Here is a 56439-nt window from a genome sequence, read left to right as displayed (position 1 = left end):
TCGCCAATCTCTACACGTCGGATGACGGCAATACGTCGAGCGTCATCGAATATGCGCTGCACGCGCTGCACGTCGAGCACATCGTGATCTGCGGGCACCACCATTGCGGCGGGGTGCGCGCCGCGCTCTGCGAGCCTTCCGATGCGCTGCCCGCGGTCAATCGGCGGATCGCCGGCCTGCGCGATCTCGCGTATCGGCACCGCCCAGCGTTGGACGCCATCGAGGATCTCGACGCACGTGTCGATCGATTAGTTGAACTAAATGTCATCGAGCAGGTACGGCTGCTGCGGGAATCGCCGATCGTGCGTGCGGCGCGGCATCGCCCTACCGTGCATGGCTGGGTATTCGGCCTTCGCGAAGGGCTGCTCACCTCGCTGACCGATTTCGGGGAAAGCGGCGCGCGTGCCCGCTCGCCTACGCCCTTGCGCAACGCGGCTTAGCCCGCTTCGTCGTCATCCCCATCGATTCTTCGCCGTCCACGCGTGGCGCGTTCGGCGCCTCGTTTTTCATCGTTCGTCTCCCCAAGACCATGGATATCCCTTCGGATTCACGTTTTTCGACGTTGCGCAGCGACGTGCTCGCCGGCATCGTCGTGTTCTTGGTTGCATTGCCGTTGTGCCTCGGAATCGCCACCGCGTCGGGCGTCGATCCGTTCGCGGGCCTCGTGTCGGGCATCGTCGGCGGGCTCGTCGTCGCGCTGCTGAGCGGATCGCACCTGAGCGTGAGCGGCCCGGCGGCCGGGCTTGTCGTCATCGTCGTATCGGCCATCGCCTCGCTCGGCAGCTTCTCCGCCTTTCTCGCGGCTGTGCTGATCGCCGGTGTGCTGCAAGTCGGCTTCGGGCTGTTGCGCGCGGGACGCGTGGCGAGCTTCGTGCCGGCTGCCGTCATCAAAGGCATGCTGGCCTCGATCGGGTTGATCCTGATCTTCAAGCAGATCCCGCTGGGAGCAGGGCTGATCGCCGGGGGCGACGCCAAGGTCGCCCATGCCGCCGCGATCTCGACGCCCTTCGGCGATCTTTTGCCGACCTCGCTCGTCTTGTGCGCGGTATCGGTGGCCATGTTGTTCGCGTGGGAAACGCCGCAAGCCAAGCGTTTTGCCTTCGTGCGCGCGGTGCCGGGGCCGCTGGCCGCCGTGGCGCTCGGTATCGGGGCGACCTTGCTGCTCGATTGGCTCGCGCCGTCGCTCGTGACGCCGGCCGAGCATCGGGTATCGCTCGTCTCGCTCGATTCGTTCGGCGCGCTCGTCGGCGCTATCTCGATGCCCGACTTCACGCAGCTGGTCGATCCGGACGTCTGGCGCGTGGGGATGACGCTGGCGATCGTGGCCAGTTTGGAGACGCTGTTGAGCCTCGAAGCGCTCGAACAAATCGATCCGAAGCGGCGACGCGTGTCGCCCGATCGCGAGCTGAAGGCGCAAGGCGCGGGCAACGTGGTTGCGGCGCTGCTCGGCGGGCTGCCGCTGACGGCCGTCATCGTGCGTAGCTCGGCGAACGTGCATGCGGGCGCGCAGACGCGCATGTCGGCCGTGATTCACGGCATGTTGCTGCTCGCGAGCATTTTCGTGCTGACGGCAGTGCTGAATCTGATCCCGCTCGCCAGCCTGGCGGCCATTCTGATCCAGACCGGCTACAAGCTGGCCAAGCCTAAGTTGTTCATAGAACTGGCGCGTGAAGGCGCGGATCGGTTCGTGCCGTTCGTGGCGACGATCGCCGGCGTGCTGGCTACCGATCTGCTGATCGGCATCGGCATCGGGATCGTGACGAGCGCGCTTTTCGCCATGCGGGGAAGCTTGTCGCGCACGTTCACGCTGACGCGCCACGACGACTACTTCCTGCTGGCGCTGCGCAAAGACGCGACGTTTTTCTCGAAGCCGTCGCTCGTGCACTGCCTGGCGCAAATTCCCGAGCGATCGACGGTGCTGATCGACGCCGAGCGCGCCGATTTCATCGACGGCGACGTGCGCGAGGCGATCGATGCCTTCGTACGCGAAGCGCCGCGCAGGCATATTACGGTGGAGCGGCTGCGCTGGCCCGAACCTTCGACGGCCTTGCTGCCCATGACATCGCTCGCGAAGTAAAAGTTTGGCAAATTTTCGCCGCGGCCGGTCGGTTGATACGCGCATTCCCGCGTTTCGCCGCCGGCTTGTCCGCTCGACCGGCTATCATGTGCGCAATTCCAATATCAACGAACCCTTGCGCCCGATCGGCTGGAGAGATTTATGGCTTCCCCTCAAGATAGCGTCAGCATGGCGCTGTTCTGCGACTTCGAGAACGTCGCGCTAGGCGTGCGCGATGCGAAGTTCGAGAAGTTCGATATCAAGCCCGTGCTCGAGCGGCTCTTGCTCAAAGGCAGCATCGTCGTCAAGAAGGCCTATTGCGACTGGGATCGCTACAAGGGATTCAAGGCGTCGATGCACGAGGCGAGCTTCGAACTCATCGAAATCCCGCACGTGCGGCAATCGGGCAAGAATTCGGCGGACATTCGGCTCGTCGTCGATGCGCTCGATCTTTGCTACACCAAGTCGCACGTCGATACGTTCGTCATCATCAGCGGCGATTCCGATTTTTCCCCGCTCGTCTCGAAGCTGCGCGAGAACGCGAAGAAGGTGATCGGCGTCGGTGTGAAGAACTCGACGTCCGACCTGCTCGTCGCCAATTGCGACGAATTCATTTTCTACGACGACCTCGTGCGCGAGCAGCAGCGTGCGGCCGCCAAGCGCGAAACGCGCGAAGCGAGCGCGGCGGCGAAACGCGCGTCCGACGAAGATAAGCAGCCGAAGGCGGAGATGGAATCGCGCAAGGCGAAGGCCATCGCCATTGCCGTCGAAACGTTCGACGCGCTCGCCTCGGAACGCGGCGAAAGCGGCAAGATCTGGGCCTCGGTGCTCAAGAGCGCCATCAAGCGGCGCAAACCCGATTTCAGCGAGTCGTACTACGGCTTCCGCGCGTTCGGCAATTTGCTCGACGAAGCGCAAGCGCGGGGCCTCTTGGAGGTGGGGCGCGACGACAAGTCGGGTGCGTTCGTTTATCGGCCCAGCTCCACCGCGGCGTCGGACTTGCCGAAGCACGCCGGGCCAACCCCGGCGGCCCACGTGCCGGCCGCCGAGAATGGCGGATCGGCAGAAACGGCCGCCGGCAAAGGCCGCAAGAAGAGCAAGGGGCCCCGCAAGCAAGGGCGCGAACAGGCGCCGGGCGTGGCGATCGATGCTCCGATGGAGGCGGCCCCGGTTGTCGAAATGCCTGCCGGAGAGCCCGCAGTGTCGACCGAGGTAGAGGACGCAGGCGTAGGCGGGGAACCGGTGGTCGAGGCGCACGAGCAAGCCGCCGAGTCGGCGCCCGTCAAGACGTCCAAGCCGCGCCGCGCACGCAAAACCGCCGCGAAGAAGCCCGAATCGGCGCGCGGTCACGCCACCGAAGCGGTCGTGGAAGCGTCGGCGCCGGCTCAGCCGCCGGCAGAGCCGGCAGCCGCGCCGACAACGGCCTCGAAGCGCGCCAAAACGCCGCGCAAGTCGCCTGCACGCGCGGGCCGTACACGCAAGGCCGCACCGCAAGATACCGGCGGACGATAATCGATTGAACGAGCAGTAGGAGAATGACCGTGTTTACCTGTAGAAATCAAAGCTGCCAAGCGCAGTGGCAGCCGTCCGACGTCGTCATCAAGAATGAAGGCCAGGGCCTGCTGTTCCGTTGTCCGATGTGCGGCGCGCGCAATTACGTCGAAAAGTTCGAAACCGAAGACGGCACGGTCGTTTACGAACAAGTAGAAGGCAGGCCGTTCCTTTAGTCCCCTTTTAATTCCCCGGCCGACCCCGGGTTTGTCCCGGTCAACCGAATCGCCTTTCGCCCGTTGTAATCAATCACAAGTTGCTATATCGCTCGACGAGCCGCCCGCGTGGCGCTCGTCGCTATTGCCCGCGACGTCGGCAGTTGGCAAGACCGGCGACGGGAAAAGGGTTGGACGTAATGGGGACCGCAGTGTGAAGGCTTTGGCCGCGTTGTTCGCGAAGTTGCGGCGTATCGATTTCAAGCGTTTGGTGCCGCCCGCCCTCGCGCTCGTCATCAGCGTTTTGCTGCTGCTGGCGCTGCAAAGAATCTCGCAGGGCGTCAATTACCATTCGGTCTGCCGGCGTCTGTTCGATATCGCGCCGGGCCGATGGGTAGCCGCGCTCGCCGCCACGGCGGCGAGCTTCGTCGCGCTCGTCGCGCGCGACGAGATCGGCTTGCGCCACGTTCAAGCCAAGGTGTCGCGCCCGTTGCTGTGGATCGGCGCGACGGCCGCCTCGGCGCTCGGCAACATCGCCGGCTTCGGCGCGTTGACGGGCGGCGCGGTGCGCTGTCGCGTCTATGGCGCGGCCGGGGTCACGCCATCTCAAGTCGGCCGTCTCACGGTGTTCACGAGCGTTTCGCTCGTGTTGGCGCTGGTGCTCGTCAGTGCGTTGGGCGCGCTCTGGGATACCGCTTTACTGGCGACCATGCTGCATGTGTCGCCGGGCGGGCTGCGCGTCGGCAGTTTGCTCGTCCTTGCCTCGTTGGCGGCGGCCGTTGCCTGCTGCGGCCCGAGCACGAAGCGGATCGAAACGCGTTGGCGCAGGATCGCGATCGACATTCCGGGCAGGGCGGACCTGGTGGCGCAAATCATCTTCGGCGTGGTCGACGTCGTTGGTGCGGGGGCCGCCCTGTGGGCGTTCCTGCCGGGCGCGCATGCCGGCTTCGTCAGTTTCCTGGCGGTGTACAGCGCTTCGTTGCTGCTCGGCATTTTGGGCCATACCCCGGGCGGTGTCGGCGTATTCGAATCGGTCATGGTGTTCGCGTTGCGCGGCGATGTCACGGCGCCTGCGCTCGTCGCCGGTTTGCTCGCCTATCGCGCCGTGTATTTCGGCATTCCGCTCGTACTGTCTGCAGCCGTCCTAGCCGGTTACGAAGGCAGGGCGCTGCGCGCTCGCTTGCCGCTCGGCCGTGTGGCCCGCATCGGCCGCATCGCGCCGCTGTTTCTCTGCCTCATCACATTCGTCACGGGTTCGATGCTGATCGTATCGAGCGCGACGCCGGCGTTGGCGCACCGGCTGGCCGTGTTGCGTCAGCTCGTGCCGCTGTGGGCGCTCGAAGGCTCGCAGCTTGTGAGCGGCGTCGTGGGCGTGTGCCTGCTGTTCGTTGCGCGCGGCCTGCTGCGCAGGCTCGATGCCGCCTGGTGGCTCACCGTCGCGCTGACGGCCGTGAGCCTCTTGCTGTCGGTCCTCAAGGGGCTGGCGTTCGTCGAAGCGGGCATCCTCGCCACGCTGCTCGTGCTGTTGATCGTCACGCGCCGCCATTTCAGCCGGCGCGCCGCGTTGTTCGCCGAGCCCTTCACGGGCGGCTGGCTGATTTCGGTCGCCATCGTGCTGATGTGCGCAATGTGGGTGATGTTCTTCGCCTATCGCAACGTCCCGTATCAGAACGATCTCTGGTGGCAGTTCGCATTCGATGAGCGCGCGTCGCGTTCGCTGCGCGCGATGCTCGCGTCCGGCCTCTTCGCGACGGTGTTCGCGCTGTGGCAATTGCTGCGTCCGGCGGCCGGCCGTTTCGTGCACCCCAGTTCGGAGGATCTGACCGATGCGGTGCAGATCATTCGCGCGCAAGAGCGCAGCGACGCCGGGCTTGCGATGATGGGCGACAAGAGCTTTTTGTTTTCCGATTCTCGGCATGCCTTCTTGATGTACGCGAAGCATGGGCGCACCTGGGCTGCGCTGCACGATCCGGTGGGGCCGCGCGAAGAATGGGATCAACTGATCCGCAAATTCGTGATGCTCGCGCACGCGCATGGCGGGCGTGCCGCGTTCTATCAAGTGCGCGCCGATTCGCTGCCGCTTTATCTGGATTCGGGTTTGACGCTCATGAAGCTGGGCGAAGAGGCGCGCCTCGCGCTCGACGGCTTCGACATGAGCGGGCCGAAGCGCGCCGCATTGCGCTACTCGCTGCGTCGCGCCGAGCGCGACGGCTGCACGACCGAAGTGATCGACGCAGCCTCGATATCGGCCTATATCGACGTGTTGCGCGGCATTTCCGACAGTTGGCTCGAGAGCCGGGCCGCACGAGAAAAGAGTTTCTCGGTGGCCGCGTTCAGCGAGGCGTATCTGGCCGCGCAGTCGGTCATGCTAGTGCGGCAAAACGGCGTGCCGGTGGCGTTCACGACGTTCATGACGACGGACCTGAACGTCGAGGCGACGGTCGGCGTCATGCGCCACGTGGCGGATGCGTCGCCGTATGTCATGGACTATCTCTTCGTGCAGCTCGCGCTGCATCTGAAGAGCGCGGGCTATCGCTCTCTGAGTCTCGGCGTGGCGCCGTTCTCGGGTGTGCAATCGACGCCGCTCGGCTCGCCGCTTCATCAATTGGGATCGATGGTGTGGCGATTCGGCGGACGCTTCTACAACTTCCAAGGCCTTCGTGCATTCAAGGGCAAGTTTCAGCCCGGCTGGGAGCCCCGCTATCTCGCGGTATCCGGCTGGGCCAGTGCGCTCCTGACGTTGGTGGATCTTTCAATTCTGGCGGGCGGGCGCCGTTCATGAAATTTCGTGTGGCATTAAGCAAAGCCAAATGGGTTGCGGTTTTGGCCGGGGCGTCGTTGTGCATGGCCGCGCACGCAGCCGAATCGCGCGTATCGGGCGGACGTTATGGCGACGTGACGGTTCAATGGCCGCAAGGCGAGATGCGGGCCTTCGTCGTGCTGTTTTCCGCGGGCAAGGGATGGACCGATGCCGATGAGCAAGCCGCGCGGGCGTTGGCCAAGGAAGGCGCGCTGACCGTCGGCGTCGACACGGGACGCTATGCGGCGAATCTCGCGGCGACGGGGCAAGCCTGCCGACACCTTGACGGCGACGCCGAAGCGGTCAGCCATCAACTCGAGCGTCAACTGAAATCGGACCGGTATTTCGCGCCGATCATGGCGGGCTCGGGGCAAGGGGGCACGCTCGCGCTGCATGTGCTGGCGCAAGCGCCGGCCAATACGATCGCGGGCGCCGTGGCCATCGATGCGCAAGCGAAGCTGAGCGGCGATTTTCGGCAGTGTCCGCCGGACCCGACCGTCAGCCGAGGCAGCGTGCTGCCCGGGTTCGTGGAGACCGGCGTGACGCAGCATAGCGCCGTCGCCGCCCTGCAGCAGGCCGAGCGTTCAGCAGTGAAAGAAGGCGCCGACGCACCGGGCTTTCACTTCGACAAGGACGCGAACCGCTTGATGGCGCCGCTGCTGGCGAAGCCGCCCCGCCTGTTCGCCGCGACGACGACTCGGGCCGACCAACTGACGGCGCTGATTCGGCCGCATCTGCAGGCCGATACGGGCAGCGAGCAGGATGTTTCCGATCTGCCGCTCATCGAATTGCCGGCAGCCCATTCGAAGGGGATGCTCGCCATCGTCATGTCGGGCGACGGCGGCTGGCGCGACCTCGATAAAACGATCGGCGAGCAGTTGCAGAAGGACGGCGTATCGGTGGTGGGCTGGGACAGCTTGCGCTACTTCTGGAGCGAGAAGACGCCGGAGCAAGTCAGCCGCGATCTGGCGCGCGTGCTGCGCGTGTACGGCGCGCGATGGCACGCCGATTCGTTCGCGTTGATCGGCTACTCGTTCGGCGCGGACGTCATGCCGTTCGCGTACAACCGCTTGCCCGCGGCCGTGCGCGAGAAGGTTTCGATCGTCTCGCTGCTCGGCTTTGCGAAGGCCGCCGATTTTCAGGTGCGTGTGACCGGCTGGCTCGGCATGCCGCCGAGCGAGAATGCGTTGCAGGCGAAGCCTGAAGTCGATCGACTGCCGGCGGGACTCGTCCAATGTTTCTACGGCGAGGACGAAGAAGACACGCTGTGTCCCGCGCTGGCCGCCACGCGCGAAGTCATCCGCACGCCGGGCGGGCATCACTTCGGCGGTGGATATGACGCACTCGAAAAGCAAATCCTGACCGGCTGGGAGAAGCGCGCCGCGCGCCGTTGATGGCGCCGCACATGTATCGCGTTTCGCATACGCGATGCAGAGTTCCATCAAAAGTAGAAGGCAAACCTTAGCGCCGAATTTTGACGATCGCGTGCGTTCGTCCTAGAACGTAGTCCTACCTGGGCATCGACAATCGATGACGATCTACAGGGAGGAGACGTGAATCGAGCCAAAATGCGTTGGCTACGCGCGGCGATCATCGCGGGTGCGGTCGTCGCGGTGGCTGCGTGGCGCTATGAAACCGAGTCGCGCGCGCGGACGGTGGAGGCTGTCAAATCGGCGGGCGCTTCCATCGCGCAGGGCGCAACATCTGCGCGGACATCGACGCAGTCCCCTTCGACATCGCCTGGGCCCGCAGAGCGCGCGCTCGATCTGGCCGCGTTGCAGCGGAGCTTGGCCAGCCGCTCCGACGGCCAAGCGGAAACACAGCGTATCGTCGACTTCGCTCGCTTTCGAGACCGCGTGGCCGCGTACGCGCAAGACAAAGACCGCATGCCGGCCGCCGAGCGATCGCAAACGGCGCGCGAGATTCTTGCGGCGTTGCCCGAGCATGTTGCCCGCAACGAGATCTTGCCCGTGCAGGCGCAAGCGATGACGGCGCAATTGCTGACCGACGCGGAACCCGATCCCGTCGCACGCGACGCTCAACTCGAAGCTGCTCAGCGGCAGTGGGACGCCTATTCGCGTCGCACCGTGGGGCCCTCGCCCGAAAAAGATCCGCGTTTTCAGACCTACGCTTTGCAAAGCCGCGACATCGTCCAGCAAGTGCAATCGAGCGTACCCGATCCTCGACAGCAGCAAATCGAAATCGCGCAGCGACTGCAAGCGCTGCGCGTGAGGTTGTTCGACCACGCTTTCACGCCCGACGCGCATTGAATGTGCGGGGCGCGTGGGAAGCGCGAGCGCACTGCCTCGAACCATTGCCGTTGCCTTTGCCATTGCCATTGCCATTGCCATTGCCTCGAACGATAGCCAAGGGAGGGAAGATGCATTCATCGAAATGGTTGAAACGCGTATGCATTGGCGGTTTGTTAGGTTGCGCGGCGTTGAATGCGCGCGCGACGGATACCACGCAGCCCGATTCGTCGATCCCGTATTACTCGTGGTACGAAGTCGTGCTGCCGGAAAGCAGCGGCGCATCGTGCGGAAACGGTACGCCCATGCGCTTCTACATCAATCGAGCGCAATCGAGCAACATGCTCTACATGATGCAGCCGGGCGGCGCATGCTGGAATTACGCCACGTGTTCGGAGACTGCGACGTCGGGTCCGGAGGCGGGCCTCGGCGCATTCAATCACGACGGTATTCCGCACAACTACATGAACGGCACGGCGAGCCAGACGTTGATGTCGTCGTTTCTCTCGCCGTTGATGATCCGGATGGACCTCGCGCATCGCCTCGTCGGCGAACCGAAAGTCGAAACGCAGGATTGGACGCAAGTGTTCGTGCCGTACTGCACGGGCGACATTCATATGGGCAGCGCCGTGCGCACTTACACGGCGCCTACCGGGGAATGGCGTGTTCAACACTACAACGGCTTGAAGAATGCACGAGCGGTGGCCCAATGGCTCGTCGGTCACGGCTTCGGGCAACCGAATCGGTTGTTGGTCTATGGGACGAGCGCGGGCGGCTACGGCGCACTGGCCAACTATGCGACGTTGCGCAACACATTACAGCCGCAAGCGCATAGCTCGTTGCTCGATGACGCCGGTACGGTATTCAATACACCGTTCGATGCCGATCCATCGGTGCATCCTTCGGTCGGGCTTTACGACAAGGTGCGGGCAGAATGGGGAATGGACGCGCCCGACGGGATGATCGCGATCAACAGGAGGCTATCGCCGTACTTCGATCCAAATAATATGGGTAGCGCTTATGCCGCGCTGTCGAGAACCTTCCCGCACGATCGGTTCGGCTATACGACGTATCAGCGCGACGCAGTCATGGCCGCTTATCACTACCGACCTTTCGTGCCCTCCGTCATCGCCGCGCCGGACGATGCGAGCAAGGATGCGTTGTCGCTCGCCATGTTCGCGCAAGAACTCGAACTGCTCAAGAAGACGCTCAACCCCCTGCCGAATTTCGGCTACTTCATGCCTTGGGCGCGCGGCGACTTCATGCACAACCATCAGGTCACCGCGGTGAGTTTCACGGGGTCGCGAATTCGCGAAAACGGCATCGATGCCGATGTCGGGGCGTTCGTGGCCGATTTGCTCAATCAGCGGGATCCCGCCGATACGCCCGTGATGAAGGCGTTCCGCACCGACCGGTCGTCGGAGTTCACGTTCTCGTCATTCTTGGCGTGGATCGATCGTGTGCTGAACCTAACGGGCGAAGCGGGGCCGATATCGGGGCATCGGGTATAGCTGCCTGCGGATTCAATGTCCGCTCAACCATCCACCGGCTGTGCCGGCGTATCGAGCAGCAACTGATAAAACGCCAAATCGAGCCACCGGCCGAACTTGAACCCTACCTGCGGCAACGTGCCGACATGCTTGAACCCCAGCCGCTCGTGCAGCGCGATGCTTCCGCTGTTCGTTGCGTCGATGCCGCCGATCATCGCGTGCAGATCGTTCTGCCGAGCCGCTTCGATGAGCGCTTGCATCAGCACGCGACCGAGTCCTTTTCCTCGATGGTCCCGATGCACGTACACGGAATGTTCCACCGTGTACTTGTAGGCCGGCCACGCGCGAAAGGTGCCATAGCTGCCGAAGCCCAGCAGCGTTCCTGCCTCGCCCTCGATGCCGATCACGGGGAAGCCGCCGGCCTGTTTCGCCTCGAACCACTTCACCATGTTCTGCGAGGTTCGAGGCGCGTAGTCGTAAAGCGCGGTCGAATTCAGAATGGCATCGTTGAAGATGTCGAGGATGGCGTCGGCGTGACGCTCGAAGGTGCAGGGCACGAGGGTCTGTTCGCTCATTGAGCTCTCCATAAAACGAATGGCGTTTCGCCGAGGGGCGGTTGTCGCGGCGCTTTATACCGTATCCGCCTACTCGTCCGGCAGCGCGCGCTTGCGGCTCCGATTTTTTGGCTTCGGCTCCACGCCAATGCGGGGATCGCGTGCGAGCACCAAGGCTGTTACGCGTTGCACGATCGATTCGAAAGCCGGGTCGGCCTGGGATACATACAGCCATTTGCCCAGCACGGGGTGGGGCCGCAGGCCCGGCATGTCGTCGATGAGCGACGCATGATGTTCTTGCGACGTGCAGACGAGCAAGCCGTTCCACGGCTCGTCCCGATCGCCGACGGTCAAGCACAAGCGGCCGTCGATATAGGCTGCGTCGGCAGTGAACATGCGCTTGTGCACGAACGTCGGATCGCGCTCGAATGCGTCGAGGACCCAGACCAGCGAGTTGCGGACGGTGGACGGCATGGGATCGGGTGAGGGCGGCCCATATGTGGGGGCCGCAGGTTTCGGTCGATAGGGTGTGATCGTACTATATGCGACGCTTGGCCTGCCGCGCCTCCCATGCTGCGAGCGCGGCTTCGTACCGGTCTAGCGCTTCTTCGTAGAGTTCGAAGATGCAGGGCGAACAGCCGCTGTGGCAGCAGTCGTCCTGCGAGGGGCGCTCCGGCGGCGTGGGGCGCGGATCGTCGGAAGGCGGGGGCGGATGGGCATCCCGCTTCGATACGCCAAGTCGAAGCGGGTTGCCTCGGTTCATCGCCGGCTCACGACAGCAAGTCCGCCGCGTTCACATACGATTGCCCGAGCGCCTTCGCCACGGCTTCGTGCGTGACTTTGCCCTCGCACACGTTGAGTCCCGCGCGCAGGTGCGCATCCTCGGCCATCGCGCGCTTCCATCCTTTCGTCGCCAGCGCAATCGCGTGCCCAAGCGTGGCGTTGGTCAACGCGAACGTCGACGTCCGCGCCACGGCGCCCGGCATGTTCGCCACGCAGTAATGAATGACGCCGTCGACGAGATACGTCGGCTCGGCATGCGTCGTTGCGTGCGACGTCTCGAAGCATCCGCCTTGATCGATCGCCACGTCGACGACGACTGCGCCCTTCTTCATGGTCGAGATCATGTCGCGCGTGACGAGCTTGGGTGCGGTGGCCCCCGGGATCAACACGGCGCCGATCACGGCATCGGCGCTCGCCACGCACCGTTCGAGCGCGTGTGCGCTCGAGAACTGCGTCATGATGCGATTGCCGAAAATCAGATCGAGCTGACGTAGACGGTCGACGTTCGTATCGAGAATCGTGACGCGCGCGCCCATGCCGACGGCCATTTGCAGCGCATTCGTGCCGACGGTGCCGCCGCCGATGATGACGACGTGCCCCGGCGCGACGCCAGGCACGCCGGCGAGCAGCAATCCCATGCCCCCGCGCGGTTTCTCGAGCTGCGCGGCAGCGACTTGTATGGACATGCGGCCCGCCACTTCGCTCATCGGCGCGAGTAAGGGCAGTCCGCCGCCGGGGCCGGTGATCGTTTCATACGCGACGCACACGGCGCCCGACTCGATCAAATCAGTGGCTTGCTCGCGGTCGGGGGCGAGATGGAGATAGGCGTAGAGGATCTGGCCTTTGCGCAGCATCGCGCGCTCGACGGCTTGCGGTTCTTTGACCTTGATGATCATGTCCGCGCGTCCATACGCTTCTTGTGCGCTGCCGCATATCGTTGCGCCCGCGGCGGCGTAGGCGTCGTCAGGCAGACCGACTGCCGCGCCGGCATCGGTTTGAACGATGACTTGATGCCCGCGGCTTACCAATTCGCGTGTACCGGCTGGGGTCAGCCCCACGCGGTATTCCTGGTTCTTGATCTCTTTGGGTACGCCGATCAGCATGATGCACCTCCTCCTTGTACGGAATCGATCGAATCGTCTGCTCGCGCTTATGGCGCGAGCAGACGTCGGTCAAACTAGCTTTGGTATGACCGTATAGGCGCAGGAGGTTGCGCACGGGCGACTGGGTAGGCTCGTAGTGCGTAGTGCTATCCGTGCGCGGCGCAAGCAGCTCCTACTGGACGAGATACTACGCCGTTGTTCGTACCGTATGTGTGCAGCCGCGCATGCCGGCGAGGGTGCGATCCATCACATCCTTTGCGTTGCAACGGGGCCGCGGTTTGTTCGACGTTCGCATTTCGATCGTTCCATTCGCCGGCATAGGCGGCATCCGGTCCTTGCTCGCTTACGGTGGCGCGACCACCCCTCACTTCTCACTTCGACATGTCATAGCCATGGCCATCGACTGCTCTCGATCGGACGCGGAGGCGCCCGACGCCACGCCGGTGGCTTCCTCCACGGTGGCCATGCTATCGGCAACCGCGCAGCCCACCACCGCCACATCGTCCAACCTGGCTTACGGCGTTTTCGGCCGATTGAGCGGCATACACCGAGCGACGACCGCGGCGCCTCCCGTATCCGCGATACCAAGACTGCTGGCCGGTACTCGAATCGCTTCAGCGATCGCGCGCAAGCAGCTGCGCGGCGCCGTCATTCGCATGCTCTGCGACTTGGATGGCGCCGAGACGGTGTACTTCGGAAAGACGACGCGTCGACACGCCGAGGATTTATTCGCTTTCGCCGAGCGAACCGCTAGACAGGCCGAGGCGGTCGATCCTTCGCTCGCGAACGTCCCGCTTGAAGAGCGCATGGCGATCGTGCTTTTCACTCGGCGCATTCATATCGCCGCGAACCGGGCGCTGGCGAGCGACCGGCCGCTCAACGAGCACGAAGCGTTGTACGTACGGTTGCTCGAATCGGGCTTGAACAAGCTGCCGAGCGCGCTCGACACGCCAGTGTTTCGAGGAATGAATGTGCCGGACCCCTCCGCCATGTTCGAAGTTGGCGCGATGGTGACCGAGCCGCGCTTTTGGTGCGTCAGCGCCGATCGCCGGGTGGCCTTCGAGCCCGAGGGTTTCGGTGGGAACGTGCTGATCACGTTCGTCGGTCCCGTTTCGGCGAAGGTTTTGGGGCCGCTGGCGCCGGGGCAATGGCACCGCGAAGCGATGTTTTCGCGCAATAACCGCTTTCAAGTGCTGATGCACGAGGTGCAACGCGATGAAGATGGCCGGCTGCGACATCACGTTAAGTTGAAGGACGTTGGGCCGTCCTAGCCGCGTTGCCCTGGCCGAACCGCTCCCGATCAGTGAACATGGGGCCCCCAGCCGGCTCGACCGTACCGTCGCCGCTTCTTGCTAGACTTACGGCTCCAGGAAGATAACGGGGAGTGTGCGTGAGCCTCGATGAATATTACAGGCGGCTCGAGCTGCCGGGCACTGCGTCGCCGGCTGAGGTGAAACGCGCATATCGGCGGCTCAGGGCCAAGTATCACCCCGACCGGAACAAAGGCCGCGAAGCGACCGTCGAGCCCGCATTCAAGCGCGTCCAAGAGGCGTTCGAAATCCTGATCGGCGAGCGTAAGGCGCCCGTCGCGCCTTCGCATTCGGCGCCCGCACCCGCGCAGGCCCGTGAAAAGGAAAGGGCAAGAGAGAGGGAGAAGGAGCCGGAGACGGAAGCGCCGCCGCGCGAGCCCCGCAGCCGCCCGCCGATGCGCGGCGCAAATTGCATGACGGAGCTGTTCGTGCCGCTCGAAACGGCGATCCATGGCGGCGAGGTCGAAGCGAACTACACGGTGAAGGGCCCCTGCGATCGTTGCCAAGGTCACGCGAGCAACCGGTGTCCGGCCTGCCACGGCACGCGCATCGCGATTCACCGGAAAAGCGCAACCGTCGCCATTGCCGCGGGCGCATGGGACGGTCAACGAATAGTCGTCGAAGGCGCGGGGCACCCGGGCAGCAACGGCGGTGCGGCGGGCGACGCCATTCTTTCCATTGCGATCGTCTGCAGTTCGGCGTTTCGTCGAGACGGCCTGAATCTTGCCTGCGAGATCCAAGTCGATTTCGTGACGGCGATGCTCGGCGGAAAGTTAGACGTGCCTGTGCTCGGTCAGCCAAGGCAGGTGACGATTCCGCCGAATTCGCAGTCCGGCGACACCCTCCGCTTGCGCGGGCAGGGCCTCGCCGATCGGAACGGATTGCGCGGCGATTTGATGCTGCAGTTGGTGCTCACCATGCCGCGCGAGGCGGCTCACCTCACAGAGGAGGACAGACTGAGCTTGCGCGACATGTTCGCTCGAGCGCAGCGTCGATCATCATGACGACCCTTCCCCGCGCGACCGGCGAGCGCATTCACGTATTCGTCAACGGCCCTTCGGATGTCGATTGGGCGCGGCAGACCGCACGCGAAATGGGGGCGCGGGAGGGGATGAACGAAATCAGGGCCGTCGCGCTCGCCACGGCCGTTTCCGAAATCGCCCGCAATATCCTCGTGCACGCGGGAAAGGGGCAGATCTCGTTTTGTCCCGTCACCGATGGCCAACGTCACGGCATCGTTGTAGTCGCGCGCGATGAAGGGCCGGGCATCTCGGATATCGAGCAAGCGATGCAGGACGGCTATTCGACCAAAGGGAGCCTCGGCATGGGGTTGTCGGGGGCCCGGCGCATGGTCGACGCCTTCGAGATCGAATCGGTCGCGGGCGCCGGTGTCACGATCACGCTGACGAAGTGGCGCGAGGACGATCGGCTCGACGATTGAACCGGCGGCCGCGGCGAATGCGATGCGCACGCTGAATGCGATGCCGCTTCGTTTCCCCGTCAGTCGGCGTCCTTCGCTTCGAGCGACGCCAGCGGCAGAATCGCGGTCAGCGCGAAGCCTGCACCGGGCGCGGTTCGGATGCGAATCTCTCCACCGAGCAGTGCTGCTCGCTCGCGCATACCGAGCAGCCCGAACGAATGCCGCTTGCGCGCGCCGTCGGTCACGGCGCCGTGGCCGTTGTCCACGATGCGCACGATGCAATGCGGGTCGGCGCGCTTGATGTCCACTACGACTTCGGTCGCGCCCGAGTGCCGTGCGACATTGGTCAGCGCTTCCTGCACCATGCGGAACATGTCGATTCTGCATTTGCGATTGAACTCGATCGAATCGGGATCGAGGTGGCGAATGACGCGGATTCGGTAGCGGGCCGAGAATTCGTCGACCAGGCCGTCGATCGCGGGAATCAGCCCCAAGTCGTCGAGCACGACCGGATGCAAGTCCGCGGCGATATGACGGACCGATTGCACCAGGTCGTCGATCATCGTGTAGATGCCCTTCAACGCCTCATGCGTCACCGTTACGGGCTTGCCGCCGCTGGGCTCCAACAGCGAGGTCGCCATCTTCAGGGCGGTCAACTGCTGACCGAGATCGTCGTGCAATTCTCGAGCGATGCGGGCCTTTTCCTCTTCCCTGACTTGCTGGATGTGCGCAGACAAGCGCCGCATTTCCTCCCGCGACGTGCGCAGCGCCTCTTCATCGCGCTTGCGATCGGTGATGTCCAAGATCCAGCCGACCATCCGATAGGCCAGGCCTGCCTCGTTCCAGAGGGCTTGGCCGCGCGAATGCACCCAGCAGAATTCTCCGGACTTCATCCGCACGCGATATTCGACGTCGTAAGGCGCGCGCGTCTCCAAGTGCGACTTGAGCGATTGCGCGACGCGCTCGGCGTCGTCGGCATGAATGGCGCCGAAGTGCGCTTGGCGGACGTTGGGCAACTCGCTGTTCTCATAGCCCATGATCCGCTTGAAGTGCGGCGAGAAATAGATTTCGTCGGTTTGGGGGTTCCAGTCCCACAGTCCGGCCGTTGCACCGCTGACGGCGAGCTGGAAGCGCTCTTCGCTGGCGGCGAGCGCGGCACGATAGCCTTCGATCGACAACTCGAACGGTGCGAGCAGTTCGTTGAAGAATGCGCTCGCCCCGTCCATGTACCTCGCCCGATGCGCGGGGTTGGCCGGCAGCACGACCGTATCGAGCGCGGCGCGATGCATGGCGGCCATGTCGAGCAATCCGAGCCGGTCCATCATGGCGCGCCGGCCGAGTTCATAGGCGAGCGCGAGTCCCGCCTCGCCTTCTTCCTCGAGATACGCGCGGAGTCCCGACAGATATTCGGCGCAGAGCGCGTCGACCCGCGTCGTCATGGGCGTGCCCCCACAAAGCGGGCCACGAGAACGTGGGCGTCGTCGGTCCCTTTCGCATACCTGACTAAAATCGACTCCGCGATCTCTTGTGCGCTGAATTGCGTGACGATGCCCGAGCTGAAGGTGCTGCGAATGCCGTCGGTCGCCATGACGAGCACATCTCCCGGGGACACCGCATAACGCGTCGCGCGCAACGTTGGGAGCCGGTAGCCGACCACCCCGCCGGGCGTCGCGATGGCCTCGTTGCGCGTTTGCGTCGAAGCCGAGGCACGGATCAGCACGCTGTCGACGTTGCCCACGCCCGTCCAAGTCATCGACGCGTCATCGGCGTCGAACCAGGCGACGCTCATCACGGCGCCGCGCGTCTTGTGCAAGGCGTCATGGCATTGGCGCACGAGATCGACCACCGATGCGCTGGCCTGCTCTTCGATCACGGCAACGGCTTCTCTCACCGCTACGGCCGCTTCGAATCCATGTCCGAGCCCGTCGAGCAGCGCGACGAGCGCGCCGTCGCTGCGCTCGACCACGGCATGCGCATCGCCCGACGGGTCTTCCAGCGCGCGGCCGGCCCAGCCCCATTCGATGACGGATGGACGCGGTAGGGCGGTAGCCGTCATCGCAACCACCTCGTCATTTTGACGGTCGTGCCCTTGCCGACCGCGGACGTGAGTTCGAACTCGTCCATGATCCGCTTCGTGCCCGGCAGCCCGACGCCGAGACTCTTGGCTGTCGAATAACCGTCGCGCATCGCAAGGTCGATGTCGGCGATGCCGGGCCCTTCGTCCTGCGCGACAATTAGGATTCCTACGCGAATGCCGTCGTCCACGCGGCGCATCGTGACTTCCCCGCGGTGCGCATAGCTGATGATATTGCGGGCGATCTCGGAGATCGCAAGCGCGATGATCGTGCGGTCGGTGTTCGAGAACCCCGTCTCTGCCGCGAGTTCTCGCCCTTTCTGGCGGGCGAGAACGACATCCTCCTCCCGCTCGATCGGCACGCGAATTTCAGCCTCCATCGCCGTCGCTCCGTTTGACGGTCGCGCGCAGATAGTCGAGGCCTTCCTCGAGGTCGAGCGCGGTCGCCACGCCGTCGAGCGCCAGCCCGAGCTGCACCATCGCGAAGGCGACCTCCGGCTGAATGCCCACGACCACCGTGGTCGCGCCGCGCAGCTTCGCGACATAGGCGATCCCGCGCAGCGTGCGCGTGGCGAACGAATCGAGGACGTCGAGCGCCGTCACGTCGATGACGACCCCTCGCGTGCGAAACTTGCCGATCTTGTCGGCGAAGTCCTCGCGCAGTTGTACGAGGTCTTGGTCGGACAGCGCCGATTGGATCGAAGCGATCAGCACGTCGCTTTGTTTGAGGATAGGAACGGACACGGTGTCAGTTCCCTCCATTGAGGCCAGTGTCGATCGGTTCGCCCTGCGAGAGACGATAGCCGAGATTGCGTTCGGCGAATTCGATGCCTCCCTGAAGATCGCTGACGGTGTCGAGCCCGTTCAGCTCGATGCCGAGCGATACGAGGGACTGCGCCACGGGCGCCGAGATGCCGGTGACGATCACCTTCGCGCCCATGAGGCGCGCGGCTGTCACCGTCTGCAAGATATGATTCGCGACGCGGGAATCGATCGTCGCGACGCCCGTGATGTCCATGACGACCATCCTTGCACGATTCGCTCGTATGGCTTCCAGCAAGCTTTCGGTGATGAGGCGCGCGCGGTGCGTATCGATGACGCCGATGATCGGCAGCAGCAGCAAGCGGTCGCGCAACTGAAGCACAGGAGTGGAAAGCTCGCGGATCGCCTCCTGTTGCTGGCGAATGACGCGCTCGCGCTGCCAAACGAGGACGTCGCTGATCAGTCCGATGTCGAAGGAAGCGAGCTTCTGCAAGGACATGAAGGCGTCGAACGCTGCGGCCGGCGAGGGTTCGGCATGCTGCATGACCTGCATGCCGATATGCTTGATCAGGTTCTGGAATGCACCGAGGAAGACGCGTGTGTCGAGCCCGGCCGCGGAGTAAAGCAGCCCGAGTTCGATGCGCTGCTCGACGTATTTCGCGCCGTAGTCGCCCGACACGAGCTCGCGCAGATGATCGAGCTTCAGGCGCTTGGCTTTTTCGAACAGCGCACGGTTTTCGAGCAGCGGACGGGCTTCTTCCAGAGCGGATAGATGGTCGAAGAAAGCCGCACAATGCTCGTCGATTCGACGCAGTACGAGATCCTTTATTGTCGCTATCCGTGCGATATCGGCCGGCCCGAGGCCTACGACTTGCTTGCGGCGTTCTATCGCGCCGCCGTTGAGCCCCATGTGATGCATCAACGCAAGCGATTCGCGCTGTTCAACCTGGTCTGCCATTCGCGCCTCCTCGGTTATCTGTTTCCGGGGTCGAGCTTGCCCGACACCGGCTCTCGGTTGCGGGGATACGACACGGCAGCCTGGCGTGGCTCAGCGTGTCGGCAGTTCATTGCGGCCTGCAAAAGCGCGGCCGCGTTCGCGTGACTTCGATTTGTTCGTTTATCGCGGTAATGACTGTGGCTTCGTGACGACGTGAGTTTTCAAAAAATTGAAAGGTTGGATTCTTTTCTCGGAATGTAGGAAGTATAGCCATAGCGGCTGAACTGGCAAGCTTCATGCATGTTGGATCAACGGCGCTTGGACGCCGAAGGCGCGCGTCCCGTCGACTGACGCACCACCAGCTCCGGCGCCCGCACCACGTACAGCGCTTGCGCCGGCGTCGCGCCTTCCACCATCTCGAGTGTCAACGCGACGGATCGCGCGGCGATCTCGGCCGTGGGCAGACGCACCGTCGTCAACGCCGGCCGGAATTGATGCGCGAGTTCGATGTCGGTGAGGCCGATCACGGAGAGATCGTCGGGTATGCGCTTGCCGAGATCGGCCGCGGCTTGCATGGCGCCGATCGCCATCAGGTCGTTGGTGGCGAAAAGCGCGGTCACCGTCGGCTTCTCGCGTAAGAGGGCCGCTGCCGCCTCGTAGCCGCTTTCGATGGAGTCGTGCGCATGCACGACGACGAGCGATCGCTCGCCATGGCCGTGCGCCGCAAGCGCCGTCGCGAAGCCGTCGAAGCGCAGGGTTTGCGGCCCGCCCGAACCTGCCCCCACGAGGGCGCCGAACTTGCGGTGGCCGAGCCCTGACAAATGCGCGGCGGCGAGCGCGCCCGCGGCGGCGAAATCGATCGTCACGCAGGGCAGCGCGCGAGAGGCTTGCACGTGCTCCCACATGCACAGCACGACGGCGACGCCTTTGGCCGCGATCTCCGTCAATTCGCTTTCGCGCAAATCGGTGTTCATGACGATGATGCCCGACGCCAGCGACCCCGCGATTTGATCCAAGTAAGCGCGCGTGATGGCGGGGTCGTCGTCGGTATTGCACACGAGCAGGAAGTATCCGCGCTTACGCGCCTCGCGCTCGGCGGCGAGCACGAACTCGGGGTAGAACGGGTTCGCGATGTTCGAGAGCATTAGCGCGAGCGTCGACGTTCGTCCTCGCGCTAGCGCGCGCGCCGTCAAGTTCGGCCGATAGCCGAGCTCTCGAATCGCCGCCATCACACGCTCCACCGTTTCCGGCTTCACCTTCTGCGGATTGCGCAGGACGTTCGATACCGTCGCACCCGTTACCCGCGCGCGTCGCGCGACTTCGGCCAGCGTCACCACCTGTTGCCTCCCCCGACTTCAATCGATTCAAATGGCCCCGTACGCCGTAACAGTTGCAGGGATCGTTGTTGTTCACATGCTGGGATGGGTGCTCAAACGTTGCATAGGTGCGACCGGTTGAGCTACGTTCCGTCCATAACGACAGCATGGCATCGGAGACGACATGGTACGAGCATCGGCGCCGTTTCGGCGGAAAAAATTTAAGCGCTTAAATTTAACGACGCTTCGCGCCGATTTTCGGCAAGGGAGCGTGTGATGTCGGCCATTTCACTACGGCACGTATCGAAGCAGTACGGGCAACACGCCCCGGTGCTGCGCGAGGTCGACCTCGAGATCGCCGAGCACGAATTCTGCGTGTTTCTAGGCCCGTCCGGCTGCGGCAAATCCACGTTGCTGCGCATGATCGCGGGGCTGGAGGATTTGACCACCGGTGAGCTTCGCATCGGCGATAAGCGGATGAACGAAACACCGCCCGCCGAGCGTGGCGTGTCGATGGTCTTCCAAAGCTACGCGTTGTTCCCGCACATGACGGTGTTCGAGAACATGGGCTTCGGGTTGCGCATCGCGGGTGTGCCGCGCGACGAGATTCGTCGACGCGTGACGGAGGCGGCGCGCGTGTTGCAACTCGACGCTTTGCTCGAGCGTAAGCCGAAGCAATTGTCGGGCGGCCAGCGCCAACGCGTCGCGATCGGCCGCGCGATCGTGCGCGAGCCGAAGGTGTTTCTTTTCGACGAGCCGCTGTCGAATCTCGATGCCGCGTTGCGCGGACAAACGCGCATCGAAATCGCGCGGCTGCATGGCCGTTTTCGCGAAGCGAGTTCGGTGTACGTGACGCATGACCAGGTCGAGGCGATGACGCTCGCGGACAAGATCGTCCTGCTGCGCTCGGGCGAAGATGTCGCTCGCCTGGGCAGCATTGCGCAGGTCGGCGCACCGCTCGATCTCTATCACCGGCCCGCCAGCCTGTTCGTGGCCGGCTTCATCGGTTCGCCGCGCATGAATTTTCTGCCCGCGACGATCGTATCTGCCGGAGACGGCGCCATCGCATTGCGCCTGAACGACAGCGGCGAATCGCTCGTGTTGCGCGCCGTCGCTACGAAGCAGCGCGTTTGCGCGGGGGAGCGCGTGACGCTGGGCATTCGTCCGGAGCATTTGTCCGCTTCGCCGGCACACGATACGGCAGAGCCGTCTTGTTTCATCGTGCGCACGGTGCAACTCGTGGAGCAATTGGGCGAGGCCGCCTACGTGCATCTCGATCAGCCGGGCGCGGCGCCGCTCTTGGCGAAAGCGCAGGGCACGTCGTCGCTGCGGCCCGGCGATCGACAGGCGTTTCATCTATCGAGCGATGCGTGGCACTTGTTCGACGAACGCGGCATGGCGATCTCGCTTGAGCGAGCCGTGCTTGCGTCGGCGTAAAACTTCCTTAGCAGTCAATCCGCAGGGCAACACGGCACGAGCGATAGAGCGCGTGCGGCAACCAACATAAACGAAAGGAGACAAGGATGAAGCTACCGATTCGTAGGCTTGCGCTGGCCTGCCTGACAGGCGCGGCGATCGGCGCAATGACGGGCGCGGCGACGCCGGCGCAGGCAGGCACGTTGAACGTGACGGTGTCGGCGCGCGGCAACCAGCGCGCCACCTGGCAGAACGCATTCGATCAGTTCAAGAAGGCGAACCCCGATGTCGACCTCAAGGTGAGCTATGTCGGCGAGGAGGCCTACAAAGTCCAACTCTCCGGATGGCTCGCGACCGATCCGCCCGACATGCTGAGCTGGCATAACGGCGAGCGCATGGCGTATTTCGCGAAGCGCGGCTTGCTCGAAGACTTGACGAACGATTGGCAGAAGAACGGCTGGAATCGAACGTACGCCTCGGTCAAACAATCGTCCACCTACAAGGACAAGCAATACAGCTTGCCGCTGGGCTATGACGCCTACGGGTTCTTCTATCGCAAGGATTTGTTCAAAAAGGCGGGGATCACCGATGAGCCCACGACCTGGGCGCAGCTCTTGGACGATTGCAAGAAGCTCAAAGCCGCGGGTATCGCGCCGATTGCCGTGCCCGCACGCGACGCATGGACGCTGGCCGCGTGGTTCGATTACCTCGATCTGCGCGTGAACGGCTATGCCTTCCACCAGCAGCTCATGGCCGGCGACATTGCCTATACCGATCCGCGCGTGAAGCGTGTGTATGAGGCGTGGAAGACGTTGATCGACGACAAGTACTTTATCGACAACGCCCTGTCGTACGACGTCGATTCAATCTCTCCGCTGCTCGTCAACGGACAGGCGGCGATGTTGTTGATGGGCACGTTCTTCTCGGCGGGCTTGCCGACGGCGACGCGCAACGAAATGGGCTACTTCCGCTTCCCGATCGTCGACGCAGCGGTGCCCGTCGCCGAAGACGGCCCCGTCAACGTCTTGATTGTGCCGGCCAAGGCAAAGAACAAGGCCGACGCGCGGCGCCTGCTCGCGTTCATGGGGCAGCCGAAAATCAACGGCGAGCTGGCCATGGGTTGGGGGCAATTGCCGTCGAACAACAAGGCGCCCGAGCCGCAAGATCCAATCTCGAAGGTCGGCTTCCAAACGCTTGCGGGCACGACGGGCGGAATCGCTCAGTTCTACGACCGCGACATGACCAAGGAGATGGCCGACGAAGGCATGAAGGCCATGCAGCAGTTCTTCTCCGATCCGACGCAACTCGACTCGATCCTCCAGCGCCTGGAGACGACGCGCAAACGCATCTACAAGAAGTAGCCGCGGACGCAACGCGCGAGCGGGGGCGAGCCGGCCCATCGCCCCCGCTCATTCAAGCTGGAGTGCCCATTGATGTCGATTTCCGTTACCCAGAGGGCGTTGCGACTCTCGCCGCAACCGGCGGCCAAGCGGCCCATGCCGCTCGGGCAGCGTCGTACGCGCGCTGCGCTGTGGTTCTTGCTGCCCGGCCTTGTGCTGTTTTCCGTCTTCGTCATCTATCCGATCGCGAGCAGCATTTGGCTCAGCTTTCATCATTGGGACGGGATGACGGCGAAGACGTTCGCCGGTCTCGACAACTATCGTGAGCTCATTGCCTCCGATACGTTTTACGTTGCGCTCAAGAACAACCTGCTGTGGCTGGTCCTGTTCCTGCTCGCACCGCCCGCAGGACTCGCGCTTGCGTTGTACTTGAACCAGAACGTGTTCGGCATTCGGCTGATCAAGTCGCTGTTCTTCGCGCCGTTCGTGCTGCCCGGCGTGGTCGTGGGCCTCGTGTTTTCGTGGTTCTACGATCCGACATTCGGATTGTTGAAACTCATTGTTGGGCATGGCATTCCGGTGCTGGGCGATCCGCGCTACGTCACGTACGGCATCATTTTTGCCGCGCTATGGCCGCAGATCCCGTTCTGCATGATTTTGTATTTGACGGGGCTGACGGGCATCAACCCAGAAATCATCGAAGCCGCGCGCATGGAAGGCGCACGCGGTTTCGCGCTGCTCTGGCATGTGATCTTGCCGCAACTGCGGCCCGCCACGTTCATGGCCGTCGTCTTGACCGTGATCGGCGCGCTGCGCAGCTTCGACCTCATTTCCGTGATGAGCGGGGGCGGCCCGTTCGACAGTTCGACCGTGCTCGCCTATTTCATGTACGACCAGGCGATCAAGTACTACCGGGAAGGCTATTCCGCCGCGATCGCCGTCGTGCTGTTCGCGATCATGCTCGTCTATATCGTGTGGCAGCTGCGCCGCCTAGTACGCACCGATTCATAAGGATCCCTAAATGTATCCGATGCCAGTTCAGCGTTGGCGGCCCGTGCCGAGGCTGCTCTATCGGTTGTCGTTGCCCGTGGCGCTATTGATGTGGCTCGTGCCCTTGCTTGCGGTGCTCGTTACGTCGGTGCGCTCGTCCGATGAATTGTTGACGGGCGATTATTGGGGATGGCCGAAACATTTCGCTTTCCTTGAAAACTACGGCACGGCATTGGCGCAAACGCCGATGCTTCACTACTTCTGGAACAGCTGCCTCATTACGTTGCCGGCGGTGGGGATCGCCATCTTTCTTGCCTCGATGGCGGGACATGCGCTGGCCAATTACCAGTTCCGCGGCAACGCGGCGCTGCTTGGCTTGTTCGTCGCCGGCAACTTCGTGCCGATTCAAATTCTGATGATCCCGGTGCGCGAGCTGATGGCCGGCCTGGGGCTCTACAACACCGTATGGGCGCTCGTTATTTTTCACGCGGCGTTCCAGACCGGATTTTGCACGCTCTTTTTGCGCAACTTCATCCGCGAGTTGCCCTTCGAACTTATCGAAGCGGCGCGCGTGGAAGGGGCGAGCGAGTGGGCGATCTACTGGCGCGTCGTACTGCCGCTCGTGCGCCCCGCGTTGGCGGCGCTCGCGATTCTCGTGTTTACGTTCGTGTGGAACGACTACTTCTGGGCGCTTTGCCTCACCCAAGGCGACGATGCCGCGCCCATCACGGTGGGTGTCGCCGCGCTCAAGGGGCAGTGGACCACGGCGTGGAATCTCGTGTCGGCCGGTTCGGTGTTGGCCGCGTTGCCGTCGGTCGTCATGTTCTTCGCGATGCAAAAGCACTTCGTCGCGGGCCTGACGTTCGGGGCGACGAAAGGGTGAGCGTCGTCCGTAACGCGCCTTTCCATGACTGTTTTCGCCGCGATCGCCGAGCGATCGGCGGCGTACTTTGACACAAGGACAACCTTCAATGCAGCTCGGCGTTTGTTATTACCCGGAACATTGGCCTCAAAGTCAGTGGGAAAGCGATGCGCGGCGCATGGCCGAGATCGGTATCGCGCGCGTGCGCATTGCCGAATTCGCGTGGTCGCGTCTCGAACCGGAACGCGGCCGCTACGAGTGGCGCTGGCTCGACGATGCCGTCGCCACCCTGGCCCGGCACGGTCTGCAGATCGTCATGGGCACGCCGACGGCCTCGCCCCCGAAATGGCTCGTCGATCTGCACCCGGACGTTCTTCCAGTGGCGCGCGACGGCAGCGTGCTGCAATTCGGCTCGCGGCGGCACTACGACATATCGAGCCCGGTCTATCGCGAGCACTGCGTCCGTATCGTCGACGAATTGGCGCGCCGATACGGCGCCCATCCGGCGATCGTTGCGTGGCAGACGGACAATGAATTCGGTTGCCACGACACACTGCCCAGTTACACGCAGGCGGCGCTGCATCGCTTTCGGTGTTGGCTGGCCGAGCGGTACGACAGCATCGCGGCGCTCAACACGGCGTGGGGCAACGTGTTTTGGAGCATGGAGTATCGAAGCTTCGACGAAATCGAACTGCCGTACCGCACGCCCACCGATGCGAATCCGTCGCATGTGCTCGACTTCCGGCGCTTTCAATCGGACGAGGTAGCGAGCTTTCATGCGTTGCAAGCCGATTTGATTCGGCGGCACGCACCCGGGCGCGATGTGCTGCACAACTTCATGGGTTTTTACGCGGTCTTCGATCACTACGCGTTCGCGCGGCATGGCCTGGACATCGCCGCCTGGGACAGCTATCCGGTGCCGCGCACGGAAGTCCTGCCGCTTCCCGAAGCAGACAAACACCGATGGGCGCGAACGGGTCATCCGGATGTTTCGGCGTTTAGCCACGATCTGTATCGCGGCGTCGGCAACGGGCGCATGTGGGTGATGGAGCAGCAGGCGGGGCCGGTGAATTGGGCGCCGTTCAATCCGACGCCGCAGCCGGGCGCGGTGCGGTTGTGGACCTGGGAAGCGTTTGCTCACGGCGCGGAACTCGTCTCGTACTTTCGCTGGCGTCAGTGCCCATTCGCGCAGGAGCAGATGCATTCCGGCCTCAATATGCCCGATGACGCGCTGTCGCCGGGCGGTGGCGAGGCCGCGCAAGTGGGGCAAGAATTGCGTACGCTTGCCTTGCCCCCCGAGCGCATGCGCGGCGAGCGCGCGAGCGTCGCGCTGCTGTTCGATTACGAAGCGGACTGGGTGATCGAAACTCAACGGCATGGCGCCGATTTCGACTATCAGCACTGGGTGTTCGAGTGGTACAGCGCCTTGCGTGAGCTCGGAGTCGACATCGACATCGTGTCGGCGCACGCGGACGTCAGCGCGTACCGGCTGGTCGTTGCGCCGACGCTGCCGATCTTGCCTTCGAGCGTCGTCGACCAAATCGAGCGGGGTTCGAATCATTGGCTCTTCGGGCCGAGAACCGGATCGAAAACCGAAACGTTTGCCATCGTGCCGCAACTGCCCCCGGGTGCGCTTCAGCGAGTGCTGCCGATGCGTGTCGTCGAAGTCGAGTCGTTGCGGCCGTCGATTCGGCCCACTCTTCGGTACGGTCACATCGAAGGCGTTGCATCGAGGTGGCGCGATCATGTGCGGCCGGATGTGGACGCGGAAGTCGTTGCGCGTTTCGACGACGGCTTGCCGGCCGTGTTGCGGCGAGGCCGCGTGACCTACATGGCGGCGTGTCTCGATCGCGCGCTGCTGCGTGCGGTCATGGCGGACGGCTTGCGCGCAGCCGGTATTGAAGCCGTGCAACTGCCCGAGGGCTTGAGGCTGCGCAGGCGAGGGGCGCTGCGATTTGCCGTCAATTATGGCGACCAGGCGCAGCGGGCGCCCGCGCCCGCGGGCGCCGCGTTCGTGCTGGGCGGCCCGCTCGTGGGGCCCGTCGACGTCGCTGCCTGGATCGAAGAAAACTAGTTCGTGTATACGCGTTTCGTCAGTCTGCTGCGTGTCGAGCACTTCGTCCCACTTGCCGTGGCCACGTTGATGCTCGGCGTCGCGCTGTCGTTCACGATGCCTTACCTGTCGCTCTTCGGCATTGAACAGGCGGCCATGTCGCCATTGCGGCTCGGCGCCTTCATGACGCTGGTGTCCGCGAGCGGCGTGTTCGCCAGCACGGCCGTCGGGCGGTGGTCCGATCGCACTCAGCGGCATCGTGCGCCGCTGATCGCGTCGCTCGTCGTGGCCGCGCTCGGCTATGCCAGTCTCGGGTTCTTGCGCGGCTATGGCGAATTGATGGTCGTCGGCACGGCGTTGCTGGGCCCGGGCGCGGCATCGCTGTCGCAGATTTTTGCGTTCGGTCGCGCGGCCCTGCGGATCGCCGATCCGGCGCAAGACGAATTCGCATCGGCCACGTTACGGACGCTGCTTTCCGTGGCGTGGGTGTTCGGTCCAGCGGTCGGGGCGTTGATCTTGGCGCAGGCGGGATTTTCCGGTCTTTTCGTGTTCGCGGCGGCAAGCTTCGCGGCGAGCGCCGTCATCGCATGGCGGATGCCGGAAGCGCATGACCCGCGGAGTCAGCGGCCGGCGCGAGACGATGAGAAGGACGATGCAACATCGGGATCCGGCGCGGCCGTTTTTTGTTCGAGCGACGGGGATTGCACGGTCGAGACCGTATCGAATGCCGCGGCCGTAACGGCTTCTAGCGCCGCCACCGCGCCAACGGCTCAGCGCAGCAGCGATGGGCGGCGGCCCATGATGCGTGTGCTGCTCGCGCTGACGCTGATCGGTCTCGCCGCCAACGCGACGATGATCTTGCTGCCGCTATATCTCGTGCACGAGTTGCACGGCACACGGTTGACGGTATCGGCGGCCCTCGGCACGGGGGCGTTGCTTGAAATCCCGATGATGCTGTGGCTCGGGGCGAGGTCGTCGAAGCTGCGCAAGCCGGTCTGGCTGACAGCGTCGGCGCTCGTGCATGCGGTGTATTTCGTGGTGCTTGCGTGGTTGAAAGAGCCGCTCTTGATCGTTCCGCTGCAAGTGCTGCCCGCCGCGGTGGTCGCGGTGACGTCGTGCTTGGGGATGACCTACGTTCAGGAACTCATGCCCGGCGAGACGGGCATCGCGACGGCTCATTTCTTCAACGCTTCGCGCGTTGGATCGATCCTTTCGGGCGTGCTGTCGGGCACGATAGTCGCGGCCTTCGGCTACCGCGCCGCGTTCATGCTGTGCGCGGCGCTGGCCGTGTGCGCGTTCGTTTGCCTGGCGTTCGACGCCCTACCGTTTGCGGAACGCGCGAAGCGACGATAGCGCGTTGCCATGGAAGTCGAAAAGGGTATTGTTGTCCCACTGATAAGGTCGTTCATATTTGCGCTCAGGTCGTCGAACGAGCCTTGCCACTGCGGGTAGTAGGACAGGCCGATCAGGTCGAACGCGACGCCACGTTGCGTCGCGTTGTCGAACCACCAGCGGCACGGAAAGTTGCACGTGACGGCCCTATTTGACGCAGAAATCTCAAAGACGAGGTTCACTAGACCGCAGTGACGGCAGCATCGACGAGAAGGCCTCGGACAACGTTATCGAGCCGAATCGACGTTCGCCCTTGCCCGGTTCGACATCGATGCGCCCGGCGTTATGCGTGTCGTACAAATCGGTGATCAGCCCAGCATACTGCTCGCTCAAGCCGGCGCGGAGCAGCGTGCCGGTCCACGCGCCGCGGGGCAGCTCGACGGCGGTGATGTGCTGCCCGCAGACCTCGGTCAAGGCCCGAGCGACATCGAACGCCGTCACGCGATGCGGACCTTCGACGCTGACGACGCGCGTTTCGCGCGAATGCGTGTCCTCCTGCAGCAAATCGGCGGCGATCGCACCGACGTCGTGTGCGGAGACGGTGGGAAACGCTTTGTCCAAGGGGTGATGAAAGCTGGGCAGCAGGCCTTTTTCGAGTGCGGCAGGAACGACGCGCGCCCAGTTTTCCATGTGTTCGGCCGAGCGGAGCATGATGAGGTGCGCCGCCAGCCTACTTAGCCGTGCTTCGAGGTAGTGAAAGAGCAGTGTGATGCCGGTGTCTTGTTCGAGTTGCGCGCCGTAGTCGGATAGCGCGAGAACGACCGGCGGCGGATTTTCATGTAGCGCGGCGGCCGCAACGTCTATCATGGCTCGCATCGTCGATGCCGGATGTGTGTCCGCGGTCGGGATGGGGCAAAGGATCTGCACGGCGCGCGCGCCCTCGATCGCTTGGCGGACCGAACGATGGTCGGCCAAATCGGCGACCATGGTGTCGCAACCCATGGCTGCGAATCGAGCGACATGCCTCTCATCCCGTACGACCGCGCGAACTTGCCGGCCTGCTTTCAGCAGATTCGTAGCGGTCTGGGCGCCCACTTTTCCCGACGCGCCGAATATCACAAACATGACGGGTTCCTCGTCAATACAATAGACGTCATGCTACGAACGCATTCGAGCGAACTCGATCACGGAAAGCTCGAAGGCGCACGAATGGATGCTGGACTTGCCCGTCATTGCAGGTTTCGATCGGCTTCCATTAGACTCGTCGGTGCGATGCACGCATGTGCGGGAATCGCTCGACACCTTGGTTGGGATAGCCATGAACGCTGACACTCGACAGTCCGATACAAGCGGCGGCGCACGCAAGAGCCTGCTCTCCAGCGACGGCAGGGGATGGAATGGCTTCGGCGCCGAATTGTTCGGCATCCCCGCCGGCACGCATCACATCGCGCCCATCGAGCGGCACCGTATTGGCGTGCATATGGGAAAACCGGTGCGTGCGCATTGTGTGTGCGATGGCGATGGCCGGCGCTATACGCGTATCCAAGCACATGGAGACGCCGACATCATCCCCGCGGGTGTCAGCGGGACGTGGTCGGACGAGGATGACTGCACGGTTCTGCGAATTTGGTTTGAGGACGGGTTCGCCCGCACGATTCACGAGCAATTGGACTTGAAGCCCTCGCAGGCGCGCATCGAGCCGCGGTTGCACGTGCGCGACGCTAGGCTGCAGCATCTCGCTTGGGCCTTGCATGCCGAATTGGAAGCCGACGAGGCGTCCGATTCACTCTATGCGGAAAGTCTCTGCACGGCGATGCTCGTTCGGATGCTGAGCACCGCGCCCGCCCTTGAAGGGAGGCGCCGCACGCTCGCGCCCAAAGCGGCCGCGCGCTTGACCGATCACATCGAAAGCAGTCTCGACCAACCGCTTACGCTCGTGGAACTGGCTTCGCTGCTGCACATCAGCGTGCCGCATTTCAAGGTACTGTTTCGCGAGACATTCGGCTTGCCCGTTCATCAGTACATCGTGCGGCGTCGCGTCGAGCGTGCGAAGGCCCTTCTGCAAACAGGAAAGGTCAGCGCCGCTCAAGTCGCGCTCGATGTCGGCTTCTCCCATCAAAGCCACATGGCCCGCTGGATGAATCGATTGTTGGGCGTAGGGCCGAGCGAAATCATGAAGTCGCGGTAACGAAGGCGAAGCGGCACGCTTCCCGGCGAAAGCGCTCAGAATAATGAGAAATCGTCGTTGCTCGTCGGGATGGAGCGAAGCAGGTCGACAAATGCCGTGCACCGCCCTTTGATCGCGCGGTAGGGCGACAACAATGCGGATGTAAGCCGCACGACGTATGTTTTGCGGCCTGCGACTGCTCGCACATCGCGTCGACGCTCGGCCTGGGGCCGTGAAAGCGCACAAGGTTGCATTCGTGTCTCACCGCGAAAGCCCCGGGCGGGGCGCCTCGGGGCAATGGAATTGAACATTGAGCGCATGATTGCGCGATATGCGCCGCTAATCGCCCAGATACGGCTGATCGTGCGCACGAAAGGATGGTGTGGCGCGCGCCTTGCGTCATCGTTTTGTCATATGGCTGACACGATGCTCAAGATAATGGAGGGCTGCGTTGCCGCCGCGCGGCGCACCACACGACGCGCCTCTACGGGCAGGGAGAATTGCGATGGACGATAAAGACCAGAAAGCCGAGGCCGAGTTGTTTTCCGAGCGGCAGCGCCGTTTCGAGGAGGACCTCATCGATGCGTACGACGAAGAACTCGAGATGGAAGTGGACGACCGGATTCTCGACGGGGCCGGCGCCTTGACGCCGGAAGCGCGCAGCTTGCGCAGGCAGTACTTCAAGGAATTGTTCCGGCTGCAGGGCGAACTCGTGAAGCTGCAGGACTGGATCGTGCAGACGGGGCACCGCCTTGTCGTCATCTTCGAAGGGCGCGATGCGGCGGGCAAGGGCGGGGCGATCAAGCGCATCACGCAACGCCTGAACCCACGCGTGTGCCGCGTGGCGGCGCTTCCCGCGCCGAACAGCCGCGAGCGTACGCAGTGGTATTTCCAGCGCTACGTCGCGCATTTGCCGGCGGGCGGCGAAATGGTGCTGTTCGATCGCAGCTGGTACAACCGCGCGGGGGTCGAGCGCGTGATGGGATTTTGCTCCGACGAGGAGTACGAAGAATTTTTCCGCTCGGTGCCCGAGTTCGAAAAGATGCTCGTGCGCAGCGGCGTGCAAATCCTGAAGTATTGGTTCTCCATTACCGACGAGGAGCAGGAGATCCGCTTCCAGGCGCGCATTCAAGACCCGCTCAAGCAGTGGAAGCTGAGCCCGATGGACCTCGAAAGCCGGCGTCGATGGGAGGCCTACACGCAGGCGAAGGAAGTCATGCTGCAGCGGTCCCACCATGCGGACGCGCCCTGGTGGGTCGTGCAGGCCGTCGACAAAAAGCGGGCGCGGCTCAATTGCATCCACCATCTGCTCAGCCAGGTGCCTTACGCGGAGGTCGAGCACGCGTCGGTCAAACTGCCGGCGCGCGTGCACAACGAAGACTACATTCGCCAGCCGGTGCCCGCGGAGATGATCGTGCCTGAGATTTATTGAAGCGCAGCGAAAGGCTCCGGGTCTGCGAGCCTTTACGTTTGCGCTTTCCTGGGGATCTAAAGCGACGCACCGCTCGCGTCATTCGACGATTGCGGGAGCTGCCAGCGCAACACGGGGTGGTCCGCCCCATTGGGCATCGCCCAAACGCCGCTGGGCGAGAAGTCCCACCCGACGAAGCTGGCAGGGTCGCGCATCTGCGCCGCGGTGAGGCCGTTTTGCGTCGGCACGCCGCCGCCCCCTTGGCTCGCGCCCGTCGTTTCCTTGTTCCAGTAGTCATCGGCGCTTGCGCCGCCGCCGGCGCCGATGAGCCCGCTTCCACCGTTTGCGCCGCCTTCCACCAAGCCCGTGGCGAAGGAATGCGTGACCAAGCCGCTATTGCTATTGGCGCCGACGAGTGCGCCGATGCTCGCTTGACTGCCTCCGCTTACCGCGCCAGTCGCATACGATTGCGTGATCGCGCCGTTGTTGTCCGCGACCAAGCCACCTAGGTGGCCGGACGCCGCCCCGATGGGAAGGTCCGACGGCCCCGTGATGGCGGCGCTGCTCCACGACTGCGCGATCGTGCCGTTGTTGACGGCGACGAGCCCTCCGAAGTCGCTTGCACCCGGCCGCCGCGGCCCGGTGCCGGGGGGAATATAGGCGACGCTGCCGGTCGAGTAGACCCTGGTCACCAGGCCATCGTTCTGCGATGCCAGTAATCCTCCCGCGAGCTCCGATTCGGTAGAAGCGTTCGTCAGCCCAACGTCGCGTACGATGCCGCCGCGCCCGACCCAACCGAACAACCCCGTTTGGTCTAGCTGTGCGCCGTCGATGACATGGCGCAGGCCGTCGAACTGCCCCGTGAATGAATTGCCGTCATAGGCGAGCGGCGGGATGAACGTGCCCACGGCGGCAAGGTCGCGCCCGAGCGCGTAGTTGCCGGAGAGGTCATCTGTCACGCGCGCGAGATCGGAGATCGAATTGACGAGCCGATAGCCGGCGATTTGCGTGACGAGGCCGCTGTATGTCGGCGCGGTCCACGCGACGTTGCTCATGAGTACACCGGGCGTGTAGGCGCCGTTCATGTCGTAGAACACGCCGACGGCGCCTGTACTTTTCGACCAATCGATCGTCCCGCGGTTGATCACGCTGCCGCCATTGTCGATGCCGGTCGCGTCGGCTCTCAGCGCCATGTCGCCGCTGGCCCATTTGTTCTGGATAGTGACCCCTTTGTCCACGATCACGTTTCGATAAGCGCCCAGCGTCAGGGTGCCGGAGCCGGTCCATCCAAGATTCGATGCGACCTCGATGTCGCCGCCGCTGCCGCCAGCGCCGGTTGTTTGGACGCTGATCGACGTACCCCCGTTGAGCGTTTGGGCGAATGCGCGCCCCGACGGGGCGCCGAATTTGAATTCGGGTGTGACGATGTTCCAGATGCCCGTGATCGCTACGGGCCCGATGTCGGGAAAGGCGACGTGGCGTGCAATCGTATCGATCGTGCCGCCGTGACCGTCTTCGTTCAGTGCCCCGAACAAGCCCGCCATGTTCACGGTACCCGATTCGGCTACGAGCCAGATATGACTGTCTCGTACTGCCGTGCCGGTGGCGCGAGGCGCCGCCACATGGCCCGCGAGTGCGAAAATGTTGCCGTCCGCTGCTTGCAAGCTGATTTGCGCCGCGGCAATGTCGCCTTGATTCCAAACGGCGCCGTGGCTGCCCGTTTGCACGAATACCTGCCGGCTCGTCGACGAGTCTTGCAGCAGAACCTTTCGACCCGCGGCGATCTCCGCCGTGCCGTTCGGCGCCCATATGCGGCCGAAGTTGTCGACCTCGCCGGCCGAAACGAGGAATACGTCTCCGTTCGTTGAGCCGATGTGGCCGAGGTTGACGACTCTATGCGATGACGGGCCCGACAGCGTGAGCGGTCCGCCGCTCATGAACGAGGCGTTGTCGGTATCGAGCGTCGAGGCGACGAAGCGGCCGCCGGTGGAAATGATGCCGCTGCTGCCGATCACGATGCCTTGAGGGTTGATCAAATACGCGCTGCCCGTGGCGGAGAGCGAGCCAAGGATCATCGACGAATTACCGCCTGTAATGCGATTGAGCGTCGCGCCGTGGCCGTTATCGATTACGACGCTATTGCCGTCGCCGATGGAAAAGCTATTCCAGTTGATGACGCCGCGCGCCGAATTCTGATTGATCGCTAGCGACGCTCCCGATTGAGCGATCGAACCGCTTCCCGCTACGAAGCGACCGCCTTCTGGTAATGCCCCGGCATGCGCGTCGTGCATGCAGAAGCATAGTGCGGCGTAAGTCATCGCCGTGAAGATGGCCCTGCGCCCGGCAGGCATATTTTTATAGTCGTTCATACGCGCCCCAAGGTTATTCGGATTTGCGAGAATCCGTAGTGAGTACATGCTTCACCGCATATGAAGCGGGTGGGATGAGTAATTATTGGATTGAACCAGCGCTGCCGGGAGCGGCAAATTAGGACGAACTTTCGTGATTTTTTGCCAGCGCGTTGGTCGGGGACGGCTGACATGCGGGCCAGCCAGGCGATTGGCCTAATTCGTTTTCAATTTTTAGAGCGATTTCTTTGTCTATGAATTAAATGGTCGATGCATTGATTGCAACCGTTTTCAATTATCGTCGTGGTAACTGCTAGAAATCGCAGGTCGATTTATATTAAGACGATGCTATATTGACTCCAGGGAGGCAACTCTAGGTGCAGGCCGTCTTTCATGCGGCCAATAGACATCTGCCAGAACCTGTGGAGACCATCAATGAGCAGAACTTTCATCACCGCTGGCGATCTCGAAGACGGACGGATCCAAGTCTTTGCGGTCGATTCGAATGGAAATATCGAAAGCAGGTGGAAGGAAACATCGGATCCCAATTCAGGTTGGACGGGATGGTCAGCGTTCCAAACGCCCAACGGCGGGGTGACGACCATCGGAGTAGGGTACCTTTCCGACAAACGCATGCAGCTGTTCGCAACCGATAGGAGCGGCAATACGGTAAGTTGCTGGAAACAGACGACGAACCCGAACGCGGCTTGGACGCCTTGGACGGCATTCTGAGTGTATCGGCCGTGTTCGGCGTTGCTCTGACGCCATAGTGATTGCTGGAACGATGGCCCGCGAGCGCATGGCGCTTGTTCGGGCCATCGGTCGTTCAATGTCGGCGAGCTAATATTGGACACTTCGCCAAGGCGCAATGTTTCAATTCATTCTGCATATCGACTCAAACCAGAGAATGCTATGAATTCGAAGCCTTCCCGTCATACGCCGCCTTCAGCGCCGCGACGTCGAACTTCGTCATGCTCATCATGGCTTCGGCCACTCGCGTGGCCTTCACCGGGTCGGGGTCGGCCATCATCGCAATGAGATCGTCCGGAACGATTTGCCACGAGACTCCGTAGCGATCTCGTATCCAGCCGCATCCGTCGGTCGTGCCTCCGCCTTCCAGTAAGGCGGCCCAATAACGGTCTAGCTCCGCCTGATCGCCGCAATTGACCATGAACGATATCGCGTGATTGAACGATTCAGTGCGTTCGTGGCTCATGGCGATGAAGGGCTGTCCGAAGAGGACGAAGTCGACGACCTTCGTCGCTTTCGTGCTGGGCACGTGTGTGACGCGGTTGACGCGGGAATCGGGAAAGATGCCGGCATAAAACGCGGCGGCCTCTTCTGCCTCCATGGAGTACCAAAGAAACGGCGTGATCTTGCGAATCGTCATGGACAGTCTCCTATTCGTAGGATGCGCGGATACGCCCCGTCAATTTACGCTAGGCGTACCGCGCTAGAAACATATCCGCCGCCGCTTCAGCCACCTTCTTTTGTTCTCGATTGCTCAAAGGCGGCTGTCCCATCATGATCTGCGGCCAAAACGCGAACGATTTTACGAGCCCTTGCAACTGCTGCGAGGCGAACACGGGATCCGATGTCTTGAGCCGGCCATCGGCCGCGGCTGCTCGTATCCATACGGTCAAATCCTCTTCTTTTTCGCCCAGGCGCGCCACCATTTCCCGCGCCCGCTCCGGACAATGAATGCCCGCCGCAATCGCCACGCGGGCCAGCGACAAAAAAGCTTCGTCGTTGAGAAGGCGCAGTTTGCGCATGAGCAGCGCCAGCAGTTGCGCGCGCAACGGTTCATCTGCGCGGTAAGCCGGCGCATCGCCGGATTGGCTGGCTTCCCATAGCTGCCGGAGGATGGCTGCGAACAGGGCTTCCTTGCTCGGGAAATGGTTATAAACGGTGCGCTTCGAAACGCTCGCGCGGGCCGCGATGCGGTCCATGCTGGTTGCGTCGAAGCCTGCTGCCAAAAATTCCTCGATAGCGGCGTTGATGATGTCGACGCGCTTACGGTCGGTCAAGCGTTGAGGGGGCGTACTCGGGTCCATGTCGAAATTTTACACCCAGTAGTTTACTTTTTCTCGAAATAAACTACACTAAGCAGTCTACTTTTTGGCGTCCATCCTCGACGTCCATCCCTTTTAGCAGGCTGGCCACTATGTCATCGCCCCCCGATTTCTTCAGCCGCATGCTGGGCGTTGCCGCAGCAAAGCGCGGACGCGCGCTGTCGCATTCCTCGCCGCAACATGACGGCGAGCGCTTTCGCAACGATCGGCCGCGGCCGGCCGAGGGTTTCGGCAAGACCTTGCGGATCGCATGGAACATTTTGTTCCGGAAACCGCAAGGCACGGTTCCGGCGGGCGCATTGCCGGTCGATACGCTGACGCGCGGCCATCTCGATGCCGCACCCGATCGCAGCCTTTATCGGCTCGGGCATTCCACGATGCTGATGAAGTTGCGCGGGCGGTTTTGGCTGACCGACCCGGTGTTCGCCGAACGCGCCTCGCCCTTTCGACGCATGGGCCCGAAGCGCTTTCACGCGCCGCCTATCGCGCTTGGCGATCTGCCGCCGCTGCACGGGGTGATACTGTCGCATGACCACTACGATCATCTGGATCGCGACACGGTGCTCGCCCTTGCCGAATCGACGAACGTGTTCCTGACGCCGCTCGGCGTGGGCGATCGGCTCATCGAATGGGGCGTCGATGCGGGCAAGGTACGTCAGTTGGACTGGTGGCAAAGCGCCGCGGTCGATGGGCTGGAGTTCACGGCCACGCCCGCCCAGCACTTCTCCGGCCGCAGCCTATTCGACGGCAACAGCACGCTTTGGGCGTCGTGGGTCATCGTCGACGAAGATTTGCGCGTGTTCTTCAGCGGCGACACGGGGTATTTCGACGGGTTTAAAGCCATCGGCGAGCGCCTCGGGCCGTTCGATCTCACGCTGATCGAAACGGGCGCCTACGACGCGCAATGGCCGTACGTCCATATGCAGCCCGAAGAGACCGTGCAGGCGCATATCGATCTGCGCGGCAATTGGCTGCTGCCGATACACAACGGCACGTTCGATCTGGCGATGCACCGCTGGCACGAGCCGTTCGAGCGCGTGACCTCGCTCAGCGCCGTGCGCGGTGTGACGGTCTCCACGCCGCGCATGGGAGAGCGATTGGACCTGACCGCGCCGCACCGGGGGGAAAGGTGGTGGCGCGATGTCGTGGAGTTCGTCGAAGCGCCCAAGCGGACATGGCGCGCGTGCAGTGCGCGCCAAGCCACGTCAGCGAAGTCGTAACGGTAGCGGTAGCCCTAGCGGTAGTACGTGCCGCGGGCCCCTACAGCGCAAACCCCTTTTCGAACGTGTCGCGCAAATAGGCGATGAACAGCGACACGGCGCGCGAGACGTGCGGGGCGTAAGGGCGAATGACGTGTAGCTGATTGGCGAACGTGCCGACGGGGCGCCACCCATCCAGAATGACCTCGAGCTGCCCGTCGCGCACCGCGCGCTGCGCCGTGAAGTCGGGCAACAGGGCGATGCCGAGATCGTCGAGGGCCGCATCGCGCAGGGCCTCGCTGTTGTTGGCCGACAAACATCCGTCGACCGTCACGACGATGTTCTTTTGCGCGGCCTTGGGCTCATGTTTGGGCTCGAACGTCCATACCCCGCGCCCTGTCGCCCGTGGGTAGAACAAGCAATCATGCGCTTCGAGCTCGGACGGGTGCAGCGGCCGCCCGCGACGCTCCAGATAGGCGCGCGTGGCGACGATGACCGAGTGCGTGTCGCAAAGCTTCCATGCCACATGCGTTTCGGGGGCGTGCTCGCTATGCCTGATCGCCAGGTCATAGCCTTCGGTGGAAATCGAGGCCAATCGATCCGACATATCGAGTTGCACCTTGATTTCCGGATTCGCGCGCAAAAACGCCGACAGATTCGGTATCAATTGCTGGCGCGCGAGCGACACCGGCGCGGTCACGCGGATCAGGCCGCGCGCGACGCCGGCCATTTCCCTGACCGTGGAAAAGCCCGTGGCGATCTGCTCGTATTGCGACCGCGTGCTTTCCACGAGCCGAAGGCCGGCCTCGGTGAATTCGATGCTGCGCGTCGTGCGTTTGACGAGCGGCACGCCCGCCGCCCGCTCCAATTCCGCGATGCGCTGGCTCATCGTGGCCTTGCTGACGTTCAGGCGAGCGGCCGCCGCCGTATACGACCCTTGCTCGGCCAATACCGTCAGCCAGCGCAGATGGATCCAAAGATTTTCGATGTCGTGCGTGTCCATGAGTCTATTGTTCGGCAGCCTAAACTATCAGTTCAGCGCTGGCGCCTTTGCGTAGCCCTGATGGGTCCATAAACTATGGGCATTATCAATCCAATCGAGGAGCAAAGATGCAACCCTACAGCGATACGGCGGACGTGACGCATTTCATCGGCGGCGCGCGCACGCCCGGCGAGGGCGACCGGACGCAGCGGATCTTCAATCCCGCAACCGGCGAGAGCCCCCGCAAGCTGCTGCTGGGCGAGCAAGCCGACGTGCAAGCCGCAGTGGCGAGCGCGAAAGCCGCCTTCCCGAATTGGAGCAATACGCCCCCGATCCGCCGCGCTCGCGTCATGTTCAAGTTCCTCGAACTCCTGAACCGGCACCGCGACGAGCTTGCGGCCATCATCACGTCCGAGCACGGCAAGGTATTTTCCGACGCGCAGGGCGAAGTCGCGCGCGGCATCGACGTCGTCGAGTTCGCTTGCGGCATTCCGCAATTGTTGAAGGGCGATTTTACGGACCAAGTGTCGACCGGCATGGACAATTGGACCATCCGCCAGCCGCTCGGCGTCGTGGCCGGCATCACGCCGTTCAATTTCCCGTGCATGGTGCCGTGCTGGATGTTCCCGGTAGCCTTGGCGGCGGGCAATACGTTCATCCTCAAGCCGAGCGAGCGCGATCCGTCGGCATCGGTGTTCATGGCGCAGCTTCTGAAAGAAGCCGGCCTGCCCGATGGCGTCTTCAACGTCGTGCAGGGCGACAAAGTTGTCGTCGATGCGCTGCTCGAGCACCCGGACGTCAAGGCGATCAGCTTCGTCGGCTCCACGCCGATTGCCAACTACATCTACGAAACCGGCGCACGGTTCGGCAAGCGAGTCCAAGCCCTGGGCGGCGCGAAGAATCATATGGTCGTCATGCCCGATGCGGATTTGGATCAGGCTGTCGACGGCTTGATCGGCGCCGGCTACGGATCGGCCGGCGAACGTTGCATGGCCATCTCGGTCGCCGTGCTCGTCGGCGATGTGGCCGACAAGATCATTCCGCGTTTGGCGGAGCGCGCGCGGAAGTTGGTCGTCAAAGACGGGATGGAGCCGGATGCCGAAATGGGTCCGGTCGTGACGAAGCAAGCGCTCGAACGGATCGAAGGCTACATTGCGTTGGGCGTTGAAGAGGGCGCAAAGCTCGTCGTCGACGGCCGCGGCCTGAAGGTGCCCGGACGCGAGGGCGGCTTCTTTACAGGCGGTACGCTGTTCGACAACGTCACGCCCGACATGCGCATCTACAAGGAAGAAATCTTCGGTCCCGTGCTCGCTTGCGTGCGCGTGAAGGATTTCACCGAGGCGGTGGATCTGATCAATCGTCACGAGTTCGGCAACGGCGTGGCGTGCTACACGCGCGACGGCAATGTGGCGCGCGAATTCGGTCGGCGGATCGAGGTGGGGATGGTCGGCATCAACGTGCCGATCCCCGTGCCGATGGCCTGGCACGGCTTCGGCGGCTGGAAGCGCAGCCTTTTCGGCGACATGCATGCCTACGGCGAAGAAGGCGTGCGCTTCTACACGAAGCAAAAGTCGATCATGCAGCGCTGGCCGGAAAGTATTGAAAAGGGCGCCGAGTTCGCGATGCCGACGGCTAAGTGACGCTCGCGCGATAAGCGCGTCTGACGTCGAAAGGTGAAGGCGGCGCGGCTCATGGGCTGCGCCGCTTTTTTATCGTCGATCTTCCCCTTGACCCTCACGTAGCGTAAGGTTTTAGCCTCCATCGTGCGCATTTAGACGGAGGCTCGAATGCTGTTGAAAGTGGGAGAACTGGCGAAACGCAGCGGACTGACGGTTCGCACGCTCCATCACTACGACGCAATCGGCTTGCTTACGCCTTCGGCGCGCGCCGACAACGGCTATCGCCTGTACGACCGAAACGACGTGGCCCGGCTTCACCGAATCCAGGCGCTGCGACGTTTCGGTCTTGCGCTTGCCGATATCGGCGCTTACCTTGCCCAGCCCGATACACCGCTCACTTCCGTCGTCGCGCGGCAGATCGCCATGCTCGATCAGCAGATCGAGCAGGCGTCGCAGTTGCGCGAGCGCCTCGCGCGATTGAACGACATGCTGCTTGAGGGGAAGGAGCCGGAGCTGGCCGATTGGCTCGCTACGTTGGAGTTGATGAACATGTACGACAAGTATTTTTCCGAAGACGAACTCGCGCGTCTACCGATGTACAAGCACAGTCGGGAGCCCAACCCCGAATGGGTGGCGATCATCGAGCAAGCGCGCACGCTGATGGAAAGCGGCGTGCCCGCCGAGAGCGAACGCGCGCGCGAACTGGCGGCTCGCTGGATGGCGATGCTCGTGCGCGACACCAACGGCGATCCGCGCCTGCTTGCAAAGCTCAATCTGATGCACGACAACGAGCCGTCGATGCAAGCGCGCGCCGGGATATCGACGGCGCTGCGCGACTATGTGCTGCGCGCATCCGTCGAATCGAAGATGTTGATCTACGAAAAATACCTATCGCCGGATGAAGTTCGATTCATGCGCGAGAACTACGGGAAGCGCGCGATGGAGTGGCCGCAATTGATGGCCGATGTGCGCGATGCGATCGAATCGGGCGCGACGCCCGATTCGCCGGAAGCGCTCGCGCTGGCGAGGCGATGGCTCGAACTGTTCAGGAGCTATGCGGGCGACGATCCGGCTACGCAACTGAAGTTTCGCGAGGCTTTGCAGCGCGAACCCGAGCTGACGAAGGGCGCATGGGTCGACGAAACCTTGCTTGCGTTCATCCGCGAAGCGATGCGCCACGCCGTGCAGCCGAGTTAAACGCCGGCGGAGGCGGAGCGGCGGAGAAATGCTTGCGCAAGCCGCCCGCCGCTTCGCCTATCGCTCGCCCCGCCTGCGAAACGTCCACCACGCGGCAAGCGCCGTAAAGCCGGCGACGAAGAGCACCATCAGCCAGAACCCGTTCTTGTTCTCCGAGAATGGGATGCCGCCCACGTTCATCCCGAAGAAGCCCGCAATGATGTTGATCGGCAAGGCGATCACGGTCACGAGCGTGAGCGTGAACAGCGTGCGGTTGTTTTGCTCGTCGAGTCTGGAGGTGATTTCTTCCTGCAGCAGCTTGATGCGTTCGACGAGGCCCGCCAAATCCGCCAGGACGACGGAAAACTCCTCGGTGGATTCGCGCAGTTCCTGCACGTCCTCGGCCAGCAACCAGGCAGGCGGTTTCGCGAGCAGCCGGAAAATCGAACCGGGTTCCGGGGCCAACATGCGTTGCAGCCGCGTGAGCGTGCGGCGCATGGCGCCCAATTGACCGCGCTTCGCACTAGGGCGCTCCGAGAGAAAGCGGTCTTCGAGCCGATCGACGTCGGCGCCCGCGCGCCGCACGATCTGCATCATGAGGTCCGCCTGGTCGCGCAGCAAATGGATCAGCAGTTCGGCGGGAGAGCGAAAGCGCTCTCCGTGGCGCACGCTTTCGCGCAGCGTGTCGATCGATCGCAAGGGCTTCACGCGTGCCGTCACCATGAGACGGCGATCGACGTGAACCCACATCGTCGCGATCTCGGACGTCTCGAGTCCTTCATTGAACATCACGTCGTTGACGACCGCGCGCAGCGTGCCTTCCTGCTGTTCGATGCGCGTGGAGTGCGAGCCCTCGCGCAAGAACTCATAGAACGTTTCCGGCAGGCTCAAATGCGCGCGCATCCAGCGCTCGCTCGCGCTGTGCGCAAGGTTGAAGTGCAGCCAGAGAAACGCTTCTTCCGGCGCGCCGCCGCCTTGCACGCACTGCGCTGCAAGCGCCGCTTCGAGCGCCTGACCCGCCGATTGCGGGGTGAAGCGAAACCCGCACACCATGCCGGACGTATCGGCGCCGTAGGTTTGAGTGATCAGTTCGGATTTCATCGAATGCTCCGCTGTGCCCGACCACGGTCGAGCAGACGCATGACACCAAAGGGCGCGGCTTAGCCGCGCCCGGTGTGAAGCATACGATATCGGCGAGGAGCGATGATGACGGTCCGTGCGTTCAGCCCAAGCCCATGCGCTCCGATCAAGCGACTTGGCGCAGCGCGTCCCGCACGGTCGAAAAGATCTGGCCGATCTGCTGCTCGTCGATGATGAGCGGCGGCGAGAACGCGAGAATGTCGCCCGTGTAGCGCACGAGCACGCCGGCTTCGAAGCATCGGAGGAACACTTCGTAGGCGCGCGCGCCGACAGCGCCCTGTCGCGGCTCGAGTTCGACGCCGGCGACGAGTCCGAGGTTGCGTACGTCCTTGACATGAGGGCTGCCGCGCAGCTCGTGTACCGCGCTTTCGAACGTGCCCGACAATTGCTTCGCGCGTTCGAACAAACCGTCTCGCTGATAGATCCCGAGTGTTGCGATGGCAGCGGCTGCCGCGGCCGGGTGAGCCGAGTATGTATAGCCGTGGAAGAACTCGATGGCGTTGTCGGCGCCCGCGTTGACGATCGTGTCGTGCAGGGTCCGGCTCGCGGCCACCGCGCCCATCGGAATCGCGGCGTTGTTGATCGCCTTCGCCAGCGTGAGCAAATCAGGCGTGACGCCGAAGTATTCGCTCGCGGTCGACGCGCCCAGGCGGCCGAAACCGGTGATGACCTCGTCGAAGATCAGCAGGATGCCGTGCTTCGTGCACAGTTCGCGCAGACGTTGCAGATAGCCCTTCGGGGGAACGATGACGCCCGTCGAGCCGGCCAGCGGTTCGACGATGACGGCGGCGATCGTCGAGGCGTCATGCAGGGCGACCAGGCGCTCCAATTCGTCGGCTAGGTGCGCGCCCCACGTCGGCTGGCCGCGCGTGAATGCGCATTCGGCAACGTTGAGCGTGTGCGGCAGGTGATCGACGTGGGGCATGAGGTTGCCCGAGAACGCCTTTCGGTTCGGAAGGATCCCGCCCACGGAAATGCCGCCGAAGCCTACGCCGTGATAGCCGCGCTCGCGCCCGATGAACCGCGTGCGTTGGCCTTCGCCGCGTGCGCGGTGATAGGCCAGCGCCATCTTGAGCGCGGTGTCGACCGATTCCGATCCGGAGTTCGTGAAGAAGATGCGATCGAGCCCTTCGGGCATGAACTCGGCCACCTTCGCGGCCGCTTCGAACGCCAGGGGGTGGCCCATCTGGAACGTCGGCGCGTAGTCCATGGTCGCCAGCTGGGCGGAAACGGCTTCGGTGATTTCGGTGCGTCCGTGGCCGGCATTGACGCACCAGAGGCCGGCCGTGGCGTCCAGCACCGTTCGGTCGTCGACCGTGGTGTAGTGCATGCCCTTGGCGGCTTTGAACATCCTGGGCGCTGCCTTGAACTGGCGGTTCGCGGTAAAAGGCATCCAAAAGTTCGACAGGTCGGTGTCGCGCGGCGTCGTAGTCATCGGAGCGTCTCCCTATAGATAGCGTCAACTGTATCGATGTCGAGCGATACAATCACTACACGGCCGCCATGGAGCGGCCAAACTGTACTGATATTTTGGTCAACACCGTACTGATATGTTTACGCTGCAATTGTCGCGCTCGAGGAAGGACGGGGGCACGCTGGTCGAGCAGATCGTCTCGTCCATCGAGCAGCAGCTGAAGCATGGCACGTTCGCCGCCGGGACGGCGTTGCCGTCGGTTCGGGCGCTGGCCAAGCAGCAGGGCTTGAGCGCCTACACCGTGGCGGAGGCTTATCAGCGGCTGGTTTCGCTGGGCTTGATCGCATCGCGTCCCGGGGCCGGCTACACCGTCGTCGCACGGGCGGCGCAAGCGCCGGCCGCGCCGGTTTGGAGCGCGCCGAGCCTAAATGCAGCGTGGTTGTTGTCAGACGTATTCGCCGATCAGTCGATACCGATCAAAGCCGGGTGCGGGTGGATTCCGAACGACTGGATCAACGAAAGCGGTTTGCAGCATGCGCTGCGAACGGTGAGCCGGACGCCGGGCGCGCGGATCGGCGGCTACGGTCACCCCTATGGCCTGGCTGCGCTGCGCGAATACATCGGCGCCTCGTTGCGGCGATATTCGTTGGCGGTCGGGGCAGCCGACGTTCTGCTGACGCAAGGCGCAACGCAAGCGCTCGATTTGATCGTGCGTACGCTGCTCACGCCCGGCGATACGGTCGTCGTCGAAGATCCTTGCTACTGCAACCTGCTGCAAATCCTGAAGCTCGCGTTCGTCAACGTCGTGAGCGTGCCTCGCACCGCGGACGGCATCGACAGCGCGCAGCTCGAGGCCGTCATCGAAACGCATCGGCCGAAGGGCATTTTCATCAATACGGTGCTGCAAAACCCTTCCGGTTCTTCATTGAGCGTCTCGTCGGCATTTCGTCTCCTGCAGATAGCCGACCGCAAGGGGTTGTGGGTCGTCGAGGACGACATCTCCAGAGAACTTGCGCCGCCCGGCTCTACGTGTCTGGCTGCAATGGAAGGACTGCAGCGTGTGATCTACGTGTCGGGCTTCTCGAAGACCATCACGCCGGCGGCGCGGGTGGGCTATATCGCGGCGAACCGGGAGTTGATCGGGAAGCTGGCGCTCACCAAGATGGCGGTCGGCCTCACGTCGTCGGAGATCACCGAACGAACCGTGGCCAACGTGCTGATCGAAGGACACTACGACCGGCACGTCGCACATGTCCGCGAGCGACTGTTCAATGCGCACAAGCGCGTCGTGGAGTCGATGCACCGGGCGGGGCTCGAGATTTTTCATGAGCCGGGCGCCGGGTTGTTTCTTTGGGCGAAGCTGCCCATCCGCCCGGAAGACAGCCTCGCGGTGACCACGCAGGCGCTGGCGAAAGGGATTTGGCTTGCGCCGGGCTCGTACTTTCAGCCCGGCGAACGCATGTCGCCTTGGTTTCGCTTCAACGCGGCTACTTCCGACGTGCCCGAATTATGGAAATTCGTTCGATCGCTGGGGAAATAGGGCGCGACGGCGCCTTCCGGACGAGGTATCCCCTTCACTGCGCGGCGAAACTCTCGGCCAGCCAATCGCGCATCATTTCATACGAGCGCGCGGCCACCTTCGCGTCATAGCGGCAATTGCCCGTCGATGCCGTGGCTTCCGTTTCGGTGAAGCAATGAACGGCATGCCCGATTTCGACGAATTGCCAATCGGCCGGGCTCTGCTTCATGTCTTCCGTGAATTTGGGTGCTTCCGGCATGGTGAATACATCGTCGGCCCCGTTCATTGCAAGCACGCGCGCCTTGATGTTTTTGGCGAGCGCGGGATCGTCGGTGCTCAAATCGCCATGAAAGGCGACCACGGCCTTGACGTCCGCGCCGCTGCGTGCGAGGTCGAGCACGACGGCGCCGCCGAAGCAGAAGCCGATGGCGGCCAGGCGCGAGGGATCGATCGGGGCGTGAGCCGCTTCGGCTTTGAGCTGCGCGAACGCTTTGTCCACGCGCTCTCGCATCAAATGACGATCGTGATAGAGCGGGGCGACGGCCGCCTTCGCGTCGGCATCGTTCTTTGGACGCACATTCGCGCCGTACATGTCGGTTAGCAGAATGACGTAGTCCTTACCGGCGATGCGTTTCGCTTTTTCGATCGCGATGTCGTTGACGCCGGACCAATTCGGCACCATGACGAGGCCAGGGCGCTTGGCCTGCGTGGCGTCGTCGTACACCAGGAAACTTTTGAACGTCGTCCCGCCCTGGGTCCAATCCACGGGCTGGGTGACCATCTTCGCAAAAGCGGGTGAACAAACAAGCACAGCAAGCAGCGTTAAAGCAAGGCGAGCAAGTCGCATGGCGATTCTCTCTCGGTGAGTTGACGAAGCTTGAGCACGCAGCGCCAGGGCGCCTAGCGAGCAGGCCGCTGGCTGAGCCAGATGCTGCCGATGACGAATGCTACACCGGCGATCTGAATCGAGTTCAGCGTTTGATCCAAGAACGTCCAACCGAGCAGGACGGCAGTGAGCGGGCTGATGAACAGCAGGGGAGAGACCACGGACGAATCGAGTCGCGCGATGCCACGGAACCAGAGCACGTACGTAAGCGCTGCGCCGACGAGCGCAAGCCATGCCAGCGCCGCGAAGTTCAGAGCCGTGGGCGCCGCGAGGGGCGGCGCGAAGGCAAGGACGACCGGCAACAGGAGTACGCCGCCTGCCGTCAGTTGCCATGCCGTGAAAGCGAGCAGCGATACGGGCGGCTGCCACTTGCGCGTCAGAATGTTGCCCACGGCCATGGAGGCGGCGCCCCCTAAGCCAGCAGCGATGCCGATCGGATCAAGCGCGGCGCGGGGCGTCAGCACGAGTAGCGCGACGCCCGCGATGCCCACGAGCGCGGCCACGATCGAGAGGGGGCGAATCGGGCTCGACAGCAAGAGCCGCGCAAGGAACACCGCGAACAAGGGCTGAACGGCGGCCACCGTCCCCGCCACGCCGCCCGGAAGCCGATACGCCGCCACGAACAAGAGGCTCAAGAAGATGGAGATGTTGAGCGCGCCGAGAACGAATACGCGCAGCCACCAGATCCCCTTGGGCAATTGCCGCACGATGGCAAGCAGGAGTAGCCCAGCGGGCAGTGCGCGCAGCATCGCCACCGATATCGGCGCGAAATTCGGCAGAAACTGCGTGGTGACGATGTACGTGCTGCCCCAAACAACCGGCGCGAGCGCCGTCAGCAAGATGTCCGAACCGTTGGTTTTCATGCTATTTCGAGAACCTCGGAAACGGGGCGGCGCGGCTTCTGCGGCCAATTGCCGGGCGCCGCGCGGCCCACGGGAATGAGCATGACGGGCACTTCGTCCGCGTCGAGTGCGAACTCGCGCGCGACGCCTTGCGCGTCGAATCCGCTCATGGCGCTGGAAACGAAGCCTAGCGCTTGCGCCGCGTAGATGAGCGTGGCGCCGCCGAGGCTGGCCGAACGAATGGCCTCGTCGCGGGCGTCTTGCGGATCGGCGTATTTCGCCTGCGCGCCCTCTTGCCAGCTAGATGAAGTTTCCTCGGTCATGTGGCCGGCCTCGACGAAAGGCGCCAGCCTAGCCCGCAATGTCTCGGCGCGGGGGAGCACGCCGCAAACGATGAAGGTGACCGAGGCCTGAGAGACCTTTGCCTGCCCGTATGCGAGCGCGCGCAGTTTGGCTTTCGACGCGGCCGTGCGCACGGCGATGAAGCGCCAGTTTTGAAGGTTGTATGCCGAGGGCGCCCGAGTGGCGAGACGCACGAGCGCCTCGATGTCGGCGTCGGACATTTCATGGGCAGCATCGAACAAGTTGGCGGAAATGCGTTGTTCGATGAGCGCGATCGTGGGATGAAGCGGCATGGCAATCCTGAATGTAAAGCGGTCTCGTCAGGATAGGCTCTTCATCATTGGATGATAATGTGTGGTTAGGAAGAATATTCTTTACCAACGGTGAGTAATCCATGGATCGCTACACGGCCTTTCAGGTTTTTCGCTACGTGGCTGAATTGAACAGCTTCGCCGAGGCAGCCCGGCGTCTTGGCTTATCTTCCGCCGCGGTCAGCAAGAATATCGCCGAGCTGGAGTCGCACGTCGGCGTGCGGCTCATTCACCGGACGACGCGGCGCATGGCGCTGACCGAAGAGGGGCGCATCTATCTCGAGCACGTCACGCGCGGGCTCGACGCCTTGGCCGACGCCGATGAGGCGCTCAGTCCGATCAAGACGGCGCCGAGCGGTACGCTCAGAGTGGCCGCGCCGATGACGGTCACGCTGACCTGGCTCTCCGAAAGTTTGCCTCGCTTCTTGTCGCGCCACCCGGGGTTGAAGCTCGATCTGCATCTGGACGACCGGCGGATCGATATCGTGCGGGAAGGGTTCGATCTGGCTATTCGCGGCAGCGACAACCTGGGCGATTCGAGCTTGATCGCGCGTAAGCTGACGGCCATGCGGCATGTGCTTTGTGCCGCGCCTTCCTATTTCGAAGCCTACGGCAAACCCGAAACGCCGGCGGATCTCAAGTCGCACAACTGCGTTCGCTTCAGCCTTTCCGGGCACGCGGACGTGTGGGAATTCACGAAGGACGACCGTACGGAGAAGGTCGCCGTCAATGCTCGCTATTCGGTCACATCGAGCCTAGCGGTTCGCGATGCGCTACGGGCCGGCTTTGGCTTGAGCCTGATTCCGCGCCCCTACGTCGAAAACGACCTGCGCGAAGGGCGGTTGCAATCGGCGCTCGACGACTGGCGGGCGGTGGAAACCACGCTGTATGCCGTCTACTCGTCGCGGCACCACGTCACGCCGAAAATCCGCGCGTTCATCGCATTCCTGATCGATGAGTTCGCGTGCGAGCGGGAGCCGGCCTAGGCCGGCCTTGCCGCCTTACCCCTTCGTCGCCCCGAACGTGAGCCCCGCAACGAAGTGCTTCTGCATCGCGAAGAACATCGCGACCGACGGCATGGCCGCCAGAATGGACCCCGCCGAGACGAGATTCCAAGCGGTCGTCCATTGGCCCTTGAGCGCGGCGACACCCACGGTGATCGGCGCGGCGTCGTCGCCTTGCGTGAGACAGAGGGCCCAAAAGTAGTCGTTCCACACGAACGTGAAAACGAGAATGGCCAAGGCAGCCAGCGCCGGGCGAATCAAAGGCAGGACGATCCGAAAGAATACGGTCCACTCGTTGGCGCCCTCGATGCGGGCAGCTTCCACGAGTTCGAACGGTAATTGCTTGATGAAATTGCGCAGGAACAGCGCGCAAAACCCGGTCTGAAACGAAAGATGAAAGAGGATCAATCCGCCCACGGAGTTGTACAGCCCGAGCTTCAGCGAAAGATCCCTGACGGGAATCATCAGCACCTGAATGGGCACGAAATTGCCGGCCACGAACGTGGCGAACAACGCCGAGTTGCCCGGAAAGCGATAGATCGCGAGCGCGAAGCCGGCCATCGCCGCCAGCGCGATCGCGCCGGCCACCGCCGGCAACGTGATTTGCACGCTGTTCCAGAAGTAATGCAGCATGGGCGAGGTCGTGAGCGCCTCGCGATAGTTTTCGACGAGTGCGAAGTGCTTCGGCCATCCCCAATAGTTGCCTTCACTCAGTTCTTCGGTTGAACGCACCGACGTAACGAGCACCGCAATCATCGGCAGCAGCCAGATGAGCAGCGCAACGGGCAGCGACAGCTTGTACGCCCGCCGCGGCAACGGCTTCCATTTTTCGACCGGCATGGGAAACATGATCAGGACTCCTTAACGCTCGCTCTTGAGCAGCCGGCGCAAGTGATAGACGATGTAGATCAGCATGATCGCGAACAGGACGACGGCGATCGCGGCCGAGTACCCGAGGCGGTAATACTTGATCGCTTGGTCGTACATGTAATACGCGAGCACGGTCGAGCTTTCGAAGGGGCCGCCGCCTGTCATGACCGAGATCAAGTCGAAGCTGCGCAGCGCGCCGATGATCGTGACGACGACGGCCATGAACGTGGCCGGCCGCAACTGCGGCAGGATCACATGCCACAGCAGCGACCAGCCTTTGGCGCCTTCCATCCGGGCCGCTTCGATCTGCTCGCTGCTGAGCGTCGTCAGGCCGGTGAGATAAAGGATCATGCAGTAGGCGGTTTGCGGCCAAAGGGCCGCGAGAATGATGCCCGGCGTCGCATAGCGCGGATCGCCGAGGACAGGTATGCCGTGCCCGACGATCAGGGCCAAGAGGCCGAATGTCGGATCATAGAACCACGAGAAAATCAGGCCGACGACGACGCCGGATAAGACGAACGGTGCGAAGAACAGCGATTTGACGAGGCGAATGCCGGCCACCGCCTGGTTCAGGTAAAGCGCGATGGCGAGCCCCATCGGCGGCGCGAGCAAGAACAGCGCAAGCCAGATGACATTGTTCTTGAGCGCCGTGTAGAAGGTGGGCGCATGGAACAGTTCGACGTAATTGGCGAGGCCGACGAAGGTCGCGTCGGTCATGCCGTCCCAATTGTAGAAGCTCAGCCGTATCGTCGAGAGCACCGGCCAGATCACATAGATGGCGATCATCAGGCAGGCGGGCGCCAGAAACAAGCAGGCGGCGCGACGCTGACGGCGCGCGGTCGGCGATACGCGTCGGCGCGGTCTGCCACCCGGACGGCTGGTGCGCGGCGCGGACGACATGCCGTCGCCGGGGCCCATGTCGGCGCCGGGCGAGGCGATATCCGAGCGATGTGTGACGAGGTGGGGCACGACAATCTCCTGATCGAACTGCATAGCCGCACGCGGCGTCGGAAGCGGCGATCGACGCTTGCCGCTTGACGCCGCGTGCGGGTTCAGCGCTTACTTCTTGTAGATCCGCTGCCGCGTTTGCTCGAGTTGCGCGAGGATCGAATCGATCTTCGTCGGATCGGACACGAACTGCTGCATACCCTTCATCCCTTCGTCGGCCATTTCCTTGGTCATGTCGCGATCGTAGAACTGTGCAATGCCGCCCTTCGTGTTCGACAGAATCTGAAAGCCGATCTTCGAGATCGGATCTTCCGGTTCGGCCGATTTGCTGTTCGCCGACAGCGACCCCAGCCCCTTGGCGAGCTGCGCGCCCACCTCGGGCGTTTCCGTGAAGGCGAGGAATGCGCGGGCATCGGCCTTGTTCTTCGCCTTCGCGGGAATGTTCAACGTCTCGACGGGGCCGTCCTCGGCCGTCGGCACGTTCGCATCGATGATCGGGAATTGGAAGTAGCCCATCTGCGCCTTCACCGTGGGCGAGAAGCCGCCCGTGATGAATGTGCCCATCAGCATCATCGCGGCCTTGCCCTGGAACAGGAAAGGTTGAGCGGCGTCGAGATCGTATGACAGCGAGTTGTCGATGAAGTACCCGGCGTCGAGCAATTGCTTCCACGTCGTGTACACCTTCTTCACGCGCGCGTCGGTGTAGGGCACCTCGCCGGCCATCAGCTTTTGATGGAAGGCGTTGCCGTTCAGGCGCAGATCGAGATAGTCGAACCACCCGGCCAGCGTCCATGCGTCGCGTCCCGCCACGGCGATCGGCGTGATGCCGGCGGCTTTCAGCTTCTTGCAGTCGTCGAGGAAATCGTTCCAGGTTTTCGGCTCGCTGGCGATGCCGGCCTTCTGGAAGATGTCCTTGCGATAGAACATGCCCCACGAATAGTAGACCGTGGGCGCAGCGTATTGCTTGCCCTTGTACGACGACGCTTCTTTCGTCGACGCGTAGGTCGTGTCCCACCCGTTCTTCGCCCAATCGCTCGACAGGTCTTCGAACAAGCCGCGCTGCGCGTAGTAAGCCATGCGCTCGCCGTCGTGCCAGTTCACGATGTCGGGCGGCGCTGTCGTGAGCCAGGCCGGCAGCTGCACCTTGTACGCTTCTTCATCGATGAAGGCCACCTTCACGTCGGTGCCCGGATGGCTCTTCTTGAACTCGTCCACCACTTGCGTCCAAACGGCGCGTTGGCTCGCGCCCTTGAACGCGATGTTCACTTCGAGCGTGCCGGCCTGGGCCGCGGGGGCGAAGGCGCCGAGCGCCATGGCCGACGCGAGCGCGGCGGCGGCGAGCATCGTGCGGGGTTGGTGCGTCATGCCTGTCTCCTATGTTTTACGTCGTTGTCGGTACTGCAATGGGTTCGATGCGGTGGGGGCTCAATTCGACGGCGTGCGATACGCGGCCACGCCTTGGGGCTCGATATCGTGCGCCCCGATCATGAACGCCTCGTTTGGAATTTCGGCGGGCAATCGATGCGACGACGGTCCGTAGTTGAAGACCCATGTGAGATCCCCGCGCCGGCTTACGCGGACCGCATCGCCGAGATGTTCGGGCGCAAGGCCCGCCTCGTTGGCGATGCGGGCGAATAGCGCCTGCGTCGAGGCTTCGTCGAACAAGCTGGCGAGGTAGTGGATCGCGCCATGTTTGACATAGGCCGGGTGACCGTCGCCGAATACGGCGCGAACCTGCATCGATTCATGCCCGTCGCGGCTCGCGTCGAGTTCGATCAAGTCTCGCCAGTGCCGGGCGTAGCCTTGCGACACGCTGCCGCTGAACGTCACGCGCGAAGTGACGTTCGGGCGCATGGACTCCACACGCCAGACGCGGGCGGGCATCAGCGCGGCAAGCGGCCCGGGCGGCAAGTTGGCCGGGATCTGCAGATCGACCGTTTTCGAGCCGGTGCGCGGGCCGAGCACGACGTGCGCTCTGGTACTTTCCAGCCGGCGCACGAGATCGTCCGGTACCACGGGCAGCGGCGGCACGACGATCAGCTTGTAGCCGTCGAGCGGCGCGTGCGTCGAGACGATGTCGACGTCGAATCCCAGTGCGCGCAGGGCCGAGTAATACTCGACGGCGAAGCGCGGATAGTGGAAGTCGGCGCCTTGGGGCTGCACTTCGAACAGCCACTTCGCTTCGTAGTCGAACACGAGCGCCACGCTCGACGGCACTTTGCCGTCCGCATCGATATCCGCCTCGGCCAGGGCCTGAATTTCTTGCGCGACGCGAGTGGCTTCGCTACCGCCGATGTCGAGCCGATTGTCGGGCGTGTTGAGTCCCGCATGCATTTGTTCTTGCGCGAACGGCGCTTGACGCCAGCGGAAGTACGAGACGCATCCGGCGCCGTGCGCGAACGCTTCCCAGCTCCACAGCCGCACCATGCCGGGCAAGGGCGCGGGATTCCACTTGGCCCAATTGACGGGGCCGGGCTGCTGCTCCATCACCCAGAACGGCAGCTTGGACATGCCGCGATAGAGGTCGTGATTGAACGACGCGAAGTCGGGGTGCCCCGTGCGCAAATACCGCGTCTTGACTTCCGGGTCGTACCATTGCTCTTCGAGTGCGCCGAGCGGATAGCTGTCCCACGAGGCGACGTCGAGATCCTCGGCCACCTTGTAGTGATCGAACTCGGTGAAGAGCTGCATGAAGTTATGCGCGATCGGGCGGCCCGGCGAATGCCGGCGGATGATCTCGACCTGCATGTGGTTGTAGCGCTTGACCTCGTCGGAAGCGAAGCGCCGATAGTCGAGCCGATGCGAGGGATGCGCCTCGGTCACGGTGCCGATCGGGGCATCGATTTCGTCGAAGCTGCGGTATTCCATGCTCCAAAACACGGTGCCCCAGGCGCGATTGAGTGCGTCGATCGTGCCGTAGCGCGCTTTGAGCCATTGCCGGAAGCGTTGGAGCGCGGCGCTCGAATAGCTGACCACGGTTTGGTGGCAGCCGTATTCGTTGTCGGTTTGCCAATAGGCGACGGCCGGATGTTTGCCGTAACGCGACGCGACCGCTTCGCAGATTGCCTTCGACGCTTCGAAATACGCGGGCGACGAGAAGTCGTAATGGCGTCGCGAGCCGAACGCGCGAACGCGGCCGTCGGCGCCCACGGGCAGAATGTCCGGATGACGATCGATGAGCCACTTCGGCGGAGTGGCAGTCGGCGTGCACATGACGACAGACAGCCCTTCCGCGGCAAGCGTTTCGACGGCGCGATCGAGCCAGCCCCAATCGTATTCGCCCGGCGACGGCTCGATGCGGCTCCACGCGAATTCGGCGATTCGCACTTGCGCGATGCCGAGCGCCTTCATGCGCGCGGCATCGTCTTTCCACATGGCCTCGGGCCAGTGCTCGGGGTAATAGCAGACGCCTAGGCGCATCCCAATGTCCTCTTGTCGTTGTCGCTTATGCATGTTGTTCGATGGTGTGAAGCGGGGCGAGCGCGAAACCGTCTTCGGCAAACAGATGGCACGCGTCGGCGCTCGCCCGTAAATGCACGCTCTCTTTTTGCCTCAAGCGCGCGTCGCCGGGCGCTTTCGCGATGAGCACGGCGCCGCCCGGCTGGTCGAGGTGGACGTAGCTGTGCTCGCCCAGCGCCTCGATGAGCGTGATCGAGCGCGTGAAGACGACGGCATCGCCCTCGTTTGCCGACCCTGAATCGATGTGCGTGGCCGGCTCCAGATGTTCGGGCCGCACGCCGAACGTGACGGGCGCGCCGACACTGAGGTTCTGGCCTTGCAACGGTAGGCGTGCCGATTCGCCGCTGCCGTCGAGCGTAATCGTGACGCCTGTCGCTTCGATCGAAGCCACTTTTGCGGGAAGGAAATTCATCCGCGGCGAGCCGATGAAGCCCGCGACGAATCGGCTTTTGGGCCGGTGATAGAGATCGAGCGGCGCGCCGATCTGCGCGATGCTGCCGAACTGCTCGGTATCCTTGCCGGCGTGCAGCAACACGATCTTGTCGGCCAGCGTCATCGCTTCGATCTGATCGTGCGTGACGTACACGACGCTCGCATCGGCGAACTGCCGATGCAGCCGCGCGATCTCGATGCGCGTTTGCCCGCGCAGCGTGGCGTCGAGGTTCGAAAGCGGCTCGTCGAATAGGAAAACGCCGGGCTCGCGCACGATCGCCCGGCCGATCGCCACGCGTTGCCGCTGGCCGCCCGAGAGCGCTTTGGGGTGACGATCGAGCAGGGCGTCGAGCTGAAGGATGCGCGCGGCGTCGCGCACTTTGCGGTCGATCTCGGCCTTGGGCGTCTTCGCGAGCTTCAGGCCGAACGCCATGTTCTCGTAGACGGTCATGTGCGGAAACAGCGCGTAGCTCTGGAACACCATCGCGACACCGCGCTGCGCGGCCGGCACGTCGTTGACGAGCTTGCCGCCGATCGACACGTCGCCATCGGTGACGTCTTCCAGGCCCGCGATCATCCGCAGCAACGTCGATTTCCCGCAGCCCGACGGCCCGAGAAAGACACAGAATTCGTTCTTGCCGATCTCGAGGTCGACGTCGCGGATGACCGGCGGGCCGTCGCCGTAAGCCTTTTGAACACCGCGCAAGGAAATGCTCGCCATCGTTCCGTCTCCATGATTTAATCAGCGCGGCACGGAGATTAAGCGCTTAACCAGTCGCCGGTAAAAAATCGATCGCGGTGCGATCGGCGGCGGGTTGTCTCCGTGTTCGTTCTGAATGTGCGGCTCATGTTGCCGTGCTCGGCGCAATGACGCAAATGCTGAATAACCGTCCCATTTATTGAGAAGCTATGCCGACGCTTAATGAAGTGGCTCAACGGGCGGGCGTGACGCCTGCCACGGTCTCGAACGTGTTGCGCAACAAGGGCCGCGTAGGGGAGGCGACACGGCAGCGTGTGCTCGATGCGGTCGCCGCGCTGGGGTATCGGCCGCATTTGCCGGCACGCGCGCTGGCCGAGGGGCGGGCGCCGACGATTGCGCTGATGGTGTCGAGCATCGCCAACCCGTTCTATCCGGAATTCGCATTGGCCGTCGAGAATGCGTTGCGTCGCCACGGACGGTTTCTCATCATTTGCAACACCGATGGCGATCCGGGCACGGGCCGCGCGTATCTCGAGCAGATTGCGGGGACGTTGTCTGAAGGCGTGCTCGTAATGAATGCGAACCTCGATTTCGAGGATTTGCGGATGACCGAAGTGCGCGGCGCACCGGTCGTGCTCTGCATGTGGGAGCGACCGCTCGATCCGCCGGGTTTGCCTTGCGTCGCGGTGGATTTTCGGCTGGCGGGCGAATTGGCCGCGCAGCACTTGTTGCAGCTCGGACATCGGCGAATCGGGGCGATCGTCGGCAGCAAGGTGTACGGCATCCATGCGGCGCGGTACGACGGCTTCGTCGACGCCATGCGCGCCGCTGGGCTAGACGGCGCGGCGGCGCCGGTCGTGTACACGCCCGATACGACCAAAGGGGGCTATGCGGCGGCCCTCGAATTGCTGAAGGCCCACCCGGATTTGACGGCGCTTTTCACGACGAACGATTTGCCCGCGCTCGGTGCGATGCAGGCGGCGGCCGATCTTGGTCTCGACGTGCCGCGCGACTTGTCGGTGGTCGGCATCACGGATATCCAACT

51 protein-coding genes and 1 pseudogene (1 of these 52 only partly in view) are annotated in these 56439 nt (G+C 63.2%); 26 read left to right on the top strand and 26 right to left on the bottom strand.

Going from position 1 to position 56439, the window contains the following annotated elements; all coding sequences use genetic code 11:
- From ACTHNR_RS10170 to ACTHNR_RS10135, 8 genes are all read left to right on the top strand, one after another.
- Nucleotides 1-440, top strand: partial view of a carbonic anhydrase gene (locus ACTHNR_RS10170; RefSeq protein WP_440547465.1) — the 3' portion only. The gene continues 196 nt to the left of window position 1, outside the view; 440 of the gene's 636 nt are visible here — the last part of the coding sequence; the start codon falls outside the window, past its left edge; its stop codon occupies nucleotides 438-440.
- A gap of 89 nt (nucleotides 441-529) precedes the next feature.
- Nucleotides 530-2077 carry a SulP family inorganic anion transporter gene (locus ACTHNR_RS10165; protein ID WP_440547464.1) on the top strand — a complete coding sequence of 516 codons (1548 nt, stop codon included), beginning with the start codon at nucleotides 530-532 and terminating at the stop codon, nucleotides 2075-2077.
- 141 nt (nucleotides 2078-2218) lie between these two features.
- Nucleotides 2219-3568 (top strand): NYN domain-containing protein, encoded by a 1350-nt coding sequence (locus ACTHNR_RS10160; RefSeq protein ID WP_440547463.1) that lies wholly within the window; start codon nucleotides 2219-2221, stop codon nucleotides 3566-3568.
- 29 nt (nucleotides 3569-3597) lie between these two features.
- A complete protein-coding gene (locus ACTHNR_RS10155; RefSeq protein WP_440547502.1) occupies nucleotides 3598-3783 on the top strand; it encodes a hypothetical protein in 186 nt (61 codons plus the stop codon).
- Nucleotides 3784-3976: 193 nt separating this feature from the next.
- On the top strand, nucleotides 3977-6544 hold the full coding sequence (mprF, locus tag ACTHNR_RS10150; RefSeq protein WP_440547462.1) for a bifunctional lysylphosphatidylglycerol flippase/synthetase MprF: 2568 nt from the start codon (nucleotides 3977-3979) through the stop codon (nucleotides 6542-6544).
- A 62-nt stretch (nucleotides 6545-6606) separates the two neighbouring features.
- Nucleotides 6607-7956, top strand: a complete 1350-nt coding sequence (locus ACTHNR_RS10145; protein ID WP_440547460.1) for an AcvB/VirJ family lysyl-phosphatidylglycerol hydrolase — start codon at nucleotides 6607-6609, stop codon at nucleotides 7954-7956.
- A gap of 159 nt (nucleotides 7957-8115) precedes the next feature.
- Complete coding sequence (plcR, locus tag ACTHNR_RS10140; protein WP_440547459.1) at nucleotides 8116-8832, top strand: phospholipase C accessory protein PlcR; 717 nt, start codon at nucleotides 8116-8118, stop codon at nucleotides 8830-8832.
- 110 nt (nucleotides 8833-8942) lie between these two features.
- A complete protein-coding gene (locus tag ACTHNR_RS10135; RefSeq protein ID WP_440547458.1) occupies nucleotides 8943-10322 on the top strand; it encodes a pectin acetylesterase-family hydrolase in 1380 nt (459 codons plus the stop codon).
- 23 nt (nucleotides 10323-10345) lie between these two features.
- Here ACTHNR_RS10135 and ACTHNR_RS10130 read toward each other — a convergent pair whose 3' ends face one another.
- From ACTHNR_RS10130 to ald, 4 genes are all read right to left on the bottom strand, one after another.
- Complete coding sequence (locus tag ACTHNR_RS10130) at nucleotides 10346-10876, bottom strand: N-acetyltransferase family protein (RefSeq protein WP_440547457.1); 531 nt, start codon at nucleotides 10874-10876, stop codon at nucleotides 10346-10348.
- A gap of 69 nt (nucleotides 10877-10945) precedes the next feature.
- Nucleotides 10946-11329: a hypothetical protein gene (locus tag ACTHNR_RS10125; protein WP_440547456.1), complete on the bottom strand. Its 384-nt coding sequence runs from the start codon at nucleotides 11327-11329 to the stop codon at nucleotides 10946-10948.
- A gap of 64 nt (nucleotides 11330-11393) precedes the next feature.
- Entirely contained in the window at nucleotides 11394-11618 is a 225-nt protein-coding gene (locus tag ACTHNR_RS10120; protein ID WP_440547455.1) for an oxidoreductase-like domain-containing protein, read from the bottom strand.
- A gap of 7 nt (nucleotides 11619-11625) precedes the next feature.
- On the bottom strand, nucleotides 11626-12741 hold the full coding sequence (gene ald, locus ACTHNR_RS10115; RefSeq protein ID WP_440547454.1) for an alanine dehydrogenase: 1116 nt from the start codon (nucleotides 12739-12741) through the stop codon (nucleotides 11626-11628).
- 392 nt (nucleotides 12742-13133) lie between these two features.
- Here ald and ACTHNR_RS10110 point away from each other — a divergent pair, with 392 nt between their 5' ends.
- From ACTHNR_RS10110 to ACTHNR_RS10100, 3 genes are all read left to right on the top strand, one after another.
- The gene (locus tag ACTHNR_RS10110; RefSeq protein ID WP_440547453.1) at nucleotides 13134-14012 is read left to right on the top strand and encodes a hypothetical protein; all 879 of its coding nucleotides are present in this window, start codon (nucleotides 13134-13136) and stop codon (nucleotides 14010-14012) included.
- A 119-nt stretch (nucleotides 14013-14131) separates the two neighbouring features.
- Nucleotides 14132-15055: a DnaJ C-terminal domain-containing protein gene (locus ACTHNR_RS10105; protein WP_440547452.1), complete on the top strand. Its 924-nt coding sequence runs from the start codon at nucleotides 14132-14134 to the stop codon at nucleotides 15053-15055.
- Nucleotides 15052-15492 (top strand): anti-sigma regulatory factor, encoded by a 441-nt coding sequence (locus tag ACTHNR_RS10100; protein WP_440547451.1) that lies wholly within the window; start codon nucleotides 15052-15054, stop codon nucleotides 15490-15492. Before ACTHNR_RS10105 ends, ACTHNR_RS10100 begins: the two co-directional genes overlap by 4 nt.
- A gap of 59 nt (nucleotides 15493-15551) precedes the next feature.
- Here ACTHNR_RS10100 and ACTHNR_RS10095 read toward each other — a convergent pair whose 3' ends face one another.
- The 6 genes from ACTHNR_RS10095 to ACTHNR_RS10070 all read right to left on the bottom strand — a co-directional run bounded on the left by ACTHNR_RS10095 (nucleotide 15552) and on the right by ACTHNR_RS10070 (nucleotide 20581).
- Complete coding sequence (locus ACTHNR_RS10095) at nucleotides 15552-16910, bottom strand: PAS domain-containing protein (RefSeq protein WP_440547450.1); 1359 nt, start codon at nucleotides 16908-16910, stop codon at nucleotides 15552-15554.
- Complete coding sequence (locus tag ACTHNR_RS10090) at nucleotides 16907-17527, bottom strand: SpoIIE family protein phosphatase (RefSeq protein WP_440547449.1); 621 nt, start codon at nucleotides 17525-17527, stop codon at nucleotides 16907-16909. The genes ACTHNR_RS10095 and ACTHNR_RS10090 overlap by 4 nt, the downstream gene beginning before the upstream one ends.
- Entirely contained in the window at nucleotides 17524-17925 is a 402-nt protein-coding gene (locus ACTHNR_RS10085; RefSeq protein ID WP_440547448.1) for an anti-sigma regulatory factor, read from the bottom strand. The genes ACTHNR_RS10090 and ACTHNR_RS10085 overlap by 4 nt, the downstream gene beginning before the upstream one ends.
- Complete coding sequence (locus ACTHNR_RS10080; RefSeq protein WP_440547447.1) at nucleotides 17915-18289, bottom strand: STAS domain-containing protein; 375 nt, start codon at nucleotides 18287-18289, stop codon at nucleotides 17915-17917. Before ACTHNR_RS10080 ends, ACTHNR_RS10085 begins: the two co-directional genes overlap by 11 nt.
- 4 nt (nucleotides 18290-18293) lie before the next feature.
- Nucleotides 18294-19265, bottom strand: a complete 972-nt coding sequence (locus ACTHNR_RS10075; protein WP_440547446.1) for a protoglobin domain-containing protein — start codon at nucleotides 19263-19265, stop codon at nucleotides 18294-18296.
- A gap of 287 nt (nucleotides 19266-19552) precedes the next feature.
- Entirely contained in the window at nucleotides 19553-20581 is a 1029-nt protein-coding gene (locus tag ACTHNR_RS10070) for a LacI family DNA-binding transcriptional regulator (protein ID WP_440547445.1), read from the bottom strand.
- Nucleotides 20582-20836: 255 nt separating this feature from the next.
- Here ACTHNR_RS10070 and ACTHNR_RS10065 point away from each other — a divergent pair, with 255 nt between their 5' ends.
- From ACTHNR_RS10065 to ACTHNR_RS10040, 6 genes are all read left to right on the top strand, one after another.
- Complete coding sequence (locus ACTHNR_RS10065; RefSeq protein ID WP_440547444.1) at nucleotides 20837-21997, top strand: ABC transporter ATP-binding protein; 1161 nt, start codon at nucleotides 20837-20839, stop codon at nucleotides 21995-21997.
- 86 nt (nucleotides 21998-22083) lie between these two features.
- Nucleotides 22084-23337: an ABC transporter substrate-binding protein gene (locus ACTHNR_RS10060; protein WP_440547443.1), complete on the top strand. Its 1254-nt coding sequence runs from the start codon at nucleotides 22084-22086 to the stop codon at nucleotides 23335-23337.
- 135 nt (nucleotides 23338-23472) lie between these two features.
- Nucleotides 23473-24327 (top strand): carbohydrate ABC transporter permease, encoded by an 855-nt coding sequence (locus tag ACTHNR_RS10055; RefSeq protein ID WP_440547501.1) that lies wholly within the window; start codon nucleotides 23473-23475, stop codon nucleotides 24325-24327.
- A gap of 10 nt (nucleotides 24328-24337) precedes the next feature.
- On the top strand, nucleotides 24338-25189 hold the full coding sequence (locus ACTHNR_RS10050; RefSeq protein ID WP_440547442.1) for a carbohydrate ABC transporter permease: 852 nt from the start codon (nucleotides 24338-24340) through the stop codon (nucleotides 25187-25189).
- Between the two features lie 88 nt (nucleotides 25190-25277).
- Nucleotides 25278-27242, top strand: a complete 1965-nt coding sequence (locus tag ACTHNR_RS10045; RefSeq protein ID WP_440547441.1) for a beta-galactosidase — start codon at nucleotides 25278-25280, stop codon at nucleotides 27240-27242.
- Between the two features lie 3 nt (nucleotides 27243-27245).
- Entirely contained in the window at nucleotides 27246-28574 is a 1329-nt protein-coding gene (locus ACTHNR_RS10040; protein WP_440547440.1) for a sugar efflux transporter, read from the top strand.
- Between the two features lie 11 nt (nucleotides 28575-28585).
- On the opposite strand, the pseudogene ACTHNR_RS10035 reads toward ACTHNR_RS10040, so the two are convergent.
- Both ACTHNR_RS10035 and ACTHNR_RS10030 read right to left on the bottom strand, forming a co-directional pair.
- Nucleotides 28586-28747 (bottom strand): annotated as a pseudogene (locus ACTHNR_RS10035) (glycosyl hydrolase 53 family protein); the annotation flags it as partial.
- Between the two features lie 31 nt (nucleotides 28748-28778).
- Complete coding sequence (locus ACTHNR_RS10030; RefSeq protein WP_440547439.1) at nucleotides 28779-29678, bottom strand: NmrA family NAD(P)-binding protein; 900 nt, start codon at nucleotides 29676-29678, stop codon at nucleotides 28779-28781.
- 193 nt (nucleotides 29679-29871) lie between these two features.
- Here ACTHNR_RS10030 and ACTHNR_RS10025 point away from each other — a divergent pair, with 193 nt between their 5' ends.
- Both ACTHNR_RS10025 and ppk2 read left to right on the top strand, forming a co-directional pair.
- Entirely contained in the window at nucleotides 29872-30741 is an 870-nt protein-coding gene (locus ACTHNR_RS10025; protein WP_440547438.1) for a helix-turn-helix transcriptional regulator, read from the top strand.
- A gap of 484 nt (nucleotides 30742-31225) precedes the next feature.
- On the top strand, nucleotides 31226-32152 hold the full coding sequence (ppk2, locus tag ACTHNR_RS10020) for a polyphosphate kinase 2 (protein WP_440547437.1): 927 nt from the start codon (nucleotides 31226-31228) through the stop codon (nucleotides 32150-32152).
- Nucleotides 32153-32208: 56 nt separating this feature from the next.
- Here ppk2 and ACTHNR_RS10015 read toward each other — a convergent pair whose 3' ends face one another.
- Complete coding sequence (locus tag ACTHNR_RS10015) at nucleotides 32209-34500, bottom strand: two-partner secretion domain-containing protein (RefSeq protein ID WP_440547436.1); 2292 nt, start codon at nucleotides 34498-34500, stop codon at nucleotides 32209-32211.
- 414 nt (nucleotides 34501-34914) lie between these two features.
- Here ACTHNR_RS10015 and ACTHNR_RS10010 point away from each other — a divergent pair, with 414 nt between their 5' ends.
- The gene (locus ACTHNR_RS10010; RefSeq protein ID WP_440547435.1) at nucleotides 34915-35211 is read left to right on the top strand and encodes a hypothetical protein; all 297 of its coding nucleotides are present in this window, start codon (nucleotides 34915-34917) and stop codon (nucleotides 35209-35211) included.
- A 178-nt stretch (nucleotides 35212-35389) separates the two neighbouring features.
- Here the strand turns inward: ACTHNR_RS10010 and ACTHNR_RS10005 are convergent, their stop codons facing one another.
- Together ACTHNR_RS10005 and ACTHNR_RS10000 are read right to left on the bottom strand one after the other, a co-directional pair.
- A complete protein-coding gene (locus ACTHNR_RS10005) occupies nucleotides 35390-35869 on the bottom strand; it encodes a VOC family protein (RefSeq protein WP_440547434.1) in 480 nt (159 codons plus the stop codon).
- A gap of 49 nt (nucleotides 35870-35918) precedes the next feature.
- Nucleotides 35919-36533 carry a TetR/AcrR family transcriptional regulator gene (locus ACTHNR_RS10000; protein ID WP_440547433.1) on the bottom strand — a complete coding sequence of 205 codons (615 nt, stop codon included), beginning with the start codon at nucleotides 36531-36533 and terminating at the stop codon, nucleotides 35919-35921.
- Nucleotides 36534-36643: 110 nt separating this feature from the next.
- Here ACTHNR_RS10000 and ACTHNR_RS09995 point away from each other — a divergent pair, with 110 nt between their 5' ends.
- Nucleotides 36644-37771: an MBL fold metallo-hydrolase gene (locus ACTHNR_RS09995; protein WP_440547432.1), complete on the top strand. Its 1128-nt coding sequence runs from the start codon at nucleotides 36644-36646 to the stop codon at nucleotides 37769-37771.
- 40 nt (nucleotides 37772-37811) lie between these two features.
- On the opposite strand, the gene ACTHNR_RS09990 is transcribed toward ACTHNR_RS09995, so the two are convergent.
- Nucleotides 37812-38753, bottom strand: coding sequence for a LysR family transcriptional regulator (locus tag ACTHNR_RS09990; RefSeq protein ID WP_440547431.1), 942 nt, complete (start codon nucleotides 38751-38753; stop codon nucleotides 37812-37814).
- Nucleotides 38754-38860: 107 nt separating this feature from the next.
- Here ACTHNR_RS09990 and ACTHNR_RS09985 point away from each other — a divergent pair, with 107 nt between their 5' ends.
- Both ACTHNR_RS09985 and ACTHNR_RS09980 read left to right on the top strand, forming a co-directional pair.
- Nucleotides 38861-40372: a CoA-acylating methylmalonate-semialdehyde dehydrogenase gene (locus ACTHNR_RS09985; protein WP_440547430.1), complete on the top strand. Its 1512-nt coding sequence runs from the start codon at nucleotides 38861-38863 to the stop codon at nucleotides 40370-40372.
- A 147-nt stretch (nucleotides 40373-40519) separates the two neighbouring features.
- On the top strand, nucleotides 40520-41548 hold the full coding sequence (locus tag ACTHNR_RS09980; protein WP_440547429.1) for a MerR family transcriptional regulator: 1029 nt from the start codon (nucleotides 40520-40522) through the stop codon (nucleotides 41546-41548).
- 57 nt (nucleotides 41549-41605) lie between these two features.
- On the opposite strand, the gene ACTHNR_RS09975 is transcribed toward ACTHNR_RS09980, so the two are convergent.
- Nucleotides 41606-42628 (bottom strand): transporter, encoded by a 1023-nt coding sequence (locus ACTHNR_RS09975; RefSeq protein ID WP_440547428.1) that lies wholly within the window; start codon nucleotides 42626-42628, stop codon nucleotides 41606-41608.
- Nucleotides 42629-42773: 145 nt separating this feature from the next.
- The gene (locus ACTHNR_RS09970) at nucleotides 42774-44102 is read right to left on the bottom strand and encodes an aspartate aminotransferase family protein (RefSeq protein ID WP_440547427.1); all 1329 of its coding nucleotides are present in this window, start codon (nucleotides 44100-44102) and stop codon (nucleotides 42774-42776) included.
- Nucleotides 44103-44217: 115 nt separating this feature from the next.
- On the opposite strand from ACTHNR_RS09970, the gene ACTHNR_RS09965 reads away from it, so the two are divergent.
- The gene (locus tag ACTHNR_RS09965) at nucleotides 44218-45621 is read left to right on the top strand and encodes a PLP-dependent aminotransferase family protein (protein WP_440547426.1); all 1404 of its coding nucleotides are present in this window, start codon (nucleotides 44218-44220) and stop codon (nucleotides 45619-45621) included.
- Nucleotides 45622-45655: 34 nt separating this feature from the next.
- Here ACTHNR_RS09965 and ACTHNR_RS09960 read toward each other — a convergent pair whose 3' ends face one another.
- From ACTHNR_RS09960 to ACTHNR_RS09950, 3 genes are all read right to left on the bottom strand, one after another.
- Nucleotides 45656-46381: a dienelactone hydrolase family protein gene (locus ACTHNR_RS09960; protein ID WP_440547425.1), complete on the bottom strand. Its 726-nt coding sequence runs from the start codon at nucleotides 46379-46381 to the stop codon at nucleotides 45656-45658.
- A gap of 119 nt (nucleotides 46382-46500) precedes the next feature.
- Complete coding sequence (locus tag ACTHNR_RS09955; protein WP_440547424.1) at nucleotides 46501-47349, bottom strand: EamA family transporter; 849 nt, start codon at nucleotides 47347-47349, stop codon at nucleotides 46501-46503.
- Complete coding sequence (locus tag ACTHNR_RS09950; RefSeq protein ID WP_440547423.1) at nucleotides 47346-47963, bottom strand: nitroreductase family protein; 618 nt, start codon at nucleotides 47961-47963, stop codon at nucleotides 47346-47348. Before ACTHNR_RS09950 ends, ACTHNR_RS09955 begins: the two co-directional genes overlap by 4 nt.
- A 101-nt stretch (nucleotides 47964-48064) precedes the next feature.
- Between ACTHNR_RS09950 and ACTHNR_RS09945 the strand changes: the two genes are divergently transcribed.
- Nucleotides 48065-48967 (top strand): LysR family transcriptional regulator, encoded by a 903-nt coding sequence (locus tag ACTHNR_RS09945; protein ID WP_440547422.1) that lies wholly within the window; start codon nucleotides 48065-48067, stop codon nucleotides 48965-48967.
- A gap of 15 nt (nucleotides 48968-48982) precedes the next feature.
- Here ACTHNR_RS09945 and ACTHNR_RS09940 read toward each other — a convergent pair whose 3' ends face one another.
- The 5 genes from ACTHNR_RS09940 to ACTHNR_RS09920 all read right to left on the bottom strand — a co-directional run bounded on the left by ACTHNR_RS09940 (nucleotide 48983) and on the right by ACTHNR_RS09920 (nucleotide 55415).
- Nucleotides 48983-49834, bottom strand: coding sequence for a carbohydrate ABC transporter permease (locus tag ACTHNR_RS09940; protein ID WP_440547421.1), 852 nt, complete (start codon nucleotides 49832-49834; stop codon nucleotides 48983-48985).
- A 12-nt stretch (nucleotides 49835-49846) separates the two neighbouring features.
- Nucleotides 49847-50773, bottom strand: a complete 927-nt coding sequence (locus ACTHNR_RS09935; RefSeq protein ID WP_440547500.1) for a carbohydrate ABC transporter permease — start codon at nucleotides 50771-50773, stop codon at nucleotides 49847-49849.
- Nucleotides 50774-50914: 141 nt separating this feature from the next.
- On the bottom strand, nucleotides 50915-52168 hold the full coding sequence (locus tag ACTHNR_RS09930) for an ABC transporter substrate-binding protein (RefSeq protein WP_440547420.1): 1254 nt from the start codon (nucleotides 52166-52168) through the stop codon (nucleotides 50915-50917).
- A 60-nt stretch (nucleotides 52169-52228) separates the two neighbouring features.
- Nucleotides 52229-54223: a beta-galactosidase gene (locus ACTHNR_RS09925; protein WP_440547499.1), complete on the bottom strand. Its 1995-nt coding sequence runs from the start codon at nucleotides 54221-54223 to the stop codon at nucleotides 52229-52231.
- Between the two features lie 25 nt (nucleotides 54224-54248).
- Complete coding sequence (locus tag ACTHNR_RS09920) at nucleotides 54249-55415, bottom strand: ABC transporter ATP-binding protein (RefSeq protein WP_440547419.1); 1167 nt, start codon at nucleotides 55413-55415, stop codon at nucleotides 54249-54251.
- A gap of 188 nt (nucleotides 55416-55603) precedes the next feature.
- On the opposite strand from ACTHNR_RS09920, the gene ACTHNR_RS09915 reads away from it, so the two are divergent.
- On the top strand, nucleotides 55604-56439 hold an 836-nt coding region (locus tag ACTHNR_RS09915; RefSeq protein ID WP_440547418.1), incomplete at its 3' end, for a LacI family DNA-binding transcriptional regulator.

Origin of the sequence: Trinickia sp., from assembly GCF_051954495.1 — a bacterium.
Classification (GTDB): domain Bacteria; phylum Pseudomonadota; class Gammaproteobacteria; order Burkholderiales; family Burkholderiaceae; genus Trinickia.
This window is presented reverse-complemented; position numbering and strand designations above follow the sequence as displayed.

Coding starts and splice junctions, on each gene's coding strand:
- ACTHNR_RS10165 (WP_440547464.1), top strand. CDS start 530: ATGGATATCCCTTCGGATTCACGTTTTTCGACGTTGCGCAGCGACGTG.
- ACTHNR_RS10160 (WP_440547463.1), top strand. CDS start 2,219: ATGGCTTCCCCTCAAGATAGCGTCAGCATGGCGCTGTTCTGCGACTTC.
- ACTHNR_RS10145 (WP_440547460.1), top strand. CDS start 6,607: ATGGCCGCGCACGCAGCCGAATCGCGCGTATCGGGCGGACGTTATGGC.
- ACTHNR_RS10135 (WP_440547458.1), top strand. CDS start 8,943: ATGCATTCATCGAAATGGTTGAAACGCGTATGCATTGGCGGTTTGTTA.
- ACTHNR_RS10130 (WP_440547457.1), bottom strand. CDS start 10,876: ATGAGCGAACAGACCCTCGTGCCCTGCACCTTCGAGCGTCACGCCGAC.
- ACTHNR_RS10125 (WP_440547456.1), bottom strand. CDS start 11,329: ATGCCGTCCACCGTCCGCAACTCGCTGGTCTGGGTCCTCGACGCATTC.
- ACTHNR_RS10120 (WP_440547455.1), bottom strand. CDS start 11,618: ATGAACCGAGGCAACCCGCTTCGACTTGGCGTATCGAAGCGGGATGCC.
- ald (WP_440547454.1), bottom strand. CDS start 12,741: ATGCTGATCGGCGTACCCAAAGAGATCAAGAACCAGGAATACCGCGTG.
- ACTHNR_RS10110 (WP_440547453.1), top strand. CDS start 13,134: ATGGCCATCGACTGCTCTCGATCGGACGCGGAGGCGCCCGACGCCACG.
- ACTHNR_RS10100 (WP_440547451.1), top strand. CDS start 15,052: ATGACGACCCTTCCCCGCGCGACCGGCGAGCGCATTCACGTATTCGTC.
- ACTHNR_RS10095 (WP_440547450.1), bottom strand. CDS start 16,910: ATGACGACGCGGGTCGACGCGCTCTGCGCCGAATATCTGTCGGGACTC.
- ACTHNR_RS10090 (WP_440547449.1), bottom strand. CDS start 17,527: ATGACGGCTACCGCCCTACCGCGTCCATCCGTCATCGAATGGGGCTGG.
- ACTHNR_RS10085 (WP_440547448.1), bottom strand. CDS start 17,925: ATGGAGGCTGAAATTCGCGTGCCGATCGAGCGGGAGGAGGATGTCGTT.
- ACTHNR_RS10075 (WP_440547446.1), bottom strand. CDS start 19,265: ATGGCAGACCAGGTTGAACAGCGCGAATCGCTTGCGTTGATGCATCAC.
- ACTHNR_RS10065 (WP_440547444.1), top strand. CDS start 20,837: ATGTCGGCCATTTCACTACGGCACGTATCGAAGCAGTACGGGCAACAC.
- ACTHNR_RS10060 (WP_440547443.1), top strand. CDS start 22,084: ATGAAGCTACCGATTCGTAGGCTTGCGCTGGCCTGCCTGACAGGCGCG.
- ACTHNR_RS10055 (WP_440547501.1), top strand. CDS start 23,473: ATGCCGCTCGGGCAGCGTCGTACGCGCGCTGCGCTGTGGTTCTTGCTG.
- ACTHNR_RS10050 (WP_440547442.1), top strand. CDS start 24,338: ATGTATCCGATGCCAGTTCAGCGTTGGCGGCCCGTGCCGAGGCTGCTC.
- ACTHNR_RS10045 (WP_440547441.1), top strand. CDS start 25,278: ATGCAGCTCGGCGTTTGTTATTACCCGGAACATTGGCCTCAAAGTCAG.
- ACTHNR_RS10030 (WP_440547439.1), bottom strand. CDS start 29,678: ATGTTTGTGATATTCGGCGCGTCGGGAAAAGTGGGCGCCCAGACCGCT.
- ACTHNR_RS10025 (WP_440547438.1), top strand. CDS start 29,872: ATGAACGCTGACACTCGACAGTCCGATACAAGCGGCGGCGCACGCAAG.
- ppk2 (WP_440547437.1), top strand. CDS start 31,226: ATGGACGATAAAGACCAGAAAGCCGAGGCCGAGTTGTTTTCCGAGCGG.
- ACTHNR_RS10015 (WP_440547436.1), bottom strand. CDS start 34,500: ATGAACGACTATAAAAATATGCCTGCCGGGCGCAGGGCCATCTTCACG.
- ACTHNR_RS10010 (WP_440547435.1), top strand. CDS start 34,915: ATGAGCAGAACTTTCATCACCGCTGGCGATCTCGAAGACGGACGGATC.
- ACTHNR_RS10005 (WP_440547434.1), bottom strand. CDS start 35,869: ATGACGATTCGCAAGATCACGCCGTTTCTTTGGTACTCCATGGAGGCA.
- ACTHNR_RS10000 (WP_440547433.1), bottom strand. CDS start 36,533: ATGGACCCGAGTACGCCCCCTCAACGCTTGACCGACCGTAAGCGCGTC.
- ACTHNR_RS09995 (WP_440547432.1), top strand. CDS start 36,644: ATGTCATCGCCCCCCGATTTCTTCAGCCGCATGCTGGGCGTTGCCGCA.
- ACTHNR_RS09990 (WP_440547431.1), bottom strand. CDS start 38,753: ATGGACACGCACGACATCGAAAATCTTTGGATCCATCTGCGCTGGCTG.
- ACTHNR_RS09985 (WP_440547430.1), top strand. CDS start 38,861: ATGCAACCCTACAGCGATACGGCGGACGTGACGCATTTCATCGGCGGC.
- ACTHNR_RS09980 (WP_440547429.1), top strand. CDS start 40,520: ATGCTGTTGAAAGTGGGAGAACTGGCGAAACGCAGCGGACTGACGGTT.
- ACTHNR_RS09975 (WP_440547428.1), bottom strand. CDS start 42,628: ATGAAATCCGAACTGATCACTCAAACCTACGGCGCCGATACGTCCGGC.
- ACTHNR_RS09970 (WP_440547427.1), bottom strand. CDS start 44,102: ATGACTACGACGCCGCGCGACACCGACCTGTCGAACTTTTGGATGCCT.
- ACTHNR_RS09965 (WP_440547426.1), top strand. CDS start 44,218: ATGTTTACGCTGCAATTGTCGCGCTCGAGGAAGGACGGGGGCACGCTG.
- ACTHNR_RS09960 (WP_440547425.1), bottom strand. CDS start 46,381: ATGGTCACCCAGCCCGTGGATTGGACCCAGGGCGGGACGACGTTCAAA.
- ACTHNR_RS09955 (WP_440547424.1), bottom strand. CDS start 47,349: ATGAAAACCAACGGTTCGGACATCTTGCTGACGGCGCTCGCGCCGGTT.
- ACTHNR_RS09950 (WP_440547423.1), bottom strand. CDS start 47,963: ATGCCGCTTCATCCCACGATCGCGCTCATCGAACAACGCATTTCCGCC.
- ACTHNR_RS09945 (WP_440547422.1), top strand. CDS start 48,065: ATGGATCGCTACACGGCCTTTCAGGTTTTTCGCTACGTGGCTGAATTG.
- ACTHNR_RS09940 (WP_440547421.1), bottom strand. CDS start 49,834: ATGTTTCCCATGCCGGTCGAAAAATGGAAGCCGTTGCCGCGGCGGGCG.
- ACTHNR_RS09935 (WP_440547500.1), bottom strand. CDS start 50,773: ATGGGCCCCGGCGACGGCATGTCGTCCGCGCCGCGCACCAGCCGTCCG.
- ACTHNR_RS09930 (WP_440547420.1), bottom strand. CDS start 52,168: ATGACGCACCAACCCCGCACGATGCTCGCCGCCGCCGCGCTCGCGTCG.
- ACTHNR_RS09925 (WP_440547499.1), bottom strand. CDS start 54,223: ATGCGCCTAGGCGTCTGCTATTACCCCGAGCACTGGCCCGAGGCCATG.
- ACTHNR_RS09920 (WP_440547419.1), bottom strand. CDS start 55,415: ATGGCGAGCATTTCCTTGCGCGGTGTTCAAAAGGCTTACGGCGACGGC.